General features: G+C 53.0%; 44 protein-coding genes and 2 pseudogenes (1 of these 46 running past the window's edge). 16 read left to right on the top strand and 30 right to left on the bottom strand.

Features of this window, described 5'->3' with window-relative positions; translation table 11 throughout:
• Positions 1 to 564: 564 nt before the first annotated feature.
• The 24 genes and pseudogenes from ACEVJL_RS06370 to ACEVJL_RS06490 form a co-directional block, all read right to left on the bottom strand.
• The gene (locus tag ACEVJL_RS06370) at positions 565 to 1,347 is read right to left on the bottom strand and encodes a type IV secretory system conjugative DNA transfer family protein (RefSeq protein WP_374737237.1); all 783 of its coding nucleotides are present in this window, start codon (positions 1,345 to 1,347) and stop codon (positions 565 to 567) included.
• 3 nt (positions 1,348 to 1,350) lie between these two features.
• Entirely contained in the window at positions 1,351 to 6,258 is a 4,908-nt protein-coding gene (locus ACEVJL_RS06375) for a SpaA isopeptide-forming pilin-related protein (protein ID WP_374737238.1), read from the bottom strand.
• A gap of 85 nt (positions 6,259 to 6,343) precedes the next feature.
• Positions 6,344 to 7,162, bottom strand: coding sequence for a stalk domain-containing protein (locus ACEVJL_RS06380; protein ID WP_374737239.1), 819 nt, complete (start codon positions 7,160 to 7,162; stop codon positions 6,344 to 6,346).
• A gap of 95 nt (positions 7,163 to 7,257) precedes the next feature.
• Positions 7,258 to 8,565 (bottom strand): ATP-binding protein, encoded by a 1,308-nt coding sequence (locus tag ACEVJL_RS06385; protein ID WP_374737240.1) that lies wholly within the window; start codon positions 8,563 to 8,565, stop codon positions 7,258 to 7,260.
• A 109-nt stretch (positions 8,566 to 8,674) separates the two neighbouring features.
• Entirely contained in the window at positions 8,675 to 9,400 is a 726-nt protein-coding gene (locus tag ACEVJL_RS06390) for a class D sortase (RefSeq protein ID WP_374737241.1), read from the bottom strand.
• Positions 9,401 to 9,453: 53 nt separating this feature from the next.
• Positions 9,454 to 10,395 carry a hypothetical protein gene (locus ACEVJL_RS06395; protein ID WP_374737242.1) on the bottom strand — a complete coding sequence of 314 codons (942 nt, stop codon included), beginning with the start codon at positions 10,393 to 10,395 and terminating at the stop codon, positions 9,454 to 9,456.
• A gap of 16 nt (positions 10,396 to 10,411) precedes the next feature.
• Positions 10,412 to 11,293, bottom strand: a complete 882-nt coding sequence (locus ACEVJL_RS06400) for a hypothetical protein (protein ID WP_374737243.1) — start codon at positions 11,291 to 11,293, stop codon at positions 10,412 to 10,414.
• Positions 11,294 to 11,319: 26 nt separating this feature from the next.
• The gene (locus tag ACEVJL_RS06405; protein WP_178540418.1) at positions 11,320 to 11,931 is read right to left on the bottom strand and encodes a PcfB family protein; all 612 of its coding nucleotides are present in this window, start codon (positions 11,929 to 11,931) and stop codon (positions 11,320 to 11,322) included.
• Entirely contained in the window at positions 11,915 to 13,255 is a 1,341-nt protein-coding gene (locus ACEVJL_RS06410) for a relaxase/mobilization nuclease domain-containing protein (protein WP_374737244.1), read from the bottom strand. The genes ACEVJL_RS06405 and ACEVJL_RS06410 overlap by 17 nt, the downstream gene beginning before the upstream one ends.
• Before the next feature lies 1 nt (position 13,256).
• The gene (locus ACEVJL_RS06415; protein WP_374737245.1) at positions 13,257 to 13,562 is read right to left on the bottom strand and encodes a plasmid mobilization protein; all 306 of its coding nucleotides are present in this window, start codon (positions 13,560 to 13,562) and stop codon (positions 13,257 to 13,259) included.
• 137 nt (positions 13,563 to 13,699) lie between these two features.
• A complete protein-coding gene (locus ACEVJL_RS06420; protein ID WP_374737246.1) occupies positions 13,700 to 14,752 on the bottom strand; it encodes a DUF3991 domain-containing protein in 1,053 nt (350 codons plus the stop codon).
• Positions 14,745 to 16,046: an ATP-binding protein gene (locus ACEVJL_RS06425; RefSeq protein WP_374737247.1), complete on the bottom strand. Its 1,302-nt coding sequence runs from the start codon at positions 16,044 to 16,046 to the stop codon at positions 14,745 to 14,747. Before ACEVJL_RS06425 ends, ACEVJL_RS06420 begins: the two co-directional genes overlap by 8 nt.
• A gap of 207 nt (positions 16,047 to 16,253) precedes the next feature.
• The gene (locus ACEVJL_RS06430; RefSeq protein WP_374737248.1) at positions 16,254 to 16,688 is read right to left on the bottom strand and encodes a DUF3849 domain-containing protein; all 435 of its coding nucleotides are present in this window, start codon (positions 16,686 to 16,688) and stop codon (positions 16,254 to 16,256) included.
• Positions 16,636 to 17,016, bottom strand: a complete 381-nt coding sequence (locus ACEVJL_RS06435) for a DUF3848 domain-containing protein (RefSeq protein ID WP_374737249.1) — start codon at positions 17,014 to 17,016, stop codon at positions 16,636 to 16,638. The genes ACEVJL_RS06430 and ACEVJL_RS06435 overlap by 53 nt, the downstream gene beginning before the upstream one ends.
• Before the next feature lie 13 nt (positions 17,017 to 17,029).
• Positions 17,030 to 17,437 carry a hypothetical protein gene (locus ACEVJL_RS06440; protein WP_374737250.1) on the bottom strand — a complete coding sequence of 136 codons (408 nt, stop codon included), beginning with the start codon at positions 17,435 to 17,437 and terminating at the stop codon, positions 17,030 to 17,032.
• Between the two features lie 24 nt (positions 17,438 to 17,461).
• Positions 17,462 to 25,051 (bottom strand): annotated as a pseudogene (locus ACEVJL_RS06445) (LPD11 domain-containing protein); the annotation flags it as partial.
• Between the two features lie 65 nt (positions 25,052 to 25,116).
• Positions 25,117 to 25,665 (bottom strand): TnpV protein, encoded by a 549-nt coding sequence (locus ACEVJL_RS06455; RefSeq protein ID WP_374737251.1) that lies wholly within the window; start codon positions 25,663 to 25,665, stop codon positions 25,117 to 25,119.
• 646 nt (positions 25,666 to 26,311) lie between these two features.
• Entirely contained in the window at positions 26,312 to 27,133 is an 822-nt protein-coding gene (locus tag ACEVJL_RS06460) for an LPD28 domain-containing protein (RefSeq protein WP_374737252.1), read from the bottom strand.
• Positions 27,130 to 27,777: a YodL domain-containing protein gene (locus tag ACEVJL_RS06465; RefSeq protein ID WP_374737253.1), complete on the bottom strand. Its 648-nt coding sequence runs from the start codon at positions 27,775 to 27,777 to the stop codon at positions 27,130 to 27,132. The genes ACEVJL_RS06460 and ACEVJL_RS06465 overlap by 4 nt, the downstream gene beginning before the upstream one ends.
• The gene (locus ACEVJL_RS06470; protein ID WP_374737254.1) at positions 27,774 to 28,220 is read right to left on the bottom strand and encodes a DUF3846 domain-containing protein; all 447 of its coding nucleotides are present in this window, start codon (positions 28,218 to 28,220) and stop codon (positions 27,774 to 27,776) included. Before ACEVJL_RS06470 ends, ACEVJL_RS06465 begins: the two co-directional genes overlap by 4 nt.
• Positions 28,217 to 29,026, bottom strand: a complete 810-nt coding sequence (locus tag ACEVJL_RS06475; RefSeq protein ID WP_374737255.1) for a hypothetical protein — start codon at positions 29,024 to 29,026, stop codon at positions 28,217 to 28,219. The genes ACEVJL_RS06470 and ACEVJL_RS06475 overlap by 4 nt, the downstream gene beginning before the upstream one ends.
• A gap of 12 nt (positions 29,027 to 29,038) precedes the next feature.
• Positions 29,039 to 29,977, bottom strand: coding sequence for a ParB/RepB/Spo0J family partition protein (locus tag ACEVJL_RS06480; RefSeq protein WP_374737256.1), 939 nt, complete (start codon positions 29,975 to 29,977; stop codon positions 29,039 to 29,041).
• Positions 29,934 to 30,743, bottom strand: coding sequence for a ParA family protein (locus ACEVJL_RS06485; protein WP_374737257.1), 810 nt, complete (start codon positions 30,741 to 30,743; stop codon positions 29,934 to 29,936). The genes ACEVJL_RS06480 and ACEVJL_RS06485 overlap by 44 nt, the downstream gene beginning before the upstream one ends.
• A 262-nt stretch (positions 30,744 to 31,005) precedes the next feature.
• Positions 31,006 to 31,377, bottom strand: coding sequence for a replication initiator protein A (locus ACEVJL_RS06490; RefSeq protein ID WP_341461660.1), 372 nt, complete (start codon positions 31,375 to 31,377; stop codon positions 31,006 to 31,008).
• A 219-nt stretch (positions 31,378 to 31,596) separates the two neighbouring features.
• Here ACEVJL_RS06490 and ACEVJL_RS06495 point away from each other — a divergent pair, with 219 nt between their 5' ends.
• Both ACEVJL_RS06495 and ACEVJL_RS06500 read left to right on the top strand, forming a co-directional pair.
• Positions 31,597 to 31,779 carry a sigma factor gene (locus tag ACEVJL_RS06495; protein ID WP_374737258.1) on the top strand — a complete coding sequence of 61 codons (183 nt, stop codon included), beginning with the start codon at positions 31,597 to 31,599 and terminating at the stop codon, positions 31,777 to 31,779.
• 56 nt (positions 31,780 to 31,835) lie between these two features.
• Positions 31,836 to 32,345, top strand: coding sequence for a hypothetical protein (locus tag ACEVJL_RS06500; RefSeq protein ID WP_374737259.1), 510 nt, complete (start codon positions 31,836 to 31,838; stop codon positions 32,343 to 32,345).
• Between the two features lie 363 nt (positions 32,346 to 32,708).
• Here ACEVJL_RS06500 and ACEVJL_RS06505 read toward each other — a convergent pair whose 3' ends face one another.
• Positions 32,709 to 33,632 (bottom strand): hypothetical protein, encoded by a 924-nt coding sequence (locus ACEVJL_RS06505; RefSeq protein WP_374737260.1) that lies wholly within the window; start codon positions 33,630 to 33,632, stop codon positions 32,709 to 32,711.
• Positions 33,633 to 34,619: 987 nt separating this feature from the next.
• On the bottom strand, positions 34,620 to 35,126 hold the full coding sequence (locus ACEVJL_RS06510) for an SLOG family protein (protein WP_325207164.1): 507 nt from the start codon (positions 35,124 to 35,126) through the stop codon (positions 34,620 to 34,622).
• A 141-nt stretch (positions 35,127 to 35,267) separates the two neighbouring features.
• Here ACEVJL_RS06510 and ACEVJL_RS06515 point away from each other — a divergent pair, with 141 nt between their 5' ends.
• From ACEVJL_RS06515 to ACEVJL_RS06540, 6 genes are all read left to right on the top strand, one after another.
• Entirely contained in the window at positions 35,268 to 35,510 is a 243-nt protein-coding gene (locus ACEVJL_RS06515) for a helix-turn-helix domain-containing protein (protein ID WP_325207165.1), read from the top strand.
• 765 nt (positions 35,511 to 36,275) lie between these two features.
• Positions 36,276 to 36,512: a helix-turn-helix domain-containing protein gene (locus tag ACEVJL_RS06520; protein WP_374737261.1), complete on the top strand. Its 237-nt coding sequence runs from the start codon at positions 36,276 to 36,278 to the stop codon at positions 36,510 to 36,512.
• 2 nt (positions 36,513 to 36,514) lie between these two features.
• A complete protein-coding gene (locus ACEVJL_RS06525) occupies positions 36,515 to 37,027 on the top strand; it encodes a hypothetical protein (RefSeq protein WP_374737262.1) in 513 nt (170 codons plus the stop codon).
• A complete protein-coding gene (locus tag ACEVJL_RS06530) occupies positions 37,014 to 38,597 on the top strand; it encodes a site-specific DNA-methyltransferase (RefSeq protein ID WP_374737263.1) in 1,584 nt (527 codons plus the stop codon). The genes ACEVJL_RS06525 and ACEVJL_RS06530 overlap by 14 nt, the downstream gene beginning before the upstream one ends.
• Before the next feature lie 14 nt (positions 38,598 to 38,611).
• The gene (locus ACEVJL_RS06535) at positions 38,612 to 41,236 is read left to right on the top strand and encodes a DEAD/DEAH box helicase (RefSeq protein WP_374737264.1); all 2,625 of its coding nucleotides are present in this window, start codon (positions 38,612 to 38,614) and stop codon (positions 41,234 to 41,236) included.
• A 28-nt stretch (positions 41,237 to 41,264) separates the two neighbouring features.
• The gene (locus tag ACEVJL_RS06540; RefSeq protein WP_325207169.1) at positions 41,265 to 42,767 is read left to right on the top strand and encodes a toll/interleukin-1 receptor domain-containing protein; all 1,503 of its coding nucleotides are present in this window, start codon (positions 41,265 to 41,267) and stop codon (positions 42,765 to 42,767) included.
• A gap of 131 nt (positions 42,768 to 42,898) precedes the next feature.
• Here ACEVJL_RS06540 and ACEVJL_RS06545 read toward each other — a convergent pair whose 3' ends face one another.
• Positions 42,899 to 44,137 carry an IS256 family transposase gene (locus ACEVJL_RS06545; protein ID WP_374737265.1) on the bottom strand — a complete coding sequence of 413 codons (1,239 nt, stop codon included), beginning with the start codon at positions 44,135 to 44,137 and terminating at the stop codon, positions 42,899 to 42,901.
• 3 nt (positions 44,138 to 44,140) lie between these two features.
• Here ACEVJL_RS06545 and ACEVJL_RS06550 point away from each other — a divergent pair.
• Positions 44,141 to 44,479: pseudogene (locus ACEVJL_RS06550) on the top strand (transposase); the annotation flags it as partial.
• A gap of 240 nt (positions 44,480 to 44,719) precedes the next feature.
• On the opposite strand, the gene ACEVJL_RS06555 reads toward ACEVJL_RS06550, so the two are convergent.
• The 3 genes from ACEVJL_RS06555 to ACEVJL_RS06565 all read right to left on the bottom strand — a co-directional run bounded on the left by ACEVJL_RS06555 (position 44,720) and on the right by ACEVJL_RS06565 (position 50,092).
• Positions 44,720 to 45,319 carry a cytidylate kinase-like family protein gene (locus ACEVJL_RS06555; protein WP_368076992.1) on the bottom strand — a complete coding sequence of 200 codons (600 nt, stop codon included), beginning with the start codon at positions 45,317 to 45,319 and terminating at the stop codon, positions 44,720 to 44,722.
• A 79-nt stretch (positions 45,320 to 45,398) separates the two neighbouring features.
• Positions 45,399 to 47,510: an efflux RND transporter permease subunit gene (locus ACEVJL_RS06560; RefSeq protein WP_374737266.1), complete on the bottom strand. Its 2,112-nt coding sequence runs from the start codon at positions 47,508 to 47,510 to the stop codon at positions 45,399 to 45,401.
• 20 nt (positions 47,511 to 47,530) lie between these two features.
• A complete protein-coding gene (locus ACEVJL_RS06565; protein ID WP_374737267.1) occupies positions 47,531 to 50,092 on the bottom strand; it encodes a hypothetical protein in 2,562 nt (853 codons plus the stop codon).
• A 148-nt stretch (positions 50,093 to 50,240) separates the two neighbouring features.
• Between ACEVJL_RS06565 and ACEVJL_RS06570 the strand changes: the two genes are divergently transcribed.
• The 7 genes from ACEVJL_RS06570 to glgB all read left to right on the top strand — a co-directional run.
• Entirely contained in the window at positions 50,241 to 50,828 is a 588-nt protein-coding gene (locus tag ACEVJL_RS06570) for a TetR/AcrR family transcriptional regulator (protein WP_374737268.1), read from the top strand.
• An 81-nt stretch (positions 50,829 to 50,909) separates the two neighbouring features.
• A complete protein-coding gene (locus ACEVJL_RS06575; protein ID WP_302667974.1) occupies positions 50,910 to 51,467 on the top strand; it encodes a TetR/AcrR family transcriptional regulator in 558 nt (185 codons plus the stop codon).
• Positions 51,468 to 51,808: 341 nt separating this feature from the next.
• Positions 51,809 to 52,825 carry a lysylphosphatidylglycerol synthase transmembrane domain-containing protein gene (locus ACEVJL_RS06580; RefSeq protein ID WP_302667973.1) on the top strand — a complete coding sequence of 339 codons (1,017 nt, stop codon included), beginning with the start codon at positions 51,809 to 51,811 and terminating at the stop codon, positions 52,823 to 52,825.
• A gap of 62 nt (positions 52,826 to 52,887) precedes the next feature.
• Positions 52,888 to 54,045: a methionine adenosyltransferase gene (metK, locus tag ACEVJL_RS06585; RefSeq protein ID WP_302667972.1), complete on the top strand. Its 1,158-nt coding sequence runs from the start codon at positions 52,888 to 52,890 to the stop codon at positions 54,043 to 54,045.
• 92 nt (positions 54,046 to 54,137) lie between these two features.
• Positions 54,138 to 55,808 (top strand): nucleoside kinase, encoded by a 1,671-nt coding sequence (locus ACEVJL_RS06590; RefSeq protein ID WP_368076367.1) that lies wholly within the window; start codon positions 54,138 to 54,140, stop codon positions 55,806 to 55,808.
• A gap of 142 nt (positions 55,809 to 55,950) precedes the next feature.
• Positions 55,951 to 56,793 (top strand): DegV family protein, encoded by an 843-nt coding sequence (locus tag ACEVJL_RS06595; protein WP_302667971.1) that lies wholly within the window; start codon positions 55,951 to 55,953, stop codon positions 56,791 to 56,793.
• Between the two features lie 47 nt (positions 56,794 to 56,840).
• On the top strand, positions 56,841 to 57,671 hold the start of the coding sequence (gene glgB, locus ACEVJL_RS06600) for a 1,4-alpha-glucan branching protein GlgB (protein ID WP_374737269.1). 969 nt of this gene lie beyond the right edge of the window; 831 of the gene's 1,800 nt are visible here — the first part of the coding sequence; its start codon is at positions 56,841 to 56,843; its stop codon lies beyond the right edge, outside the window.

Below are 57,671 nucleotides of genomic sequence, written 5' to 3' on the forward strand. Positions count from 1 at the left end.
GATTGAATAATGCCTGTTTCCACAATTCGACTTGTGACCATTCCTCCATCCCCATTACAGGGACTTCTTCGGTTCGATCACTACTTTTCAGCAGCGGTTCACCCGCTTATTGTTCTTCGACGGGTTCTTCCTGGCGAAAGCCGCTGCCTTTCCTCGTTCCGGTAATTCTATCTGTGCATCTATACCTTTAGGTCTCCGCTATGAGCCTGCCGGCTGGGATGTGCCTGTAACACAACATGGTCGTTCGTAGGGCAAATTTCTACTAAACCACACCGGCTGCGCTTGAACGCACCCATACATTTCTATATGGTCTTCTTATAGACCCGTACATTCGCGGATTCGTCAGTCTGCCTGCCAGGGCAGACATTCTAACCATGGGTATTTTGTAGACCCTTGGCCTATAGGCAACACAGTCTGCCTCCAGACCGCTTTCGGCCGCCGTTGGCGGCGGCTACGGTTGCTCTCAGCCGTTGTCGTGGGGCTTCGTACACTGGCTTTGCAGCCGATGCACGCCCACCGAGGGCAGGCGTTTCAGGGCGTTACCCCGTCATTCCGCCTGTCAAATTACCAGTTATCCAAACAACGGTATTTGTTGTTTGTCCGCTGACTTCTTACCGCCAGCGAACGAGTCGCACTCTCCCAGAAGGGGTCGTTGCTGGAAGCGTTGCGGGGCGTGGTATTTTTGATGAGGTTATCAATGAGGGTCAGCACATCTTTTTCGCTGTGAATGTATGAAAAGGGGTTGTATCCATCGGACTGGCTGGGGTCGATCAGGTTGAACACCCGGACTTCATAGCCCTGCGCTGCCAACAAAGCGCCTGCCGCGCGCAGCAGCTCCCCCTTGGGATCTGTGATAAGATAGGAGCAATTCACGCTGTAAATATTGGGTTTGCAGAAAAAGCGGGTCTTGCCGGAGCCAGAGCCGCCCACCACCAGAACATTCATGTTGCGCTGGGTGATATAGCCGTCCATACCCAACCGGACGCGCTGGGTCAAAATAATGTTGGCGTCCTTGTGCTGGTGATCCATATACTTCCGGTTCAGTTCCTTGGGACTGCCCCATTTGGCGCTGCCGTACTCCTCGCCTGGTCGCCGGTTCTCCCGGCTGGAGCAGTAAAGTGCGATGCCGCAGCCGTAGAGCAGCAAGCCCACCAACATATATTTCAGCGTGTAGGGCGTCCAGCCGATGGCAAAGGGGCGCTCCAGCACTTGGCTGAAACGCCCCATCCATTGAAAGAGGTTCATACCGTCCTCGTAGGCATAGGCAGCGATTGCCGCCAGCCAGAGAACCAATGGGGAAAGCGCCGCCCACACAGGGGCGGCGCTGCGAAAGTCATTCTGCCGCAAGGCTTAGTACCCCGTCTTGGGCAGCTTCACCGTTGTCTTTGCATAGACGGTAGTGAGCCAGCGGGACACTGCCTGAATCCACTGTCCGTTGTAAAGGCCGCCCACATCCGCCACATTCACAATGCCGGAGTTGTTGGCAAGGCCACTGCGAGCAGTGGCGTAGATGTACGGCGTTTCCACCTGCGCAAAGCCCGCCTTTACATTTCCAAACACAAACATGACTTCGGTAACGCGCTCATTGGCCGCGAGGCCGAGGACAGCAGGGCGGGCGTCCAGTACATAAACCTTGCTGGTGCTGAGATTATCCGCCAAGGTGCGGTAATCCTCGGAGAGGTTGGTCTTATAGACCACCTTGTAGGAAAGCGGCTGATTGTAGCTGCCGGTGACGATTTTGCTCAGCGTCACCTGCGCGGGAAGCTGATCGCGCCAATAGAAGGAGTCGAGGGCAACGTTGGAGCTGTTCTTGATCTGTGAGAACACGTAGCGAATCGGCTGACCGGGGACAGCCTGCACCGGGCCGGTTTTCTTAATGGATACGCCGGTGGAAACGCTGGTATTCTGCACTTCAAAGGTGACGATCTGTCTGTTGAATTCCAGATAGGCGGTCATCACTGTGGGGTTAATGGAGTAATTTGCGGGCGCTTTGATCTCACGGACCGTATAGCGGGACAACGGCAGCGTTTTGGAAACGGCGCGTCCGTTGCGGTCCGATTTGATGGTGTCCACCACATTGCCAGCTTTGTCATAGATTTCAAATACCGCACCCTCCAGCAGCGTCCCGGCAGGCAGGCCATTGGTGGCGTTATCGTCTGCGGATTTCTTGATGATCTGGATTTGGCCGCACTCCGCGGTATTGCTCCACTCGATTTCTGTGGTAGAGCCGTAACGGACATAGATCGTTTTCAGTTCAGGATCAAGCACATAACCGGGGGCCGCTTTGATCTCACGCAGATAATAGCGGCCATCGGCCAGTCCCTCGTCGGCGTAGATGTAGCCGTCCTGATCGGTCACATACTCCCCGATGGGATTGTGATTGCTGTCGTAAAGCAGGAACACTGCGCCGTAAATCCCCTTGCCGGTAGCCTTGTCCACCTTGTGGAGCAGGATTCGGGAGGTAGGGGCGTTATAGAACCAAAGCTGCTGCGTATCGTTGGCGCGGACCTCGATGGTCTGACTGCGGGAGGCATCGTCAATGCGATACCCCTTGATGGTTTCCACCTCGGTCACAACCACCGTTCCGGTGATGCCGCTGAGAATGATCTGGCCGTTTTTGTCCGTTCGGTACAAGCCCTTGCTGGAAAGTGCGCCGTTATCCACGAAGCTACCATCGGAATAGGTGATTTGGAACAGCACACCCTCCAGCGGCGTTTTCTTATCCGCGCTGGACAGCTTATTGATAATAAGGGAGCCCTGCGGCTGATTGCGGAACTCCAGCGTCACGGTCTGGCCTGCCTTGATGGTTGCGGTCTGCGGGGCGTCGTCCAGCAGATAGCCGTCCCTTGCGCGGGTTTCCTTTACTACCAGCGTCGTGCCGGGAGTGATGTCCGTAATCGTGAAAGTACCCGCGCTGTCCGTCACATATTTGCCGTTGGCGTCGCCCACCACTGTTCCGTCTGCGGTGGTCACCATAAATTCCACATTGGAAAGGGGCTTATGGGTCGCGCTGTCGATCTTCTTCACCAGCAGGCTGCCCTTGGGACTGTTGCCGAAATAGAGCTGCACCACATCCTGCTGCTTGCCGCTGATATAGACCGTGTGCGGTGCGGAGTCGATGACATGATTGCTGTCACTGGCAAGCTCCTCGACGATGTAAGAGCCTTCCTTCAGCCCCGTCACGGTGAAGCTGCCGTTGGCCGAGGTCTTGTAGGTGCCGATAACCGTACCGCCTGTGCCGGAGGTGCCGGTCAGATACTTCACCTGAAACACAGCGCCCTGCACCGCTGCACCCGTCACGCTGTCGTACTTCCACACGACGAGGGCAGAAAGCGGAATGTTTTCAAAGGTCAGCACTTTACCGGTGCCGGACTTGATGTAGACCTCCTGCGTGGCCTCCTTGATGGCGTACCCCGTGGGCGGCTCCTGCTCCGTTACCTTGTACCAGCCGTCCCGCAGGCCGGTCAACTGAAACTGACCGTTCTCACCGGTGTAGTAGGTGCCAAGGTCATTGATCTCGCCGCTGCCGGTATTGTTGCTGGCGTAGGTAACATGGAATTTCGCGCCCGGCAAGGGATCGCCGGTCACGCTGTCTACCTTTTTGACGGTCATCGCGGGCTTCTGATGGTTTTCAAAATAAACCGTGTGGTCGCGGTTGGGATACAGTGTGACAAGCTGACTGGGTGCGTCCAGCAAATACGGAGACGGCACGGATTTCTCAATTATTTCGTACACACCGGGCAGCAGATTCTTCAGCTCCGCCTTGCCCTCGCCGTCCGTTTTGATCTGATCGACGCTATGCCCGTCTGCGGCGCGGACTTCAAACACGGTATCTGCGATGGGCTCGCCGGTGTCGGCGTCGTGCTTGTAGACGGTCAGGTTGGGACGCTTCTGGTTTTCGATGGTCAGAGTGCTGGTTCGGCCTGCGAACAGTTCCATGTGATACTCCCGCAGGTCGAGAATGTGAGAGGAATCCGTGGCAGTTTCCCGCACGGAGTACACGCCGGGCTCCAAATCGGCAATCAGAATCTCTCCCTGTTCATTGGTGGTGCGGTCAAGATAATGCGTTCCGTCCTCGATCTTGGCGATACGGAAATGTACATTTTTCAGGCGGCTACCGTCTGCGCTGGTCTTAATGATCTGCAACGATGGCTTGATGGTATTGGTGAATACGAACTGTGCGTCCTCATTGGCGTCAAGCTGGATGATACGCTGGGCCTGGTCGATGATATAGCCCTCACAGGCTTTTTCCGTCACCACATACGCGCCAGTGGGCAGCTTGGAAAGGTCGATCTCGCCGTTCTGGTCGGTGGTAAATTCCTTGGGGCCGTAGTCACCAGCCACGGACTTAATTTCAAAAACTGCGTTGGGGATCACCTTGCTGGGATCGGTGCTGTCTACCTTGATGAGCCGCATACCGGGCTTCACATCATTGAAGAACAGCAGCTCCTTGATGCCGTCGCCGGCAGACAGCTCCACCTCCTGCGGCGTAGTGTCGAGGATATGCCCATCGCTGCCGGTATCCACCTCCACGGCACGGTAGGTGCCGGGGGCAGCATTGGTCAGCAGAATTTCACCGAACTCGTCCGTGCGGAATTTGCCGAGAGAAACGCTGTCTTGGAAAATTTCAAAGGTGACATTGGCCATTGCCACCATGTTCTTGCGGTCATACTTGATGATCCGCAGACCGGGCAGTTCCTTGTTCACGAGAGAAAAGGTCGTCGTTTCGCCGGTGGCCACGGAAGCCGTATAGGTGGCGTCGTCCTTCAGCCAGCCGGTGGGCGCGGTGATCTCCTTGATCTCGTAAGCACCGGGCTTGATGTTGTCAAAGATGGCATAGCCCGCAAAATTGGTTTCAGCGGTGTAGGTCACGCCGCTCTCGATGTGCTTGATCTGCACCATGGCACCGGGCAGGTGCGCCCCGGTGTCGGACAGCTTCTCGATGCGAAGCGTTCCGTAAGACTCGTTCCAGCAGGTCAGCTCCGCCACCTTGCCATACTCAACCTTGATATTCTGTGCGGGCGTATCACTGAGTAGGTGATCCAAAGGCGCTACACGCTCATACACGGTGTAGTTGCCCGCCAGCGTCAGAGGGATGGTCACGGTGCCGTCCGAGCCGGTGGCGAAGGTGCCGACGGTGGCTCCGTCGGGATCGACCACCTCAAAAATAGCGCCGCTGAGAGGGGTATCCGTACCCTTTTCCAGCTTGATGAGCTTCAGACCGGTGTCGGGCTCTTCGGGCTTTTCCCCGTCGCTGAAATTGCTGTATGCGGACAGGCGCATGGTGATGGTAGGATCGGTATCGCACATATAGTTCTGGAGCTGGTCGTATTTGTTCTGCTCCGCGCACACAGCATAAAACACAGCATACTTATAAACATCAGTGGTAAAAGAAAGCTGGACGCTGCCGGTCTTGCCCGCCACCTCAGCGGCAGGGTACAGCACCTTGAATTTACCGCCGTAGCCATCCCCGGTGCCGGAGGTGGTGATGGTGGTAATATCCTTGTTGTCCATATCCACAATGCGCGCTCCTGCGGGGACGGAGGCGGGATCGGAGAAGGCTACGCGGATGGCGTAATTGCACACCCATGTGTCAGAGTGAATTGTAAACACCTGTTGCTTGTACTGCTGTCCGTCCACCGTGACGGCATAGGCGGTGTCCCGGTCAGGGGTAGCGGTAACGCGGGGCGAGTAGACCTTGTTCCATGCCGTGCCGCGCACATAGATGTCCTTGGCTGCGGCAAGGATGGCCTGTGCCCGCTGAAGCTCTTTTCCTGTGAGATTGGGATTGACCTTCAGGTTGTTGATGTTCCAGTTGGGGAGCAGGTAGCACCACAGCGCCATCTTGGTCGCATAGTAGGCGTGGTACTTGTTCTCCAGCTTCAGTTCCGATAAGCCGCGGGTAGGATAGCCGTTGGCGATGATACCCATGACCTTTGGATCGCTGCCCTTTTCCTTGGCGATGTATTTGATACTCTCGCCGGGGCCAACAGTCTGCGGGACGCCCTTGGTGTTGGGGTTGACGCAGTACGCGGGGATCTCCTTTGTCCTGCCGTTGCTGTCCACATAATTAAAATAGGTATAGATCAGCTCACGGATGCGGCCATTGATGGAGAGATAGGAGAGCTTCTGTTCTCCGTTGTAGATATTGACTTCGCCCAGGGCTTCCTCCTCACTGCTGGCGGCAAGGGCCGTGGCCGGGAGCATCCCCAGCACCATTACCAGTGCAAGGAGCATGGAAACCAATCGTTTTTTCATGTGCATTTTCTCCTTTTATTGATTTTGGGAAACAGAAAAGGCGGTATGCTTTTGCATACCGCCCGCGCGTTGAGATATGAAGTTGTCAGCTCACATAGATGCTGTACTCAGTGTATTGAAACACGCCGTTTTTGTAGACATTCCATGCCTCCATAGAGTAAGTCCCCGGCGGGCAGGAATTGAATAGCCCTGTGATCTGCTCCGAGCGCCACGGCCAAAAGCTCTGCGGCGTGACATCTGCGGGAATGGTCAGGTTGATCTTCACCTTGTCATTCCCGCTGGGGAATTTCACCGGCTGGCCGTTCTGCCATGTTTCCGGGTTGCCCCCGATGGCATTATACAAGGTATAGAGCATCCGGCGTGTTTCGTAGAGATTGCGCTGGAATAGGTAGTCCTGCCCGCCGCTGGTGAAGTGACGCGCCTCCGCTCTCGGCATTTCCGGTTGGGGCAGCTTGCTCCAGTCACAGGTGGCGGCAGGCAGTTCTCCCAGCGGTGCGCTGGAAAAGGCGTTGTTGTTCCAGCGGGACACATCTTTAATAGTGTAGTCCGTGCCATCGTCGCAGCGGATCACATCACCCACCTTGGGAACATACCGGGAACCGTCTGTGGGTGCTGCGGCAGTCTGCTGGGGTGCGGTTCCGGTGTAGGGCTTTCCGCTTTCCACCTGCACACAGCCGTTAACGCTGTCCCAATAAACATTGAAACCGACCTGTTCGCCAATGTCCCGCAGCTTCACATAGTTGTTGCCGTTGATGACATAGGCTTCCATCTGTACTTCCCGTCCATCGACAAATACGCGATGGGTACTGCGCTCGGCCATGATCCCGGCAGCATACGCCGTGGTAGTGACGCCAGCCAACAGCAGGCAGGTAAGAAAACCGGCTGCAAAACTTCCTCGCTTCATGGTGTGTACCTCCATATCCTTTGATGGCTTCATGGTATCGCGGATACCGCCGTGTGTCAAAAAATCCGCCCTGATTTTTCAGAGCGGATTTTTAGTTACACTTCGCTGAGCAGGAAGTCCAGCGCCTTTACGATTTTGATACCGTCCACGTCGCTGATAAGGTCGCAGTCCATGGCAATCACGATCTTCTCGTAATTGTCCTGCACAGCTTGCAGCGGCGCAAGCTCCCGTGCGCGGGTTTCGGGGGCGTTCATGTTGTCAGTGACTTGGATATACTTTTTCTCATTCATCTTTGTTGCGATGAAGTCGATCTCCTTTTCACCAACCTTGCCGATGGCCACCTCATAACCACGCCGCAGCAGTTCAAAATAAACGATGTTTTCCAGAATGTGTCCCACATCGCCGCCCCGGTTTCCTAACAGGTAGGTGCGGAGGCCGGGATCGACGATATAGTATTTGCCCAACGTCCGCAGGTAGTCCTTTCCCTTGATGTCAAACCGCTTGACCTCATAAAAGATATAGGACTCCAACAGTGCGTCGATATAGGCGGAGATAGTCTGCACCGCAGGCTTGGTCTTTCTGCCATCGTCCAACAGGCCCTCGCTGACAAGGGTGCGCCCGATGGACGCAGCCGAGGTGTTGTTGCCGATGTTGTCAGCCAGAAACAGAATGATCTTGCGAAGCAGCAGCGCGTCGGTGACGGCCCGCTGTTCTTTCCGTTTGCCGCGCTCCAGAATGTCCCGCACGACCACAGCGGAATAAATGCCATCCAGCAGCATATTGGCGCGTTCCTGATCCAGCTCCGCCTCGGCCAGCGCGGGCATACCGCCAAACTGTGCGTAGGCTTCAAACAGGTCGCGCAGCTCATACGCTTCGCCGTCTTTTCCCTTGGCACGCTTTTTCGTCATTCCGTTGGGGGCTTTGTACTCCTCCAGCAGATAGCCGTGGAAGTCCAAAAACTCACGGAAGGACAGCGGCAGCATCTTGATCTCCACATAGCGCCCGGACAGATATGTGGACAGTTCGGAGGAAAGCAGGTAGGCGTTGGAACCGGTCACATAAATGTCACAATCCAGATCCACACGGAAGGAATTCACGGCATCCTGCCAGTCCCGAACCTTCTGCACCTCGTCTAAAAACAGGTAAAGCCGCTTACCCTTGGGGACTCGTTCCATCACATACTGATAAAGCCGCTTGCTGTCCATGTCTGCAAACTGCATGGACTCAAAGTTCATCGAGAGGATCTGTTCCTCCATGACGCCCTGTTCCCGCAGATGCGCCATCATCAATTTCAGCAGGCTGGATTTGCCGCAGCGCCGGATTCCGGTCACGACCTTGATGATCTCCATATCCTGAACGGAAATGAGCTTATCAAGGTACTGCGATCTGTTTTTTAACTCCATGATTCTGTCACCACCTTTGTCAGCCATTATATCACCCCCTTTGCGTCAAGTAAAGTTTTTAACATCAATGTGAATAACTTTTTTCTTGTCGGAATTATTCACATCAATACTACTTCTGTCGAGCCTGCACACACCAGCGGTAATCCGGCTGATTCATCACGCAGGTGACAAGGGTGATGATGTTCTCCGTGCTGTCATTCAGAACGCTGGTATCGTCCACGCCGATTTTACTGACGGAGTACACCTCATAGCTGCGTGTGCCGAGCTGGGTGGTCAGCTTGATGGTGTCCCCAATGTCAAGGGTGTGAATTTTGCCAAAGTGATTGTTGACGCCCCGATTATGGCCCGCAATCGCCACATTGCCTTCCCAAATGGAGGTGCTGGCGAAATGTCCCGCGCCCTTGCGGAGCGCATCCGCGTCCGTCCCCTGATACACCTTGACGGACAGGCCGAGGGTGGGGATTTTCAGCGTACCGAGGTAGCCGAAGCTGTAATAGAGGTCTTTCGTGACCGCGGTGTACTTTACCGGCGTGTAGGAGCCGGCATTTCCGCTGCTACTGCCCGAAGTCGTAGGCGGCAGGACGGTCACACCGCCTGTGCCGCTGATCGTTCCCGCGACTGAACCGCTCACAAGGTTTGGTGTCAGCAGCTCCCCGGCATTCAGCGTATAAGAGGTAGGCGAGCCAAAAGCAGGCGGGATGTAGGCGGCGTCCTTGCTGCGGTTCGTATTGACGGATTCAGCCGCAGTGACATAAATGGTATCGTCACAGGTGGGGCGTCCGAACAGTCCTGCGTCCGGGCCGTCAAAGTGATATTCCAATGCCGATGCAGGCATGGAAAAAGCCGCCAGCATGCAGCAGGCGGCCAGCAGCGTGGTCAGATATTTTTTCATGCGGCGTACCCTCTTTTCTTATTGATGTAGTGCTTGTAGCCTTTGTAACCGGCATAGCCGCAGCCGCCCAGCGCCGCCGCTCCCACGGGGATCAGCAGCCACAGCCAGTTAAAATTACTGCGTCCGGTTTTCACTGCCGTATTCCCAACACTGGAAAAGACAGCGGTATAGACCACCGTATCACAGCTTGTGCGGGTGACGTCACCCTTATAATCCGCCGTGACGGTGTAGCCAGTGGCGTATTTGCTGGTGGCAGTTCCGGTGTAGCTTGCCACGGCAGTATAACGAATCGGAATATCATAGCCGTCCGTGGGATCGACTGCCGCCTCCTGCCAGCTTACATCGGCAAGAGTCAGGGTGCGGCCATTTTCGTTCACAGACTTAGGAACAAGGGACACATCCGCGTCTGAGAGGTTGGGATAGGTGCGCTCCGCCGTCACCGTGCGGCTGCTGGTCCCATAGCCCGCGGCCTCCACCTGAATGGTGGTATGGTCAAGGGACAGGATACCCTCATAGCCGTCCTCGGTCTTGACCTCCAACTTCGGTTCCAGCATTTTCAGAATTTCCGCCATATCTTTGGTCTTGCTCTCCAGCGTGACCACCTCGATATGTTCCCGCGTGTCCGTTTCTGTCTGGTCATTTTTCAGCAAATCAAGGAGCGTATAGGTGCGGCCCTCGCGCTCAAAGTCAGCGGTGGGAATCGTGGCGGGATCGTCCTTTGCGGTCAGGTAGTAGACCTTTTCTAATCGGTACACACCGTTTTCCTCGCTGGCTCTGACCTCGGCAGGATAGGCGGAAACGCTGGGGAGCGTATCTGCGGCAGAGATCATTGTGGATACCGTATCGGCTTCTGTCATGGGTTCTGCGGCCAGCGCCGCGACGCTCATGCTGCACAGCATCAGCGCCGTGCAGAGAGCAAATGCAAGTTTCTTTTTCACATTACGCCTCTCTTTCTCAGCGAACGGGCCGGTTCTGTTCCGGCTGCTTGCGATCCTGCGGAGAGATCTCACGCTGAATATCATTTTGCAGCTTACGGAAATACTTTTGCAGGCTGTCTACCACGCCGCGGCGATCCTGCACCTCCATACCGTCAAACACCTGCCCCACACGGCTCACATCGGGCTGCGGGGTCTCCACGCCGAAATTGCGGCAGAGCATATAGCTGACGCTCTCGGCGTCCATGGCGCAGTCCTCGCGGGTATAGTAGGGATAGCGTCCGTGGTCATGGATACCGGCGTGGACGATCTCACGGGAGAGCGCCGCAAAGATCTTGCTGTCGATCAGGCGGCTGGATACCGTAATGCTCTGCGTTTTAGGATCATAAACGGCATCCTGGTACATGGTGCTGCTGGTGACCACGGGAACGGGGGAGCTGTCCAGCAATCGGCGCAGGGCGGCGTCCATTTCCGGTGTATTGTCTTTCAGGCTCAGCGCCGGAACACCGGCCTTGCCGTGGGTCTGGGAAATATCGAACACACGCCCGATCTTATAGCCGTGATACTCCCTTCCGTCCTTCACGTAGGTATCCGACACACGAATCTTCATGCCGTTCTCGTCACGGTTGACGCTGCGCCCCAGCCGGTTCCACACCTCCAGGCTGTTGATGTAAGTGATCTCCGGGTTCTGCGCCATCGCCAGCATCACATTGGACGCGCTGTATCGCGGGTTGATGGCCTGCGTGTCCAGATAGTGCAGATAGGCGTCGGGTTCACTGGTGACGCGCATGACCGCATCGTCGGATAGCTGTCCCAATTCCTCGCGCTCCGCTGTTTTCTTTGCCTTCCAGTCCTCGTCCCTCTGCTGCTTCTGCTGGATCAAATCGTCTAACTTTGCCATGTTCGTTTCTCCTTCTCAAAATCAATTTATTCCCGCGTGGGCATAGCCTTTTGAATGGCTTCCCGCACGGTGTCCTTGGTAGGGGCCGTGCCATCCCGTTCTGCCGCAGCTTGCAGTGCCATCAGGCGGCTGCGGACAGAGGGGCGGGCATCAGCTTTCTCCGCAGCCGGTTCCGTAGACGCTCTCGCACCAGTCCCGCGCTCCTTGGAGCTGTTCTCGGACGGAGCGCGGGCGTTCTCTTTTTTTGCGGCAGTATCCTCCTTCACCGGGGCGGGATAGCCCATGCGTTCAAAAATGCGGTTGATTTGCTTGGCATCCCTTGCCTTCGCCATGATCTCCACCGTGCCGGTCTTTTCCACCTTATTGACGATGGGGTAAAACAAGACGCCGTAGCGTTTGGCCTCCATCTGAAAGCCCTTCAAGTCCTCCTGCTTGACGGAAAAGATCGTCAGCTCCTCGCCGTCGTGGATCAGGCGCTTGAGGTTGGTTTTACCGGCGAGCTTCTGATTGTCGTTGGCAAGGGCAATCAGAAGAGCGGCAAGATTTTTCGCCCCCAGCCCTGCCAGCTTGAGGGCACTTTCGGTGATCTGGATGCCCTCACGCACCATCAGGTCAGCGGTTTCACCGTTGGTACTCATGCTCGTGTTCCTCCTTCTTCTTTAGATTTTCCTGCCGTTTAGCCTGCGCCTGCTGGCATTGTTGGGATACCCTCGGAATGTCCGATTGTATCCTGCGGCACAGACGCAGCTCCCCGCGCTTTTCACGCAGGGTGGCAGTCTGCTGTTGGATCTCCGCGCTGTACTTGGCTTGTGCTTCTTCATCGTTGGTATTCCTCCTTTCCTGATAAAGTGGTTTTCTCTGTTCCTCCAGCAAGCGGATGTCCCACTCCAGCACACGGATGCGCTGCTCCAGCTCCGTTTCGGTAGTGATTCCGCTTGATAAAAGGTATTTGAATTGCTGCTCATACCGCTCCAAATGAATGACCTCCCGCTTGACGGAAAAGGGCAGCTTGGGCGGCAGTTTCTTCCGCCTGCCCCCACGCAGCAGGTAGAGGTAGCGGAGATAGAGTGCGTGAAAGCCGGTAATTTTCTTTTTTCGGACGGTGGACAGCTTACCCTTCATGCGGTAACGCTTGACGGTATGGGCGATGATCGGCGGGGTCATGCCGCTGTGCCGCTGGCGGGAGAGCCGCAGCAGAATATCCGCTTCGGTGTAGCCCTCGCCCAAACTGTCCAAGCGGATCGCCCGCTTTGCGCCGGGGGGCTTGACCGTGGTGTATTTCCGGTTGGGGCTGCGCCGCACCTCGTAGCCGTTTCGTCGCAGCAGCATGAGAAAGGTATCGTAGGTGTAGGCTTGGTGGATGATGGCGTCGATGTCGGCGCGGATGATGCCGCGCACCGTGGGCTTGCCGCCCTGCTCCGCCTTCCACTCGGCGTAATGCTTGCCCTTGCCTTGCGGGGTGATGACGGATAAATCATTCTCCCGGCACAGTGCGTCCGAAGTGCCGCGCACATTGTTGTAGTAGCTCTCCGGGCTGGAATGGTACTTGTGTCCGTCCGTGCGGGAGACAGAATTGACCACGATGTGATTATGGGGATGGGCTTTGTCTAAATGGGTCCCGATGACGGCTTCAAAATCCTCACCGAATAATCGCCGCGCAAACTCGCACCCGATCTCATGGGCCTGCTCCGGCGTCACCTCACCGGGCGCAAAGGATTGGATGAAGTGGTAGCCGAGAACGCCGCCCGTCTTTTTGTATTTCTTTTTCGTTTTCTGCATGGCAGCAAAGGCGGTTTCGGCAGACCGGCAGTTCAGCGTGGTCACAAAGCGCACAGTATCGGTTTTCTCCGGGTCAGCGGTGTAGACGATCCGCTCGTCCAGCTCGGTCTTTTCCCCATTGACGGCGTACTTCACGCGGTCGTCCAGCCTTGCGCGGATGGCGAATACCTTGGTGTATGCCATGTCACAGCCGCTCCGCGATGTTCCAGATCGTTTCCTGCGCCGCCGTGATTGCGGCGATGTCCTCACCGCTGGCAAAGCCACGGGCGTTGACTGTGCGGGCGATCTGATTGATGTTATTGCCGATGGCGGCGAGCTGGCGGCGTATCTCGGCATACTCATCAGGCGGACGTGGATACAGGGTAAGGCCCATGATGAGGCTACGGATAAATGATTCTGTACTCAAGCCTGTATAAGACACCTGCTTTTTCAAATGGCGGTGTTCTTCTTCGGTTAAGTGGATTTCCACTCGTTTATATCGTTTTCGCAACAGTTCACCTTCTTTGGGTATGGGGATATTAAGGGGCTGCGCCCCTTAACAAGCGCATTTGACCGGTCAAATGCTATGCTTGCGACTGCAAAGCAGCCGCAGGCCGCTTGCAGTCCTAAACCAGCCGAAAAAGGAAATCAGCGTGCGTCACCGCCACGGGTCCTTACCCTGCCGCCGATTCCTTTCACAAGCCGGAGCCGGTCGTTGTAGTCCTTTCCACTGCGAGGCGGGTTGTCGATGACCTCATATTGGGGAAGGCTCCTTTGAATGGCCGTCGATGCCGCCCGTCCCGGCCCGTCATTATCCAGACACAGCACGATCCGCGCCACGCCGGGGTTGTCCTTCAGGTATTGCTCCAGCGCCGCGGGGAATCGGATTGAGCCATCCTTCCGCGGCTGATAGACGCCGGAGAGGGACAGCGTATTGGCGGCGCGCCAATCCTGCCCGCGCAGCTTCAGCAGCGTCAGGTAAGAAAGGGCGTCTATGGCGGATTCAAACACGCAGAGGGTTTTGCCGCCGGCGCAAAGGGGAACGGCAAAGGAAAACCGCTTATCGCTGCCGGGGACTTCACCGACGAAGGTGGTTTCTGAGAGCGTCCCACGTAGTGCGCCGTAGGCAGGGGTTCCATGTTCATAACCCACAAATACGCAGTTATGACGCTCGGCGTCCTCGTAAAGCTGCCCATGCTTGATGCAGTGGTTGATGATCTCCGCGTCAACGCCCCGGCTCCGCAGATATGCAAAAACACGCCGGGTGTCGGCGTGTTTGGGTGGGAGGGTAAATTCAGTTTTCGGGAGCGGTGCGGTCGGCTCTGATTTGGGCGGCACATGGAGCGGTTCTCCGAGAATACGCTGCACGGCATCCAGAAAGGAAAGCCCCTCCACCATTGTCAGATAGTCCAGTGCATTTGTGCCGCCGATACCACGCGACCACCAGCACCATTTTCCATTGGAGATTTTTAGGCTGTCGTGGGTGCGGGTGGCATAGGTGTCTCCGCCGATATGGACCAGCTCTTCCGGTTCAAACCGCCGCAGGTAGGTCAGCAGGTCCATCTCGCGGGCGGCGGCGATTTGATCTTTCGATAAGTAGGGCGTGATGCTCACCTCCTTGGTACATGAGAAAAGCGCAAGCATTTCTGCCTGCGCTTTATTTTTATAGAGTTTTACTTTGTTTTGCTGTGATTTAGACAAGCGTGTCATCCAGCAGAAAGTCGATGACGCCGATATTGAGAATTCCATTGTCGTCATACCAACGCTTGCGAATGTCATGGCGCACGATGATCTTCGGGAAAGAATCGCCGGTCAGCGCGAAGGGCTTATTCTCGACGATTGCCTTTTCCTCCGTTCCCAGTGCGTAGGCAGACTGAATGTAGGTCTTCTTGCCGCCGGAGGTCGCAATGAAGTCAATTTCTCGTGCGATCGGCGTGACCTTGCCCTTGGCATTTTTTTCGTTGCCGTAGACGATGCCGATGTCAACAGAGCATTCACGGAGCTGTAACTCATTGAAAATGATGTTCTCCATGATGTGTGTCATTTCCTGCTGGCGGAAACCGATACGGGCATTTCTCAGTCCAATGTCCTCACAGTAGTATTTGTTGGGATAGTCAAAGTAGCTCTTGCCCTTGACATCCCAGCGCTTGCATTCGGTGAAGAGGAAGGAATCCGATAAGTGATCCATATAGGCTTTCACGGTGTTCAAGGCAACGATATTTTCACCGCTGCGCTTCTGCACGGTGTTGATGGCGGCTGCAACCTTCGTTGGATTGGTCAGAGAGCCAATAGACGAACACAGCAGATCAAGAATTGCGGACAGCACATCCTCACGCTTGATCTTCTTCCGCTCAACAATGTCCTTCAGATAAACCTCCGAAAACAGCGATTTCAGATAAGCCATCTTCGCAGCATCCGTGGGACGGGAAAGGATCAGCGGCATACCGCCATAGAAAGCAAAATCGTCAAAAGCATCCTGCTTATCGCCGCCGACAGCCGAGTAGTATTCGGCAAAGGAAAGCGGATGCACACGGATCTCATCACTGCGCCCTCGAAACTCAGTCAGAATATCGGAGGACAGCATTCTGGAATTGCTGCCGGTCACATAAATGTCCAAATTGGACAAGGATTTCAAATCGTTGAGTGCGTCGTAGAAAGTGATCTTCTTCCCGTCTGGATTGTAGGGATTCGGAACCTCGTCGGACATCTGGATCTCGTCCACAAAGAGATAGTATTGGTCTGCGCTGTGTTCCACGATCTCCCGGACATGGGACGCAAGCTCCAACGGATTGCGATAGCGAATATCACGGGTCAAGTCCAACTCAAAGGACAGAATATGATCTTCGGCAACCCCCTCGCTGAGAAGGTAGCTTTTAAACAGATTGTGCAGCAGATAGGACTTGCCGCATCTGCGGATGCCGGTAATCACCTTCACCTGACCATTCCACATAAAGGAGATGATTTTCTTCAAATAGCGATCTCGTTTGATTTCCATAACCCAACCTCCGTTGAAAACTTACCGGTATTATCATACTACTTTTCAACGGCTATTATACTCTGGATCAAGAGAAAAATCTACAGATTCATTGAAATGTTTCTACGAAAATCACACAACATTTCAATGACATAAAAGCAACGAGGTATGCGCCCATCCGTCTTATTTCAAAAACGCTCGTTCCATGGCAGCGGTGAGGGGCTGTGGTCATCGCTCCGGCTGCTGCTTTTTCTTCTGCACAGCAGACTTCTCTTTGCTTCGCTCCGGCCTTGCCAGACATTCCATCGCGGCATTGACGATGCAGGAGTGCGTATTTACAGCGTAGTCGTCTATGCGGTTAGAGACACGGTCCATCTGCGCCTTGAATTTTGCGGCAGCTTCCCGTTCCGGAAGGTAGAATCGTTCGTCACCGGTGCGCTGCCGCATGGTGCAGGCCAGCACAAACATACAGCGTTCCTTGCCAAAGTCCGATTCCCATTTTTTCAGGAACAACGGAAAGGTCTGCTCATGGTAAGCGGGACCACCCTCAGTTTGAAATGCCCGTGAACATTCCACGCTGCGGCGATGATCTGCGCTCCATTCCGGCAGTTCATCGAGGGCATAGGCTTCTTGGCGCGATTTTCCATACATGGGCTGGGTCATGGTATTTTTTCTCCGCATGCTCACTCAAAATATCATTTGAAAGAGATATGATGCTTTCCCGCAGCTGCTCCATTTCGTCTGTGTCCCTGTTGAGCCAATCGTCGTAGAGTGCCGACAGCGGATGGCCAAATTCCATCAGTACCTCAAGCTGCCGCTGGTTCAGGGGCGTCTCATCTTCAAAGAGCATCAGAAAATTGTCCCGGCAGGCGATCTCGTAGGCATGAGAAATGATCTCATCCGCAGACTTTGTTTTCAGATCTGCCAGAAATGCCTCATTCTCTGCGGACATACGCTCATAGAGCTTATTCTCCAACTGGTCTTTTGTCACGAAGGATGCCTCCTTACCTCGCCAATCCCGCCCGCATCCGGTGGGCGTAATTGGCAACACTGTATCGTTTCATATAGGCGTTTTCGCTGGGGGCCGGACTGTCAAAGTCCAGCCCCTCCATACGGGGATCGTCGGTGCCGTCCAGCACCTCCTCCACCGGGATCACGCGAAGCCTGCCGGAGCATTTCAGCTCGCCGCCAAATACGCCAGCGGCACAGTGAAAGCCACGGTCACCGCACACCCAAAGCAGCTTCTTTCCTGCGGGAATATCGCCAAAGGGCTGCTTCAAAACAATAACGGAATGTGGTTCCGCACCGGCCACCTCATAGTAGCCGGACTGCTCCGCCTTTTCGTATGCCTGGATCAATTTCTTGAATTTGTGCTGCGGCTCGATATAGAGCCAGCTTTCCTGATAACCCATAATTTCCTCCGTTTTCTATTGGTTTTACCGCTCCAACTGCGGTCTGCGGCGCTCCGGCGGCCTTTGATCCTCGTCCGGCTCGGCGTCTACGATCTCCGGCTCCTTGTGGTCTAAATTCAGCAGGGTATTCAATTCCTCCAGCCGTGCCGTTTTGGTGTTCAGCTCTGCCTCGCGGGGAAACGGCTTTTGTACCTCTGCCTTTGCGGTTTCCAACTGCGTTTGCAGATTGGAAAGCTGCTCCCGGCAGGTTTGCTCCTTGATGGGCAGTCCCTCCAGTGCATTGTCCATGCGCTGCAAATTGCCGAACACATCGGTTCCCAGCGTGACCGTGTGGCGGAGCTGCCTGATCATGGTCAGGCGGTACTCCCGTGCGAAGGTATCAAAGGCCAGCTCCAGCGCCAGGCCGCGATAGCTGCCGATCTGTGTCGCCTCCGGGGAGAGCATCGTTTGGCACATGGTCAGCAGCGCCGCGCCCGCCTCTTTCTTGTCAGCGTAGGTGACGCCTGCCAGCGTAAGCGGAGAGAAACCGTCCGCGTTTGGGTGGGTATTTTCCTTGACCGTGGCAATATCCGCGCCATACCCGGCGATCCGCGCCTGCGTTTCCGCGATTTGTTTCGGAAAGCCCTTGCTGATGGCGTCCTCCAGCGCGTATTTCTGAGAAAGATGGTTGGCTTTCAGCAGCTTCAGCTTGGACACCTCAATGTCGAGATCCATCTTTTCCTTGATCATGGGGTTGCCGCTGGCCAGCGCCTTGATCTCGGCATAAGAAAGCGCCTGTTCGTCTACATCTTCGGCGGAGCGGACAGGCGATTTGCTGGTCATAATTTGGCTGATAAATTTCTGCTTGGATTCTACCAGCTGGTACAAATAGGCATCGAAGGTACCCTCGGTGACATAGCTGTAAATGTCCACCTCTGGGTTTTCGTTGCCCTGCCGGATAATGCGCCCCTCACGCTGCTGAAGGTCGGACGGACGCCACGGGCAGTCGAGATGGTGCAAGGCGATGAGCTTTTGCTGGCAGTTGGTGCCTGCTCCCATACGCTGGGTGCTGCCCAACAGGATACGCACCTGACCGCTCCGCACCTTGCCGAACAGGTCTTTCTTCTGTACCTCGCTCTTGGCGTTGTGGATGAAGGCGATCTCGTTTTCGGGAACGCCCAATTCCAGCAATTTCGCGCGAATATCATCATAAACGCTGAATGTGCCGTCATCCTTCGGTGTGCTGAGGTCGCAAAAGATCATTTGGGTGGAGCGTTGGTCTGCGGTGCGCCGCCAGATCTCAAACACATTCTCCGCGCACTTGGCGGCTTTGCTGTTGGGATCGCTGGGCAGCATGGGGTTGACGAGCCGCTGATCCAGCGCCAGCTTGCGGCCATCATTGGTGATAAGCAGCATATTGTCCACGCTGCTGTCCACCTGCCGGTTGCGGACCTTCTCGGCGCGCTCCGCCAGCGACGCCACGATCTCTTTCTGATACTCGGAGGGTTTCAGGGCGATGTTGTGGTAATGCGCCTCCGGCACGGGCAGCTTGAGCATATCCGCCGTCTGAATGTCCGCCACATTTTTGAATACGCTCATCAACTCCGGCAGGTTATAAAACTTGGCGAAGCGCGTCTTGGCCCGGTAGCCGGTTCCCTCCGGGGACAACTCGATTGCGGTGACGGTTTCCCCGTAGTTTGCCGCCCATGCGTCGAAGTGCTGTAAGCCCTGCTCCTCCAACGCCGACATCTGCAAGTAACGCTGGATGGTGTAAAGCTCCACCATGCTGTTGGAAATGGGGGTGCCGGTAGCAAAGATAATGCCGCGCCCTCCGGTGATCTCGTCGAGGTAGCGGCACTTCATAAAGAGGTCTGAGCTTTTCTGCGCCTCGGTCTGGGCGATGCCTCCCACATTCCGCATTTTCGTGTATAAAAAGAGGTTCTTAAAATAGTGCGACTCGTCAATGAAGATGCGGTCAACGCCCAATTCTTCAAAGGTGACCACATCGTCCTTGCGGCTCTGGTCGTTTAGCTTGTCGATCTTGGCTTGCAGTCCTTTCTTGGTTTTTTCCATCTGTTTAATGGTAAACCGTTCAGCGTTTGCCTCCTTTGCCTCACGGATTCCCAACATGATCTCATCAATTTGCTGCTCCAAAATGGCCCGCTGGCGCTCCACACTCATGGGGATCTTCTCAAACTGCGAATGCCCGATAATAATGGCATCGTAGTCGCCGGTAGCGATCCTGCCGCAGAATTTCTTGCGGTTCTTGGTTTCAAAATCCTTGCGGGTCGCAACAAGGATGTTCGCTGCCGGATAGAGCTGCAAAAACTCGGTGGCCCACTGCTCCGTCAGGTGGTTGGGCACCACAAAGAGAGATTTCTGACACAGGCCCAACCGCTTGCTCTCCATCGCCGCCGCGACCATTTCAAACGTCTTGCCCGCACCGACAACGTGTGCCAGCAGCGTATTCCCGCCGTAGAGGATGTGAGCGATGGCATTGACCTGGTGCTTGCGGAGCGTGATCTCCGGGTTCATGCCTGAAAAGCTGATGTGACTGCCATCATACTCACGGGGACGGTTGCTGTTGAACAGAATATTATAGGTCTTACAGATGGCCTCGCGCCGGTCCGGGTCTTTCCAGATCCACTCAGCAAAGGCATCCTTGATCAGCTCCTGCTTGCTCTGGGCGATGGCGGTTTCCTTCTTGTTGAGGACAGCGGTTTTCCTGCCATCGGCATCGTACACATAATCAAAAATGCGGACATCTTTCAGATTCAGGGTGTCCTCAATGATCTCATAGGCGTTGATGCGCTTGGTGCCGTAGGTGCTGATGGCCTTGACATTGCCGCGATCCTTGCTCTTACCCTCGATGCGCCACTCGCCGGTGATGCCGGAATAGTGAACTTTCATGCTCCATTGCACACTGCGGGGCGTCCCCAGCGTTTCAAAGATAAACTGGCGCACATAGTCGGTGTCCAGCCATGTAGCGCCCAGCCGGACAGAGATCTCGCTGGCGGTGAGGTCGGTGGGCTGCACCCGCGCCAACGCCTCGGCGTTGATCTGATACTGCGGGACCTGCTCCGCCTTGCCTTGGGCAACTGCCAATTTCTGACGCACATTGCCGGAAAGGTATTCGTCTGCGGGCAGGTACTTTTCATTTACGCCCTCGGCGTAGTCAGGATTGAGAAACACCACGCCTTTCAGCTCGGCAAACAGCGCTTCTTCGTCCTTGCCGGTGAGCCTGCCCATATAGTCCATATCCACATGGGCCTTTTCGCCAATGGACAGTGCCAGCGCCTCCACCGCTGTGTCTACCTTTTCGGCGGGCTTGTGGCTGCGGATGGTGCGTTTGGTGAACAGGTCTGCCTTGCGTTTCAGGTTCCGATCCTCGTCCAGAATTTCCAGTGAACACAGCAGAAAGTAAGAGCTGTCCTGATCAAACGCGATGGCGTTACCGCGGGAATTAATGAGTCCATATTTCCGGGTGAAGGCATCGTAGAGGGTATTCAGCTTGGCTTGCTGCGCTTGTATTTCTTCATCGGGATAGTCCTCGGTCTGGTATTCCAGCAGCGTTCGCACGCAGTCCCGCAGCTCGATCATGCCGCGGATTCTGCTCTCTGCCGTCTTGGATACCTCCACCGGGTTCATACGGCTGTTTTCCCGGTAGTAGATCTGGTCGTCCACCAGCGTATAGGAAAAATTGCGGACAGCGGGGTCGGCCTCGATGGAATGATCCTCACCCTCCAATTCCTCATCCCGGTCGTAGGCGGCGATTTCGCCGTGGAGATTCTGAACGGCCTCCGCCAGCAGTGCTTCCAACGGCTGCTCCGGGTACGGCTCACAGGTGGGCGTGGGGCCGAACGGCCCGTACACCATCTTCATCTCGCCCAAGATCATATCCGGGTGGTCGATGAAGTAGCTGTTCATCTGGATGCCGTCCTCGTTGGTGGCAAGGTGCACCCATTCGGGTTCTATATCCACCATTCGTTCCCGTTTTTGCAGGAACAGAATGTCCGACACGACCTCCGTACCGGCGGCGCTCTTAAAGGTGTTGTTGGGCAGACGGACGGCCCCCAGCAGCTCCGAGCGCTGCGCGATGTATTTTCGTGCGCTGGCGGTGCGCTTGTCCATAGTGTAGCTGGAGGTCACAACGGCGATGACGCCGCCCGGTCTGACCTGATCCAGTGCCTTGGCGATGAAATACTCGTGGATGGGGAAATTCAGCCGGTCATAGCGTTTGTCCGGCACATGAAACTGGCCGAACGGCACGTTGCCGATGGCTACATCGAAAAAGTTATCCGGGAAGACGGTCTTCTCATAGCCCTGCACCGCAATACTGCTTTTCTGATAAAGCTGTCTGGCGATGCGTCCGGAGAGATCGTCCAGCTCCACGCCGTAGAGCTTGCTGCCGCTCATATCTTCCGGCAGCATACCGAGGAAATTGCCGATGCCGCAGGACGGCTCCAAGATGTTCCCCTGTGTGAAGCCCATCTGCCCCAAGGCGGCATAGATGCCGCGGATGACCACAGGCGGCGTAAAGAACGCCGTCAACGTAGATTCGCGGGCGGCGGCGTATTCGGCGTCCGTCAGCAGGTCTTTCAGTTCACCGTACCGGGCGTTTTTTTCATCAAAAAAGTCGGCAAGACCGCCCCAGCCCACATACTGTGCCAGCACCGCCTGTTCTTCTGCGGTGGCGCTGCGGTTCTCTGCCTCCACGGTTTTCAGGGTACGGATCGCGTCCAGATTGCGCCGAAAACGCTCCAGCGGTGCGCCCTCTCCGATGTGGTCATCGGTGATGCGGTAGTTCCGGCCGTTCGCGTCCAGCGGATAGGCAAGCGCGTTTTGCTTTTTCTTTTTCGGCGGGGTGAGTACCGCAGGCGGCTCGTCCGTCTGCGGTGCCGCGGTTTCCCGCACCATGTCCGGCTGCTCCATGTGAGCGCGGACATAGTCGATGGATTCCTTTCGGAAGATGGGAAAGCCCGTCCCGCCTTCAAAGGTCACATCCCGCAGCGATACATTTTGCGTATGATCGTCTACGCTGTCCACTTCAAACTGCCGTCCATCTATGGTCAGGCGTGTGCCAACGATAACGGGATCGGCAGTTGAAACAGGTTCGGACTGCGGCTGCTCCGGCTTCGCTGCGGTGTTCCTGGACTGCTCCACATAGAGCCATTCCGCCGCTTCCTTTTCGTTGACTGCCTTTCTGATCTGCTCCAGATAATCCTCAGCCTGCCACTCGCTGGGGAAGGTCTCACGGACGCCCTCGCTGTCAACATAAATTTCGTCCCGAATATCGTCCCAGACGGCGTAGCCGTCGTCCGTTTCGATCACGCTGAATCGCTCATAGGCGGGCGGCTGCTCTGCGGCAAGCCGTGCTGCATCCTCTGCGACCTGCTCCACAAAGCTGCGTTCCTGCTGAGGAGCATCATGCCGGTGGTTGAACAGGCTGAAAGTGCCGTCCACATATTCGGAAAGCCGCTCTCTTGCGTGGCGGACGGAATCATAGAAACGGTCACTCTCGTCCATCCCATCCAGCCGAGAGGTCAACGCCGCCAGCATTTCCGCAGTCTTGCCCTTATCTTGCAGCTGCTCCTCGATCATGGGAAGCGCATCGTAATAATCCGCACCCTTGGGATAGGGACGCGGAACATCGTCAGGCGCATTGTAAAAACCGTTATAGACGGTTCGAGCCAACTGCCCACGCTCATACTCTGGGATCTTTGCGATGGCATCCTCGCCGGGGAATCGTTTCTGTGCGATCAGGCGCTCATACTCCTTGACCACATTGGGGATGGTCAGATGGACGGTATCATATTTCTTGAAATTATAGTCCCGTTCGTAGTCCAGCCCTTTGTAAGTCTTGGTGTGTCCATACCCGGCGCGGGCTCCGCCGCTGTACTCACCAAAGCTGCCCTTGATGAATTTCTGGCGTTCCTCCGGCGAGAGGGAATAGCAGAAATGGGAATAGATCGTCAGCCGGCTTTCGACGCCCTCCCGCAAAAAGTAATGGTCGATCTCGTCCTGGGTGATGAACATTTTGCACTGACGCAGGAAATTAGGCTGGGCAGTAAAGTAGCGCTCCGGGTAGGGCAGGCCGTCCAGCGCAACACCGATGCGGTGGGTGTTATAGCCACTGACACGGAAACGCATGATCTCCGGGGCCGCGGCGTAGGCGTCAAGGAAATTGTGATATTCCTGCGCCAGCGTTTGCAGACCGCCCTCTGTCTTTGCGAACGCAACCATATCCTCGTCCAGCTCCGGGTAGCCCTTGTGCTGGTCATGGATGGCCAACGTCTGCGGAAAAAGGCCCCGTTCGCGTCCGGCGTCGCTCAAGTCACGGGCTGTCATCAGGAGGGCATCCATCGCTTCGTGCAGCACCTTGTCCGGAGCCTGCTCCAACTCTGCCGCTGACAGGTAAGTACCTGCCTCCAGCAGTTTCAGGATTCGCACCGACGCCTGCTCCCATGTAACCACGGTCTTGCTGTACCCGGTGCGGACACTGCCCCCTTGGGCGAGGTGGATACCATCTTCCATAAACCACACGGCGTATTTGCGGCCCTCGTACTCGATGCCGCGCCCATTTTCTGTGCCAAACTCCCGACGCAGAAACGCTATATTTTCCTGTTCAGAATGCTCCCGCATATAGAACACCGCAATGCGTTCGGCGCTGCCGGGTTCGTTTCCGGCTGTGTAAAGCGCCTGGTCAATGACCTCCTGCGGCACCGTGCGCGCCGGGGCCAGAATGCCGGTGGCTGTGTCTGCCGGAGTCTCGTACACCGGGGCGTCGCCGCCCATGTCGAACAGGGCAAGCTGCTCCGCAACGATTGGGGCGTTTTGCAGGCCCAGCTTGATCTTGTACTCGCCGCGCTCGATCAGGCCCCCGGTCATTTCGGTGATGACCGACCATGAAAAAACAGACTCCGAAGTGCGGGAGAGGTAGCTGCCCTCCCACATCAAAAGTCCGTCTTTCTCGGCATGGTAGCCTGTCCGAACACCGTCGGTCAGCACCTCCACCCATATATCGTTGTAGCTGTTTTTTAAGAACTCCGTGCGTTCCGCAAGGCCCTTGTGCGCCTGAAAGTATTCAAAGATCTCCTGTCGCTTGTGCTTGCGCCCGCCGTCATCCAGCAGATTCGATTCAATGAGGTGCATATCCAGGAAAGCAGGAAGCTCCGTACCGTTGGGGGTTACGGCGTCGTGCTCCAGCGCAAAGGCTGCTGCCTGCTCCTGCGCTTTTTCGTCCGGATAATCACCGTAGACGCAGAGGCACTGGCGTGTTTCGGCGTCATAGACGGCAGCGCCGTCGTATGCAAAACCATCTTCCTCCATCGTACCGGCAACATAGCCCTGCGCTGCTGCTTCTGCTTCCTCCAGCGTTTGATAGTCCAGCTTATCGTCAAAGCCGTTTTCAATATGGTGATAGGCTGCAACCTGATAGGGTGCGGCCATCTGCGCGGCGTAGCGGTCAATGGCTTCTGCGGTCAGCCATTCCGGTTTTTCCGGGAGGGCGTCATACAGCTCTCGCATTTTCCTGATCTGCGCGTAAACGCTGCCCGTCCACAGGTGCTTCTCGCTGCGTCCACCTGCGCCGAGGAAGTAGTCGCAGTCAGCGCGCAGGCGGTCCAGCAGCACATAATCTCCGCTGTGATCGACAAAGGCAGGAAGCTCATCACTTCCTGCCTCTGTGGGTTCTTGGGTTGTCAGGCGTAGATCAGGTCGCTGAGCACCAGCTCCTCCGCGCTGTGCCGGAGATTGTTCATCAGTCCCGTCCAGCGCAGGGGATCGGTCGCTTTCAGTGCCTCCGTCACGCCCTCGGCTCTCGCCATCTGCGCCACGGTCTGCTCCACCATCTTCCGCGCGGTCTGCTCGATCTCTGCCAGATGCTCCGTCAGCTTGCCGCTGGTCTTGAGGTTGGTGTAAAGCACCCTGCGGTGCTTCTTCAGGTACTCTCTCCGCAGCTCCGCGTACTTGCCCAGATGCACCTCCGGCGTCTGCGGCATCAGCAGGTTCGGCACCTGATAGCCGTTCTGCATCCTGTAAGTGACCTCCATGCTGCTCGCTCCTTTCATGGGGTGTTTCGTGTTGTTCTGTGCGGTCATCATAACCGATTCTCGCGCGGTTTGCAAAAAACTGATCCCGCTGGGCCTGCATGACTGTGCGGCTGATCTCCCGCAGCCCCATCTCCGCGATGTCGCTGGTGGCGATGCCCAGGGCGTTGATGGTGGGCGGCGTGTTGAATTCGTAAACATGGGCAAATTCGTCAGCGGTGAAATAATCGTCTGCCCGTAAGCCCAGCCGGGTCATCAGCATATATGCCACACTGACCTCCAGCGCGTCCCGGTAGAACACCTCTAAATTGAGGTCGTCCAGTTCCTCCAGCAGGCTGTCCTCGCGGCAGTCGCGGAGATCTTGCAGGTAGTCTGTGATGTTATCTGCCACGGCATTGTGGCAGGCAGAGCGCACGGCGTCCGCAAGATTTTCTTTTTCGGCCAGGTTGCCGAAGGTGGCTTCTAAGGTTTCGATGACCTCCGGCTCAAAGGCCGGGTGCATCATCCAGATGGGCAGCGGACGGGCAAAACGGGACGCATGGGTGTCCGAAACATCAAAATAGAGCTTCAGACAGTTTTGGCCGTCATCGCTGAAAACCGCGATGCTCTTTGCACCGCGATTCACCCAGCGTCCAAACCGCCGATTCCATCGCTCCATCTCAAGGACTGCGGTGGCGTCTGGGCGCTGGGCGTAGATCAGAATTTGATCATCAAAGGGGCATTTGTAGTTATAGCAGGCCGCGCGGAGAAAGCCTGTCCAGCTTTGATAGCTGCCGGTGACGCTCTGCACAGTCTGGTTATATAGCTCTGTGATAAGCTGAAATTTAGTAGGCAAGTTGGCACCTCCTTATCGCTCCGGCTCCGATTTCTTTTTGTTATGTGACCGGTCATTTTTCCTCTGTTCGGCACATACCTTTTCGAAATTTTCGCGCCGGTAGCAGTAAATATAAAACTGATAATCACCTTTGATCGGCGTACAGCGGAGCATATACACATACCGCTTTGTTTTTACCATGAAGCCGCAGGAGAGAAGCAGCGCACCCTTGATGGCGCAGATCTGCTCATACCGGTTGCAGTAGCGGTTCATGCTGTCGAAGTCCCGCAGCGGGGAGTCCGGCTGCTCCCGCAGCCAGTTTACGGTACGGTCAATATCGGCCTTAAACTCCGGCGTATTCAGTGCATCTTGCTGGTGGGGCCACCATGTTGTGTAAAACTGCTTGCCGCTGCCAAAATCACCCCGGAGATGTCCCACGTAGCCCACGGTCTTGTCCTGTTCCTCACTGCGGGAGAAGTAGAGATTGTGCAGCGCAGGCTCATTGACGCTGTAAAAGTCAATGACATCCTTATCACTGGCGGGATATTTCTCCTGAAATTCCGCAAGGGTACGGCATCCGCCATCCTGAAAGGAAAGGCTACCGCTCTCCAGCGGAATCCAGCCATCAATGGTAAGCTGGAACGGCTCGCGGGTGAGGACGGTGCCATAGAAGTTGACCATGAGGTTTCGGGCCAACTCCCTCGGTTCTCCCCAATCCTCATCCCCGTGGCGCAGCTCGTAGCGATATACGTCCTCCGGCAGGGTGGCTCGGTCAATGCGGCATTCCGTAAACAATGCCGGTCGGTCAAAAATCGTGACCTCCTGATAGGTCACCTTCTGCGCGTCATAGCTCATCTGGCTTCACCTCGTTCTTTGTGTTTCTTTTGTGTCCTCTGCTGCATCAAAAACTCCGGCACTTCCTTGAAACCAACGCTATCCGTGTAGTAGGCGGTTTTCTTTCCACCTTGCGTCAGCACCACGATGTCGCTTACAGACAGGGAACGCATCCGACGGGCAAAGGGGCGATGGTCTCTATTGTGCTTTGCCCACAGATCCTCCAGTGAATTTTCCTTTGCGTACATACCGGCGTAAGAACGCTGATAATCAGCACTCCGAAGTTTCCCCTTCGCCGCTTCATAAGACCGGAAACAGTAGTCCACATCAGCGGTTGCGGAAATTTGATAGATTTCATAGGTGCCAATCTCGGCGCTGATTTTTGGCGTTCCGGGAACATAAGTGTTGCCGTTACGTTCCTGCATTTCCGCGAATTCGCAGATATGATAGGCAGAATTACCGATGCAAACATGATAATCGTCAATGTACTTGCAAGGGAAAACCATCTTTTCACCGTCAAAGCGAGTGATGACGATGCTTTCTCCGTCTTGGATGCTAAACAGCGTGTGGTATTCGCTGTCGATGAAGCGGATCATGCGCTCATCCTTGTTAGGGTTTGGAAAAGCGATAACGCCCATGATGTCTACGGGTTCACGGTCTGTCATCTGGCTTCACCTCGGTCTTTTGTAGATTTGCGGGCCTGCGGCTCCGGCATGGGAATGACGGTCAAACGTTCACCCATCTTAATAAAGGCTTCCGGGCAATGAAATAACTTTTTATATTTCTCCATCAGTGCAGGTGTTAAGGACGTAAAATTAGATTCCCCAAGGCCGACAACCAGAAAAGGCCCCGCCACAATATCATAAATATCGTTATCCTCATCCCGGAGCGCACGGTTCAACGGCAAACCGTTCAGCTTTCCTTCTTCATTTACAATCAGCGCCACAGGATCTTCATACGGGTATACGGCTTCGATATAGCCTCCAACCGCTCGCTGCAACGCATCAAGGCCGCTTTCAATTTCAATACATTTGGGTTTCTCCCCTGGCTTAACGCATAAAACGGTCAACCTTTCTCTCATGATGTTTGCCGACTCACGGTCACTCATCGTGCTTCACCTCTTTCTTTTTTCGGCGTGGTGCGATTTTGTTGCTTTTTGTATTCATTTCCGACCCGTTCACAGAAATCCTCGATGCAGGAAGAACGGTCAGAGCGGTAATGCCCCCAAAAGAAATTGGGTGGGCCGTCCCCGTCGTTTTTGCAGTTGCGCTGCCATGTGACAAAGGGGGCAGGGGCTTTTTCACATTCGCCTATGACAAACTCGGAACTGCCGACGCGGACGCGGGCGGTGATGTGGTATTCCTGATTGACCATTTCCCCCACTACATAGCTACCGTGTTCTAACTGGACGGTGCAGCTCCTGTTTTGTGCAAAGGTCGCTGTCACCGGCATGACCGGCACTCCACGCACCAGATCTGGCAGCATGATGAACTGCGACCTTTGGCTCATCAGCTCTTGCGGCAGTTTGTCCATGGGCAGATAAAAGTGCTGTTTGCCCATGATCTCATAGCGCAGCAGGAAACTGCTGACGGGATAGTACACGCTCATGATTGGGTCTTTGATATGGCCTTGGACGATGTTGGAATTCACATATCTTGCATTGTCCAAATACCATTGCGGGTTCGCGCCCGGTGTATTCCAGCCGAACATGGAGCCTGCCAGCATTGCCGCTTCCTGAATATCCGTAATGCCGCGCCGCACATTATGGCTGCTGGCAATCTCGCGGTTTTCCTCGCAGTTTCCGGTATCCCATTCGGAGGGATAATAGCCACTCTCGCCTTTTTTGATGATAATAAGCTGCCCGGTAGAAGGCAGAACGGAAAAACAGGTATCAGGTAATTCATTTCGATACATGATTTCACCTCCTCATCGCGCCTGTTCCTGCTGACGCTTGCGGTGCCAGCCCTCCAGCAGCTTGATGATGACATCCTCCATCTGCTTCGGGGTGTAGCTGGCGGGAAAGTATTTTTGCAGGCGGTCGTTGCGAATCGTGACCTTGCGCTCCAACGGCTTTTCCTCCCGCATGATGAGGTCGATGATGTTATTCTCCAGCTTACCCTCACCGCTGAGCTGCTTGAGCCGTTGGGCCTGTCCCAGCGACGGGGATACTTCATCGCGCTCCATGACCAACAGGAGGTAAGTCTGTTCTTTTTCGGACAGGTGGGAAAGGAAATCCGCCGCGGGAACGAACTTGAGCGTTCCTGTATCCACTGCGTCCAGCAGCGGCGGAATCAGCTTATTCAGGCGCACATATCGCTGGATTGAAGTTACATTATCAGTTGCTTGCTCAGCGAGAATTTTTACCGATGTTTTCTTGTTTAACTTCTCTCCAACTTGGAGAGAAGTTAGATCTGTCCGCTGGCCCTGCCGCTTCATGGCATCCAGCTTCAGCTTGTAGGCTTTGGCTTTTTCGCTGGGCAGTAAGTCCTCACGGTTGATGTTGTAGTCCACGACCAAAATGTCCGCTTCCTCGTCGCTGTAATTGCGGACGAGGACGGGGCGGGTATCCAGCCCCACAGCCTTCGCACAGTAATCGCGCCGGTGGCCGGAAATGATCTCATATCCGCCAGCATCACGGGGGCGGACGATCAGAGGCTCAGCGATACCGATATGCTCAATGCTGTCCATGAGCCGCACCAAATCGGGTGTGGGACGGTCGATGGTGTACGGTTGGCGGGAATACGGGAAAACCTCTGCTGCGGGAACGATCTGAATCCGCTCCTGCCGGTCGGCTTCACGCTCCGCGTCTGTTTTGAACAGGTCATCGTACCGGGTCAGTTCGATGCCGCTTAATTTGCTTGCCAAGGCTCAACACCTCCCTCGTCAGATTTTCATACGCCAGCGCCGCCTTGCCGCTGCGGTCATGGTCGTAAATGCTTTTGTTTTCCACGCTGATCTCCGCCGCCTTGATGGAACGGGGAATTTCGCTTGCGAACACATGACCGCCATAGGTCTTGCGGACAAGTGCGTTGATCTCCCGCGCCAATGTGGTGCGGCTGTCCACCATCGTCAGCACAATGCCGTCCACCTCCAGCTTCGGGTTGAGCTGCCGCTTGACGCGGGTGATGGTTCGCAAAAGCTGCTCCAGCCCTTTGGCCGGAAGATATTGCGCCTGCACGGGGATGATCACGCTGTCCGCCGCAGTCAGGGCGTTGATGGTCAGCATACCGAGGGACGGCATACAGTCGATGAGCGCGTAATCGTAGCAGTCTGCCACGGTGGACAGATATTGCCGCAGCACCGTTTCACGGCTCATGGTGTTGACCAGCGTAACCTCCAGTGCCGACAGCTCGATATTGGCGGGGACAAGGTGGACACCGGACGGGTGGTGCAGAATGCCCTCACCGGGGGCGATGGGCTGCTCCGCGATGATCTTCTCCATCAGGGTGGAGAGCGTGGGGGATAATTCGTCAGGCTGCGGCCAGCCCAACATCTGAGTGAGATTGCCTTGTGCATCGGCGTCGATCAGCAGAACTTTTTTACCTTGCCGAGAAAGACCAATGCCGAGGCTGGCGGCTGTGGTGGTCTTACCCACGCCGCCCTTCTGATTTGCCAGTGCGATTGTTTTCAATGGGACACCTCCTCCAACAAAAAAGGAGCCTTGCGGCCCCTGTTCTAACAAAGCTGTTGCTTCTTACGGTTATTCTTTTTTCGGGTAGTATTCTTTCTATTCTCAGTCTTGCTATATCTCAGTCTTATTAGATTTCGATTTTCGAAAGTCAAGAAATTCGAAAACCGAAAATCAAGACTTTCGAAAATCGAAAGTCACAGAAGCGCAGACTCCGGCCACATCTATGATTTTCGAAAATCGAAAGTCTGGACTTTCGATTTGTTCAGGATATATCGCCAGCAAAGTTTTTCACATAAATGATAGCCGGTTTTCCAAGTCCTTGCCGCTTGCGTTCAATCAAACCAATACCTTTGTTGCTGTCCAATTCTGCGAATAGGCGCACCGCCTTTTCAGAGCGACAGCGCAGGGTTTCCATGACTTCTTCTACCGTAAAAATGATAAAGACGCGATTTTGGTCGTCTACCCACCCGTTCCGATAGGACAGCTCCATACGGTCAAGCAGCAATCCATACAGTAGCTTTGCATCAGAGGAAACGCCATCAAACCGACTATCGGTGATTAGCAGTTTTGGAATGCGAAAGAAAGCGTATTGTTCACCGGCGTGACCGTAGTAATAGGGAAAACTCAATGGCATAAGATTCACCACCTCCTCCTACATAAGCAAATGGAGCATACATCATGTATGCTCCATTTGCTTATGTAGGCAACAGAATATGTGTGTTATAGAATATATCCAAGTGACGATTATAGCTGTCGAACCGCATATTACCAAACAGCGTTTCTTCACTATCTTTTGGATTAATATTTAGGGAAGATATGGGGCAGAGAAAAGCTCCTTGTGCCTTTGAACCACATGTTAAAAAAATATTACGCTCAGACCGGGGACCAGGACGACCTGATCTCCATCGGCACCATTGGCCTCATCAAAGGGATATCTACCTTTAAAGCAGATAAGAACGTGCGCCTGGCCACCTATGCCTCCCGGTGTATTGAAAATGCTATTCTAACACAACGGACTTTTTCTACGCTGAAGTAGCAGAGCAAGCGCCATCTGACGGAACATGGCGTATGCTCTGTCATGTCACGGAGAATATGTATGTATTGATACGGAACCTATCAGGAGATATTGCGATTGCCCCGATGTTCTGTTACAGCCTCCCCCTGCTTGCTCCACACCATCTGCTGGAGGCTGAAAAATTCAATATCCGCTACACCGACCCTGACCAGATCACCTGCATGGCAGACAAGCTGCGGTGGTACCGCTACAAAAAAGCGCTCTTACAGCGGGAGGTAGCTGCATTGGCCGGCATTGAAAGGAGCACGTACCTGCACTATGAGGATCCGACCCGGGAGAACTATTCTCTGAATGTCATGGAGAGGATCGCCTTGATCCTTGGGGTGCCGGTCACAGAATTGTTGGACGAGTACCACCTCTTCCTGTACAACGATCAGGGCCGACAAGTGAAGGCAAAGCGAAAAAGCCTCTGTATGACGCGAGCACAGTATGCAGAGTATCTGGGCGTTCCGAGCGGGACGTTGGAAAACTGGGAACAAAACTCGGTACGGATGATGAAAAGCTCCTGGGAGAAATATTTCAAATAGGCAAATGCGAGGCGGGGGACAATCAGTCCCCCGCCTTATGCTTACAACCATCGGAAATGGTCTTAGCGATGGCATCGATCAGCTTTAATTTTTGCTCGGTGGGACAGTCCAGTTTTTCTATGTAGCCAAGCACATATTGTGCGTGGACCTTTGCGACCAGATGGTCAAGCTCCGCTTGCTTTTCTGGCGTTTTGGGATAGTGTACGATGAGTTCGATGGGCCATCCCTCCTTTGCTTTAGTCTATGCCAGGGCGTTTGCTCTGTATCACTGGGAAAGGCTGTTTGAGCAATTGCAAGTTTATCGGTTATTTCCGTTTTATAGAGATACTTATCTTGGGATACTGACGAAGCTGCTTGAAGTGGTTAGACCGCCAATAGATAGTTGGCCACGGTGACATCGCACCGCCAGTGACTCAAATGGAAGATACTCACGGCCATCACCGCCAGTCGGTCATACTTGACAGGCAACCCGTGGGCGAGGGCCAGCCGGCGGCTGTTGCCACGGATACAGTAATTGCCCTCTACACAATTGGGATCCCACCTCTTGCTGCACAGGCGTACCCAGCGGCGGCGCACCTCCTCGGTGAGCTGTGCCCGGTAATCAGGGTCGCTCTTCAGACGCGCCAGGTAGTCGTGATAGACCCGCTGAGCCCTAAGGGCGCGGAGGTGGTGCAGGTCGATCTTGTTCTTCATCTCTTCGTCCGAGAAGATCCTACCTTCGGAACCATCAAAGAAGCTGCGGACGAAGCCCACATCCTTCGGTGCGATCCGCTGCTCCTGGTACTTGCCCCCCTTGCCCCGCCTGACCCGGACACAGGGATAGCCGGATTCGTCGACTACCAGGTCATCGCTCCGGAGGTGCTTGTACTCGTTCCGACGGATCCCCACCGCCAACGCAAAGTCGTACAACTCAGGAGATGCCTCCCTCTGGGCATCGCTGCGGCTATCCACAGCCTTGACGCCACGGCTTCGGGTGGTGTGGGCCACCACCCGCCTGGGCTTGCTGATCGAATCCAGAGGTACACCAAACACTCTGCTTGCCCCGGCCAGATACTTGTGTACCGTGTTGGGGCTATAGCCCTGGGCTACCAGCCAGTCTGAGTAGTCCTGCAGATGGGCGGGGCACTCCTCAATATGCCGACAGCCATACCGTTTGCGGCACCAAATGGCAAACTTGACTACCCGATCTTTATACTGACGATAGGTCTGATTCGATATCTTGCGGTCTTCCATCTCTTTGCGGAGACGATCAGCCAGTTGCTTGGCCTCATATACAATACTTGCCATGGTTAAACCACTTTCTCGCAGACACCCATTGCAAGACTCAATACCTGATTAGGTTCATCTGCAAGCGGCTGTGGATTTTTCCACACATTGTGTCGAGGCATAATTTTAGCGTTGTCTATCATATAAGCCTTTCCTTTCTGCCAGCAAGTCTCGGTAACATAAACATAGCCGTATTGGGTGACGGCACACCCCAGCCCATGCGGGCAGTTAAAAGCGGTACATATCTTTGGTATAGGGGGATATAGTGACCCCTATCAGGGCTGGCACCCACCACGGTGTCAGCCCCCATCACTGGTTATTTTCCGGGAAACCCGCAAAATAACCAGTTCACCCCCCGCGCGTAACGGGCGGGTTTGCGTGTGAAAGAGCAGGCTCATATAGCAACTCACCACGCAGGAGATGCCCCCGGATCCAGGGGCGGGTACGGCATTTGCAGTGGACATCCCTGGTCGCCGTACCAGGGATGGGAGCCAGTCTCCGGGGGCTCCAAGCGGGTCGCGTTAAGCGGCTAGTTGCAGGGGTTCGGCACGGATTTCTGCCCCTCAGTGCCATGGGGCCTTGGTAATTGCTTTTGTTGACGTCAACATACTGAAAAAAGGAAGATATATATGAAAAAGGACACCGGTGTATAGATCAAATACACTGGTGTCCTGGATTTTAGATAAACAAAAAAGAGTATTCACCTCGTGGCAAATACTCTTGAAATCGATTATAGTACTCTTGTTTATAAGATCCTCTGGCAATAAAACATTATTAGGTGGTGCCGAGGTGAATTTTGTAAGAGAGGGACGAGTCCTGACAGGCAGGACAAGAGAGACGAGATGTGCCGGATGATCCGGCGCAACAAAGAGAGAGTTTTACGAGACAAACTATATCACATCCCCTGTGCTGTGTCAATTGATTTTCAACGAAAAGTTTAATTATTTTAGTTTTGTCAGAAAAACACGGCGAAATACACGTATAATTGTTCCACTATCGGTACAATCGTCACCAGCAGGTGTGTGCAGGAATCACACAGATCCGCTTTCCCATAGACCTCGCATAGGCAATTGTATTTCCAGTCCCGCTGGGAGAACCATTCCAAACCGCAATGATAAGATCGCTGTGGTCAACCATATAGCGATTGCGTCTGTCAAAGCAGTCTGGGGTATAGCGTGTCTGAAGCAGCGTTATCTTGTCGCACTGGGTTATGATAGATTGATGCCGCTTTTGGCTCTCCAGCGGCCACTTAGCATCCTGTCCTTCGCAAGGAAGGACAGCTTCCAGAGTAACGGGAAACTGTTTGCGCAGCGACAGTACGATCTCTGCCGCCCATGTATCTACTCCTAAGGCCATACCGGTGAGAAAGTGCCTGACGCCATCCTGTTTGATCGCATGGATGATCTCACGTTTTAGCCGGAATTTCAGCATCATGCACCGCAGATCCTTTTCATTGTAGCGCCAGGGAAAGGCCCGGGGACGATGCCCGGTAAAACAGCAAGTTTGTATGGACATGACGCTCACCTCTTTAGTACAGCCGACTACACACAAAAGAATTACGCTTGTGCGTATATTATAATTTATTTCCTGAAATTACGCAACTGCGTATACGCGTTTGCGCATAAATAAATACTATCATATCGAGGTGAGTGCGATATGGTAGTAAAGCAGGCGGTGGTGAATCGATTTCTGGATATTTGCCGTCAACGTAACATCAAGCCGAACGAATTGGCCACGCTATCAGCAGTAACACCGTCTACGGTGTACAGTATGCTGGATGAATCCCGGAAAGATATCTCCATTGTCACGATCAAAAAGCTGTGCGATGGTCTGGAGATCACATTGGGAGAATTTTTCTCTACCCCTGAATTTGATGAGCTGGAACCGGAGATCAAATGAAAGATGACATACTCTGGACAGAAAAACGGAGCGCCTGCTTTGTCGCAGACGCTCTGTTCGACGTTGGACCAATTGATGGTTTTCTATAGTCGGCATCAGTGACCAGAAAGATCGCTTAGAACATAGTTCCATCATACCGCCGGTAGTATCCGGCGCGGACCTGTCATAGTACAAAAGGCAAATCACCTCGTGATAACACAGATCTCCCAGCAAGACAACGCGAAATTGACTGACCTGCAATCGGCCGCTGTTACCAATTTGTATGGAGCCTCGCTCAATAAGCCAGTCTATCGCATCCTTTTGATAAAGTTCCTGCAGATTTGCATTGGAAAGTCCACTGAAATATTGGCCCAGAATTTGCTGGAAATTTTTGCACCGGCCCTGATACTCTGAAAATTACTCATCAGTCCAACCCAAGCGCCGCATACCTGAATCTATAAATTTCTTGATATTATAAAGTTCCCAAATGTTGCTCAGACTTGCTTCCCTGACTTTTTCGTCCCAATGTGGCTATCCATCCGGTTCCCACACGATGGATGATAACCATCCAGAACAGGTAAAGCAGGCACAGAGATTTGTCCGGATGGCGGGCAGATTTCTGTGCCTGTTTTTGTTCAGCGGCGGCTGGACAAAGCATACGTGGAAGCCTTGCAGAATCCTCGGTTCTAGTTGGAGATTTTCGTATTGGAGTGCGAAAACCAATTGTCCCAAGTCCCTATATCTGGTATAATAATACAGTCGAATTTTCTGACCGGAGGTACCCATATGGCCATCTCTTACAATAAGCTCTGGAAACTGCTCATTGATCGCAAAATGAGCAAGGCAGACTTACGCCGAGCGGCTGGAATCGCTCCCAATACGATGACAAAACTAAACCGCGATGAAGAAGTGACCTTGGAAACACTGGGGAAAATTTGCGCAATATTGAATGTAAATATTGGAGACATCGTGGACTTTCTGCCGACCAATCAAACAACCGAAGTGAACTTGGAGACAAAATAAGTATGACGGAAAATGTATTGTGTGCGCTGATTGGCGTAGGGGGAACACTGTTAGGGACCATTGTTGGTCTTGTTTTTCCGTACCTGTGCAGTGGCTTTGGATGCAAACTGCTTGTTATTTCCGATATTGATGTGCGGTTCGGTACGGGCAAACCAGACGGTGAAGGCGGATATGATGGTTCGTGGATAAATTTTAGGGCTTCGATTCTCAACAAGAAAAATAAATCGTTGATTATTGAGAAAATTGCTTGCGAATTATACAGCGGTTCAAACAGAATTGCCGTGTGCTCCTGTGCCGATAAAGACACCGGCAGGAAAAGCGCAGGAGCCTATAAATATGATGAACTTCGATATATTGATGTTGCTTCAAAATCAAGCACTACAAAAAACATCCATGCATTTGTGCGTGGAGATTTGACCTCATGTGATAAGGTGGTTTTTGTATATTCATGGGGGATAGTAAAAAGAAAGCAAATTGTTTGGGTCAAGGAGGATACACCCCATGCCAACACTTGAATGGATTGGAAAAGATAAAGTGGTAAACCACCACCAGGAGGTGCCTTACCGGGTGCTGGAGCGCCAATACAGCTATGACGAAGCCGGACAGCACGCCGAGGACAATGGCAGCGAAAACATGATTATCCACGGTGACAATCTGGAGGCACTGAAAGCCCTGCTGCCCCGGTACGAGGGCAAGGTAAAGTGCATCTACATTGACCCGCCTTATAATACCGGTAATGAGAAATGGGTATACAACGACAATGTCAATGACCCCAAGATCAAAAAGTGGTTGGGAGAAGTGGTTGGCAAAGAGGGCGAGGACCTCTCCCGGCATGACAAATGGCTGTGTATGATGTACCCCCGTTTGAAGCTGTTGCAGCGGCTGTTGGCCGAAGATGGATTTATTTTTGTAAGCATTGATGTTTTTGAATATGCAAATCTCAAATGTATAATGGATGAAATATTTGGGGTTGCAAATTTTAGAAATTGTATTTCTGTACGTCGAGGTATAAAAAATGTTCAGGCGCAGTTTGAAACTGTGCAGGCATTGTCATTAGGGCATGAGTATATTTACTTATATTCCAAGAATCCTCAAGCTAAACTTCCCAAACTTTCCAAAGACTTTGAGATTGAAAAAGCGGGGAAGTGGGACACGTTTTGGCGTGGAACAGATAGACCTACTATGCGATATGAAATTTTCGGATACTGCCCGGAAAAAGGTCAATGGAGATGGGAAAAAACAAGAGCTAGCAAAGCAACTAGAAATTATGAAAAATTTCTTTCTGAATATGCAGATAAGATGTCCATTGATGACTACTATATTGAGCATCTGATGGCAACCAATGAAAAACTAGACTTTGTCCGAATGAATGAAACGGGTACGATCCAGTATTATGTTCCACCACAATCAGGAAAACTGTTGAGCGACAACTGGATGGACATTCTTTTGTCTGGCTCATATGCTGGATTTGATACAGAAAAAAGCGTTTTGTTACTTGATAGAATCGTAAAATGGATAGCTTCAGATAATGATATAGTTCTCGACTCCTTTGCTGGTTCAGGCACTACTGCCCATGCTGTGCTGAATATGAACAAGGCCGACGGCGGTAACCGCAAATTTATCTTAGTTGAAATGGAGGATTATGCCGACAGCATCACCGCCGAGCGCGTCAAAAGGGTGATTGACGGCTATGGAGAGGGCAAAAAAGCAGTGGAAGGCACCGGCGGCAATTTCAGCTACTATGAGCTGGGGCCTGTGCTTCTGCTGTCGGACGGCGACCTCAACGAAGAAGTAGGCCCGCAAAAAATCCGGGAATATGTCTACTTCATGGAGACCAAAGAGCCCCTGCCCGCAGAACAGCCCACGGACGAACCCTACTTCATGGGCCTGTGCCGCAACACCGCCTATTACTTCTACTATGAGCGGGAAAGTGTCACTACGCTGGATCACGCCTTTTTGGCTACCGTTCAGACAAAAGCCGAGGGCTACACCATCTATGCTGACCTGTGCGCCATCCCCCAGGAGACGCTGCGTAAGCATAACATCACCTTTAAGAAAATCCCCCGAGATATTGCCCGGCTGTAAAGGAGCGTGAAGAAATGGAACTGAAATCTTATCAGAAAGAAGTCATTGCCGATCTTGCACGCTACCTGGAGCTGGTGGTGGAACTGCAAAGCCCGGCAAAGGCGTATCAGGCCCACTGGAATGAAAAGAATGTTCTGGTAGGCTTCGGCGGTATGCCGAATTATGTGAATGTGCTCCCCGGTGTGCCCCATGTGTGTGCCAAGGTGCCCACCGGCGGAGGCAAGACCTATATTGCCGCCAGTTCTCTGCGGACAATTTTTGACGCCATGCCCCAGCTCCGGGCCAAGGCCGTTGTATGGTTGGTGCCCTCCGAGGCCATTCTGACCCAGACCCGTAAGGCGCTGGAAAATCCAGACCATCCCTACCGCCAGCGGCTGGATGTGGATTTTGGCGGGCGGGTGCAGGTGTACTCCAAGGAACAGGCCCTCATGGGGCAGAACTTTACCCCTTCTGCGGTGACGGAACAGCTTTCTTTGTTTGTTCTCAGCTATGATTCCTTCCGAACCAGCAAAAAGGAAGGGCGCAAAGCCTATCAGGAGAACGGCTATCTGGCCGAGTTTGCAAAATGGATGGATGATCCGTCCGTTCTGCTGGCCGATACCGATGAGACGGCGCTGATCCAGGTAATCCGCTATCTGAATCCAGTGGTCATCGTGGACGAGAGCCACCATGCCACTTCGGATTTGAGCGTGGAAATGCTGCAAAACTTCAACCCCAGCTTTGTGTTTGACCTGACCGCTACCCCCAAGAAGAAAAGCAACATCATCTCTTTTGTGGACGCCGCACGGCTGAAAAAGGCCAACATGGTCAAGCTGCCGGTCATCGTGTATAACCGGAAATCCCAGGCCGATGTGTATGGAGATGCTATCGCCATTCGCGCCAAGCTGGAGGCACAGGCTAAGCGGGAACAGGAAACCAGCGGGCGCTACATTCGTCCCATCGTTTTGTTCCAGGCACAGCCCCGCAACAGTGCGGACAGCACCACATACGAAAAAATCAAGAAAACGCTGGTGGACGGCGGTATTCCCGAAAAGGAAATTGCTATCAAAACCGGTGATAAAGACGAGTTGAAAAATGTAGACTTGCTGTCCCCAGACTGCCCCATCCGGTACATTATCACCGTGAATGCCCTGAAAGAGGGCTGGGACTGCCCCTTTGCCTATGTGCTGGCCACGGTGGCAAACCGCACTTCTACCGTGGATGTGGAGCAGATTTTGGGCCGTGTGCTTCGGCTGCCCTACACGCAGAAGAACAGCAGTGAAGTGCTGAATCTCTCCTATGTCATCACATCTTCTGCCGACTTCCACCAGACGCTGGAAAAGGTTGTGGCCGGATTGAACAGCGCCGGTTTCAGCAGCCGCGACTACCGGGCACAGGATGTGGACGTGCCCATTACGGCTGCACCCACCCAGGAGCCGGAGCAACTTCCTATTGTCCCGCCTCCCGTTGACGAACCAGATCTGCCGGAGGTAGACGGCTCGGATTTGAAGGCGCGTTTTGAAGCGGCAACGCATGAGGCGGAGCAATCCGTGCAGGATGGAACTATGCAGTCCGACCCCATGCTGTCACAGGCCCTGCAACAGAACAAAACCTATGAGGACGAGATCAACCAGGCCGACAATACCGCTTTGAGCCAGGCTCCATCGGAGGTGCGCGACAAAATGAATCAGTTCCGAATGAATGAGGAATTTGCAGACGAAGCAGCTGCCCTGCGCTTCCCCCAATTTATGCTGGAGACTGGCCCCAGCCTGTTTTCGGAAGCCCACGAAACCCTGGAACTGGAGCATTTGGAGGGTGGCTTTTCTCTGCGGGACAAAGACGCTCATGTGGATTTCACCACCGTCAATGCCGAGATGGCGCGTGTGGATGTAGATGACAGCAAAGACAGCACCGCAAAGGCGTGGCGGCTGTCTGGCGGCGACAGCAGTTTCTTCCGGGAATGGTTCAACACCCAGCCCTCAGAAAAGCGGCTTTCTCTATGTAAGGGCATTACCAAACAAAAGCTGTCCAAGATGAACTGCGTCAACGACCGGGAGCTGGATGAGTACATCGACCGGGTGATCGGCACCATGAGCGAAGATCAGCTCTCCGAGCTGGAGCAGTCGCCGTATCCTTATGTCGTAAAAATTCAGGGGAAAGTGAAGGAGCTGATTGCCCAGCATCGCTCTAGCGTCTTTGATACCTGGCTGGAGCAGGACAAGATTTCCTGCCTGCCCAACTATGCGCTGCAAACGGTGATCTCCCCGACGGCATTTACCTCGATGGTGCCGAAATCACTCTATACCGCCGAAGAAGATATGAACGAGTATGAGTTCAAGGTGGTGTGGGCACTGTCAGAATTGGGCAACGTCAAGTGGTGGCACAGGAATATCTCCAGGCTGGGCTTCCAGATTAACGGCCCCGTTCATGCTTACCCCGACATCATCGTGATGCTCAACAGCGGAAAGATACTGATGGTGGAGACCAAGGGCGACCATCTTGATAATGATGAGTCCAAGGAGAAAGCCAAAATCGGTGACCAGTGGGCGAAGCTGGCCGGAAAACAGTACAAGTATTACATGGTGTTCGAGAACAAGCAGCCGGACTACCCGGGAGCATATTCTATGGAGCGGTTTATGGAGATTGTGAAGGGGTTGTAACACATTCAGACTGCGGTGAGGACAAACTATGGATTTTATAAAACTTCCAGCAAATTCGGAAAAACTTCTGCTAGAACTTCTTCAAGCCGACAATCCAGTCCAAATGCTAGGTGTTCGTTTTGAACAGGCATCTCAGCGAGACGATGATGAATTGCGCGGTATGCTTAGAGAACTGCGCGAAAGAGGATATATCAATGTGCAGTGGGCAGATAATGTACCCTACTACCTTACACTAAATAATTCTGCCAGGACTTATAAGGAACAACTTGCTGAATACGAAGCTCAGAAAACAGTGCATTTTTCGCAAGAAAAGAAGGTGAGCCCGATTATTTTCATAAGTCATCGTTCAACGGATAAAGCAATTGCTGATATGCTGCTTGATTTTTTCTCAGGTACAGGAATACCTCGCCAAACTGTGTTTTGTTCCTCATTACCCGGCAATGACATCAATGAAAAGATTTCTGGAGAAGTGAAAACTGCCTTGAAAAAAAGTGTAGTCAACATTGCGATTCTTTCAACTGACTACTACCAAAGTGCCTACTGCTTGAATGAAGCAGGTATTCTGTGGTATCAGGATGATGTGCCGGTAATTCCGATTGCATTGCCAGAAATCAATTCGAGCAATATGTATGGCTTCCTAAGTAATGAATATAAATTGCGCAGATTGGATTCCGATACGGACATTCCTTACATTTACGATGTTGTAAGCGAAGCGGTTTCTGCGCCACGTACAAAAGTCGGAATTATTACACATGAAAGCACTAAACTCAAAAGAAGATATGCCGATTTTCTAAAGACAAGGGACTCGCAGAAATTTGAACCTCCCGTTATGTCATCTTCTGATTGTTTGGAAATTACAACTGATGATGAACGGATTGTGCTGTATTACATAATCCGAAATAGCGTTCGCAAGGTTTCTAAAGATATGGTTAGGACTTGGCTATATACTGACGAGATTTTCGAAGTTAATATCGACAATGCCTTTGATTTGCTATCCTCCGTTGGTGGCGGTTCCGTGGTCGATGATACGCTGGAATTGGGGATTGATTTATTTCGAAAATATTCCGCAAATGCACAGTCTCTACTCACTGGATTAAAGGAGTATGTAGATCAGCATAGAAGATTGGCCTCTGATATGTTTATGAAACTATGGAACGCCAATACATTGGATTCAATAACACTTTTATTCATTTGCTACATAGTTGATGAAAGAATCGAGTCTTTTGGCGATCGTTGGATGGCGGAAGGACAGATAAAAAATATTCAGCAATGGGAGATCAAGCATTCACTTGACTCTACTCTTTCAAGCAACTATGGGACTTCTCTACAGTTTTTAATTCAAAATAATCTCGTTCATGAAAGCAGTTGGACAAGTTATGGGAATCCACGGGAATATTCTCTGTATCCATCAATACGAAACTTGCTTTTTAACTGTCCAAAAGGAATACAAGAGGCGCTCCAAACAATCAAAGATAAACATTATCAGGGTCAATCCCAAATTCTGTGTAAACTCCATTTGGGGTGCAAATAGAGCAAAATTTATTCAGGGCGGTAGCCGGGGAATCCGGCTGCCGCCTTGTCAACAACATAACGCCGGTGGGGTCGGATGTCAAGGACGGCGGAGTTGTTCAGCTTGCCCTTGACATGCCAGCCGCGGCGGTGTTACTCGGGCATACGCTCGGCAAAGTAGATGGCCATCTGGGCATGGATCAGGCTCCAGTCCTGCCGCCGTCCAGTCCGCTTTTTGGTAATATCCATCATGGCCAAATATAGCATTTTCAGCAGGCTGTCATCGGAGGGAAACACCGATTTGGCCTTGGTCACCTTGCGGAGTTGGCGGTTAAAGCCCTCAATGGCGTTGGTGGTGTAGATCAGTCTGCGTACCTCCTGGGGATACTTGAAGTAGGTGCTGAGATTAGCCCAGCCTGCCCGCCAGGACTGGGAGATTTTCGGGTATTTCTTGCCCCAGCGCTCCCCAAAAGCGTCCAGGGCATCCAAGGCGGCCTGCTCATCTACGGCTGCATAGACCGCCTTTAGATCTGCCATAAGGGCTTTCAGGTCCTTGTAGGACACATACTTACTGGAATTACGCAGCTGGTGGATGATGCAGTTCTGGATTTCGGTTTGAGGAAAGGTGGCGTGGATGGCCGCATGAAATCCTGTCAAATTGTCTGTGCAGGCGATGAAAATATCCTCTACGCCCCGGTTTTTCAGGCCATTGAGTACGGTCGCCCAGAACTTGGCGCTCTCATTTTCCCCAACCCACATCCCCAGGACGTCTTTCCGGCCATCCAGGTCGATTCCAATGGCAATGTACACGGCTTTCTTCACGATCTGTCCTTCGCTGCGGACATGGTAGTGGATAGCATCCAGAAAAACCACAGCGTAGATGGACTCCAGAGGCCGCTGCTGCCACTCTTTGGCGATGGGCAAGATCTTGTCTGTGATCCGGCTGACTGTGCTGTCTGAAACGGAAATGCCGTAAATGTCCTGGATGTGGGCCTCGATGTCACCGGTACTCATCCCTTTGGCGTACATGGACAGGATTTTCTCCTCAATGTCCTGGCTGATGCTGGTCTGGTTCTTTTTCAGTACCTGGGGCTCAAATTCACCTTTCCGATCTCGAGGGACCGACACATCCACATCGCCAAAGCTGGTGCGCAGCGTTTTGCTGCTGTAGCCGTTGCGACTGTTGTCTGTTTCTTTGTTCTTGTAATCGTACCTGCTGTAGCCCAGCTCTTCATCCAGCTCTGCCTCCAAACCATTCTCCATGAACTCAGCAATGGTCTCTTTGAACAAATTCTGGATGTCATCCATGCTGCCGATGTTTGTCATCTGCAGCAACTCACGGATCTTTTCCCGACGCGCATTTTCTTCCGGGGTGCGATTCTTTCTGGCCATACCGCTTTGGACGCACTGGACACCTTCGCTGAGCGATGGGACAAGAAATACCCCAAAATTTCTCAGTCCTGGCGGGATAATTGGCCCAATCTGAGTACCTATTTCAAGTATCCCCAAGAGGTTCGTCGCTTGATATATACGACCAATGCAATTGAGGGATTCAACCGTCAGCTTCGGAAAGTAACCAAGGCAAAATCCGTGTTCCCCACCGATGACAGCCTACTGAAAATGCTGTATCTGGCCATGATTGATATCACAAAGAAATGGACTGGCCGGAGACAGGATTGGAGCATGATTCATGCTCAGCTGGCAGTATTCTTTGCTGATCGCATGCCGGAATAACCTGCTGCATACCGGCATGTCAAGGATCAAGATGAACGGGAGCTGGCGCCCCCGCCCTTGACATGCCCACTATCCACTGCTATTTTGAAAACAAGGCGGCAGCAGCTTGCGCCACTTCCGCCTTGAATAAATTTTGCTCTATTTGCACCGCATTTCGGCGTTTACACAGAATTTGGGACAGACCCTGATATACAAGTTTTCAGCTTACAGTAATTTTCTTCACCTGCATTGTGTCCCATCTCAAAACCGTGAAACAATCAGCTCCACCGCCTGGGAGATGGGTATCACACTGGTGTCAATATTCAAATCGTAATTGTGGGGATCACCCCACACCTGCCCAGTATAGCCCTCGTAGTATTTGCGTCTCTGCTTATCCATTTTTGTCACCAGACGTTTAGCTTTGGACAGGCTTAGGCATTCTAGCTCCATCTTTCTGCGTATCCGCTGTCCTTCCGGGGCGGAAACAAAAACCCGCAGTAGCTGAGCATCCGAATCCCGAAGGACGAAGTCGGCACACCGGCCCACAAAAACGCAGTCTTCCTCTTCAGCAATGCGCTTAATCTCATGGCTTTGCAGGGCAAACAGGACCTCGGAAGTGGGCAGTCCCCGAATCACATGGTAATTTCCCTCATAGACGCCCTGATACAGGTACGGATTAGTGGCCCTTTCGTCGGAGCTTTCCATGAGCTTAGCGGAAAGCTCCCCATATTTGCAGGCCAAGTGGAGAAGTTCCCGTTCATAGACTCTGATCCCCAGTCGTTCTGCCGTTCGGACTGCAATTTCGTGTCCGCCGCTGCCAAATTGCCTGCCGATACAAATGACTCTGTGTCCCATAAACATCACCGTTTTAAATAAATTTCTCCGCGAGATTTCTCGTTGATACAGCGCAAGTAACCGCCGATCCGGAAAGGATAAACCGTTATTTCCCAGACACCACAGATTCTTTCTCCTGTTTGGACGAAAGAGCGGCTTGCCGCCAGTGGAGGCTGGTCTTGTTGAAGATGGGCTCGCAGACGCACAGCACCGGGGGCATGATGAACATGCTGATGACAGCTGAGATCAGGGCGCCGCGGGCCAGCATCATGCAGATGGAGCTGATGATCTCAATCTCGGAAATCGTCCCCACACCCAGGGTGGCGCAGAACAGCACCAAAGAACTGGTGATGATGGAGGCGTCCGAGGAAGTGGCCGCGATGCGGATAGAATCCTCCCGGCTCTTTCCAGCCCGTAGTTCCTCTCGGAAGCGGGTGGCCATCAGAATCGCGTAATCCACCGTGGCGCCCAGCTGGACGCAGCCGATGATGGTAGGAGACACAAAGGGAATGACCGTGCCGGTAAAGTAAGGAATGCCCTGGTTAATAAAAATGGCCAGTTCAATGGCCGCTACCAGCACGAGGGGCATGGAGAGGGACCGGAACACCACCATGATGATCAAGAAGATGGCGGCAAGAGAGATGTAGTTAGTCACCTTGAAATCTACAGCGGAGGTGTCGATCAGATCGTCGGTCAGTACCGCCTCACCGGTGATGAGCGCTTCGGGGTCATAGCTCTTTATGATGCGTTCCAGTTCCTCCAGCTGGACGGATACCTGGTCAGAGGCAGCCGGATATTCGGAGTTGACCATCATCATCTGCCAGCCACCCTGCTTCAACATATCACGCAGGGCCTCAGGGATGAAAAAATCAGGAATGCCGCTGCCCAGCATGGCGTGATAAGAGAGGACAGAGGTAATGCCTTCCACATCCTTTACGGAGGTCTCCAGTTGATTCATCTCCGTGGAGGAGAGATCGTCCCGCAGCAGCACAAAGTGGGAAGCCGCCATGTCGTAGTCATTTTTCAGCTTGTTGTTGGCGATGATGGAGTCCATGTCCTGGGGTAGCGCCTCATCCAGCTTGTAGTAGACGGCGGTGTGGCTCTGGGCGTATACCGCCGGCAGGAACAGCAGCAGAAAGACGGCCACAAACACCTGCCGGTGGCGGATGATAAAGGAATTCATCTTTTCAAAATTGGGGATCAGCGTCCGGTGCTTGTGCTTTTCGATTTTTTCGTCAAAAATCAGCAGCAGTGCGGGCAGCACCAGTACCACTGTGGCCACGCCCAGTACCACGCCCTTGGCCATGACCAGGCCGATGTCCCGGCCTAAGGTCAACTGCATGAAGCACAGCGCCAGGAAACCGGCGATGGTAGTCAGGCTGGAGCCGGACAGGGAGGTGAAAGCCGCCACAATGGCCTCGGCCATGGCGTCCCGGGGATCCTCATGAAGCAGCCGTTCCTCCCGGTAGCGGTGGTAAAGGAAGATGGAGTAGTCCATGGTGACGCCCAACTGTAAAACCGCCGCGATGGCCTGCGTGATGTAGGAGATCTCCCCCAGGAAGATGTTGGTACCGAAGTTGTAGACGATGGCCATACCGATGCTGAGCAGAAACACAAAGGGCAGTACCATGGATTCCATGGTCAGAGACATGGCGACGAGGGACAGCAGTACCGCCAGGCCCACGTAAATAGGCAGTTCCTGATCCACCAGATCCTTGGTGTCTTTGATGACCACGGAGAAACCGGCCAGGAAGCATTTTTCATTGCACAGCGACCGCACGTCATTAATGGCCTGCATGGTTTCCTCCGCCGCACCGGACTTCTCATACTGGATGATCATCATCGTGGAATCACCGGCGAAGAACATATCCCGCAGGGCAGCGGGGATGAAATCCGTGGGAATTTGGATGCCAACGGCGTTGCTGAGCCAGATGGCGCTGGAGACGCCGGGAACCTCCTTGATCTCGTTGATGAGGTCATTGGTATAGGCGGCGGGCATGCCCTCCACGATGAGCATACTGGTGGCCGCCATGTGGAAGGGGTCTTCCAGGAGCCGTTCGCCCCGGACGGAATCCAGGTCCTCCGGCAGATAGGACAGAATATCATAATTGACCCGGGTACCGATATAGCCAAGAGCAGATGGGATCAGCAGCAGGACCGCAATCAGCGCCACCAGCTTTGGCTTTCTCGTCAGGCCATGGGCAATTTTTTTAATCATGGAAAACACCTCTCAACTGCTTACCGGAAGAGGCCAGTGATGGTGTCCCAGAAATCCCGGAACATCTGGGCCACCCGGCCCAAGAAGGTGGTGGGCTCCGCCGCCTGTGCCTGTGCAGTGATTTCAGCGGAGGAATCGCTTTTCTTGATCTCCTGGGTACGGATGAGGACCTGGATACTGGAGGGGGCGGGATTCTCCTCTGAGGTCAGGGACACTGCCTGGGCGGTGGCGTCCATCAGCAGCAAATTGTTGATATCGCCGGTATACTCGTTCCAGGTATCCTCAATGATTCCGTTGATGGCGTCCTTAGCTGTCTTCACATCACCCACGGCGTCGGTGCTGCGTGCGGTTTTCCGCAGGGTTGCCGCCAGGTTTTCAAGACTCTTTTTCGTCCCCTCATCCAACTGGGTGCCGGAGGTCTTAGCCAGGGAACGGAAAGAGGTCAGGAAGCCGTGGGTGTCGTCGATGGTGGTCACCATGTCGGTGACGAGGGTTTTCGTATCCTGCAGAGTGCTGCGGAGACCGGGGACCTGGTCGTTAATGGTGTCGTCCAGATTTTTAATGTCGCCGAGAAGAGTATCCACACGATCCAGGATATCCCGGCCTACATCGGCGGCGTCATCCAGATGGCCCAGGGTGGTGTCGGTTTTTCCCACCAGGCTGCTGAGATCGCCGGTGAGGCCGCCGCTTCCCATGTCGGTCAGCAGATCGCTGAGATTTTCCAGCAGGCCGGTGACTTTGGAGAGGTCATGGTCTCCATTGAGTTCGGAGAGCATTTTGCCGGTTTTGGCATAGGCAGCTTCGTTGGCCAGAATTTTGCCAATGTTTTCCGGGGTTTTCTGATCGGCAGGTAGGGCGTTGATATCGCTGAGCATCAGTATGGCCGTAAAGAAATCCGCCTTGGTCATGAGCTGGTCAGTGCCGCCGCAGACGGTGATGTAGACCTGCTCCATCACAATTAGCTGCGGCTTGGCGGCGGCATACTGGGCCGCCTGATCCTGCGTCAGCCGCCCTTGCGCTACCAGAGCGCTCAATGCCCCCTCGTCACTCAACGCGGGATAAACGGCCTTGACAGACGCAATACCCGCATCAACGGCTTGTATCTGCTGGAGCAGGGTAGTGGCATCTGCGGCTGACGATGCCTTTCCACTGGCAATCAGTGCGGCAACCTGATACTGCTGGTATCCGATGGTTTCCGTAGCGTTGCCTTCGCTATCCGTCGCCACGCCGGCCCAAACGGTTTCCAGTCCCTGTACTTGCGTCAGCATGGCATCCAACTGCTGCCCCTGAACTTTGATCTTTTCCTGTACATTGCTGGGCAGTTCGGAAATCAGTCCACCGTTGATGCGGATGTCCAGAAGCTGAAGTGTTTCTTTCAGCTCCTGCAAACTGGTTTGCAGCTTCTTCAAATCGGTGCCCAGCTGGTTCAGGTGGCTCTGCATATCACCGCTGCCGGAGCGGATGTTTTTGATGTCCCGCTGCAGATCCTTCAGGCAGTCATCCACATCGTCCAGGTTTTCCCGGAGGATGACGGCGGTGTCCGTAACTTTGGACAGGGAGTCCGTAACCTCGGTGACGGAGTCATCGGTATCATCCAGATGGCCTGGAAGGGTGTTCAGGGAGCCGCTCAGGTTCTCCAAATCTTCCAGCACCTTGTCACCGTCGGCATAAATCCGATCTTTTCCACTGGAAATGGTATCCCGGGCCTGATTCAGATCATCCAGACCATCGGCGGTAGCCCGCAGGCTGCTGCCCAGGTCGGAAAAGGAGTCCAGCAGGGTGTCCAGGCTGCCGGAGAGCTTGTTGTAATCCTCCTCCAGGTCATCCTTCCGCTGGCTCAGCTTGGCGATTTCCTCCAGCTGGCCCAGGGTGGCGGGAACCATCAGAAAGGTCATGCCGTCAAAGGAAAAGTCCTCGCAGCCCACCCGGATGACGAAGTGCTGCTCTTCTCCCGGCAGGGCAATAAACAGCACAGCCCGCAGATTGCCAATCAGCTGCACCTGGGCGCCGGGGGCCTCCAGGGACAGGATGTTGTCCTGGTTGAACACGGCCATGGCCTCCAAAGTGTAGTTGTTCCGGGCATACTCACTGGCGTTTTCATTGGGAATGGCGTTTACCGTGATCTCCACCACGCCGGTCTTGCCGGCCAGGTCCTCGGCCCGGACGGCAACGCCGTTGAGGGTGTAGGAAACCGACAGCGTCCAGGGCAAGGCCTCAAAGGGTGCCGCCGTCTTACCTTCGAAATAGAAATGGGACGGAGCATCGCTCCTGCTGAACGAAAAGGTGGTGGCATTGCCGGCCACCGCAGGAGCCGTGCCATCGGTTAGATTCACTACTTCGTCGTAAATACCATAGTCCGTCAGAGACGTGGCGCCATTGAGGGTATAGCTTTTCACCACGCTGCCGTCCAGCAGATTTCCATAGTAATCCAGCGTGGCATAGTAGGCTTCGTCATAAGTTGGCGTCACGCCGTCGCCAATCGGCTCCGCGGCGGCAGCCGGAAAGGAGCAGGCTGCTGCCAGCAGAATGGCCAGTGCCAACGACAGCAGGCGCTTTCCCATTAGATGTGTGTGTTGACTCATATGAATTCCTCCATTTAATCAACCAATGTTGTTTAATATATTTTTGTTGATTTATCAGATTGAGTTAATTATAATGAGGGCAAGAGGCTTGGGACAATAGGCAAACCTGGGCAAATGCCCAAATTTTCCCGAAGGGAAGGACTCTGTCATGCTGAAGAATCCTGAGGATCGCCGTGCCAGACGCACCAGCAGGCTGTTGAAGGAAAGCCTGCTGGAGATGATGAAGCAAAAACGCTTTTCAGAGATTTCCGTCCGGGATGTGACGGATAGTGCTGATATGAACCGTACCACGTTTTACCTCCATTACACGGATACCACCCAACTGCTGCAAAGTATGGAGGAAGACCTGCTGACAGAGGCCCAGATGCTGGTAAACGCCCATATCCAGGAAACGGTGGCGGACGGCAGCCTGCGCCCCGTGTTCGAGCCAATCCTGGACTTTGTGGTGGAGCATCGGGAGGTCTGCACCATCCTATTTGAAAACAACGAGGTCAGCCAGTTTGCTGAGCATTTGCAGCAGCTGATCCACCGTAACGGCACAGAGGTCATTCGGGCCTGGTTCCAGCCCATGGATGACCAGCAGTTGTCCTATTTACTGAGATTCATCACCTATGGTCTCATCGGCCTGATTCGGGAGTGGTTCCAGAAGAACATGGACCTTCCCAAGGAAGAACTGCTTGTCACCGCGGAGTTTCTGGTGGATGGCGCGGCTTCCCGGCTTTTGAAGGACGCGTGAATCCGAGTGCTGCCCTTGCTTTCACCGCATTTCCAAGTCATATGTTGATATAGCGGAAATCAAATGAGGGAGGCGTGAGCCGTGGCCGGTTTTGCAAAAAAAGCGATTCGGGACTCGTTTATTAAGCTGTTGAATGAGAGGCCTCTTAGCCAAATCACTGTCCGGGATATCGTGGATGACTGTGGTGTCAACCGTAACACCTTTTATTATTATTTTCAGGATATTTCCCAATTGGTAGAAACGATTATTAACGAGGATGCGGATCGTGTGATTCAGGAGCATCCCTCTATTGAGTCCATTGAGGACTGTCTCAATGCCGCCATAAGATTTGCATTGGAAAACCGGAAAGCGGTGTTGCACATATACCACTCCATCAACCGGGATATCTATGAGCAGTACCAATGGCGGGTATGTGAGCACGCAGTTACGACTTATGTAGATGGAATTCTGGCCGGGCGGACCGTGTCGGATCCGGACCGAAGGCTGATAATTGATTACTTGAAATGTATGTGTTTTGGTTTTGTCATCGGCTGGCTGGAAACAGGGATGCAGGACGGTATTCAATCGCGGTTCCATCGGATTTGCGAATTGAAGCGCGGCGATTTGGACGCGATGATTATCCGATGTGAAAAGAAATAAAACTTTGGTTTTTCTTAAGAACATAGAATCAGACAAAAGCAGCCCCTGTGCCTAAAAAACAGGCACAGGGGCTGCTTTTGTCCATATGATATGCGGGTGTTTCTAAGTACAATGAAAGCAAGCTTGGTCGGGCATTGCTGCGCAAATGCATCCGTAATGCTGCTGGTCTTATAGTGACCTCTTATCGGCTACACATAGAACAGTGAAAGCCCATAGTCGAGTTCATTCAGATATTACTGCATTTCCCCAGCATTAAGAAGAAACGAACAAATTCATCAGGGTGTTTCTGATTCTTCCATTTCCTCTGTTTAGCGAAACATTTTATCTTTTAGAGGTCTCCTATGGATAAGAAACAATGGAAAACAGTAGCAATCAGTGCCACTACACTCTTGCTTTTATTCCTGCTGGTAATTTGGGTGTTTCGGGATCATTATCAGGAGATTTTGCGGAATATCCAGGCCGTCAGCATCAGAGGACTGTTGCTCCTGCTGGGCATGGGTCTTGCTTATCAAATGCTTGAATCAGCAGTCTGCTTTGCGATGATTCGCCGTCGACTCCCAACATTTTCATTTCGGCAAGCGGTAGAGGTGACTTTCCTTGGCGTTTTCGGAAACGTATCTATGCTTTCCGTCGGCTCTGTTCCCATGCAAAGCTATTACCTGCATCACTGCGGTATCATGGCAGGCTGTGGCATTGGTACCATGATGCTGGAGTACATATTTCATAAGAGTTCTGTTTTAATCTACATCACCGTTATGCTGTTATTTCAGGGCCGCTGGCTCAGCGAAACTGACCGCGGCCTTTCCCGCTACATACCGTTGGGATATGGAATTTGCGCGCTGATTATAGCGGCACTGGTTCTGCTGTGCGCCTGGGAAAAGGTGCAGTGGCTTGCATCCTGGGTGATTGACCATTTGCCGAGTACGGAAAAATGGGAAGGCCGCAAGCGCCTGTGGAAAACAAATCTATCTGCGCTTTATACGGAATCCCAAAAACTGCTTCGTGACCACTGGTGCTTTCTCAAAGTGCTGTTATTCAATGGTCTCAAGCTATTTTGTCTTTACAGCATACCGTTTGTCTGTATGGAGATATTGGGAATATCTGGCCCCTCCTTCTGGCACGTACATCTGCTGACCGCACTGATGCATCTGATCTCCAACGCCCTGCCCAATGTGGCGGGCGTGGGGCCAGTGGAGTTTGCCTTCGTGCTGATATTTTCCCACTACATGGAATATGCTCAGGCATCCTCCGCTCTGATTCTATTCCGCGTCGCAACATTCTTTTTCCCGTTTATCCTCAGCATCCTCGTATTCTTGAGCGTACAAAGGCGTGTGCTGAACGATTCTCAGAAAACCTGATCCATCGCAATAGAAAGTGAGACCTCTCTGTCAGAGAAAAAATACAACAGGAGATGTGAGCTATGAGAAAATTCTTGACTTCCGAATCGGTCACTGAAGGCCATCCTGACAAAATCTGTGATTTTGTTGCGGACAGTATTCTCGACGCGTTGCTGAAGGAAGATCCCAAATCCCGGAGTGCAGTAGAGGTCACAGCGGAACCAGGAGCTATGCACATCATGGGCGAGATCACCAGCAAGGCATCCCCTAATTTTGAAAAGATTGCTCGCCGCTGTATTGCAAAAATCGGCTATACAAGGCCCGAATATGGGTTTGACGCAAAAAGTGTCAATATTACTTGCTCCATCCATGAGCAGTCTCCTGACATCGCAATGGGTGTGGATGCGGCCGCCGATAGCTCCAAGGATGTGGGTGCCGGCGATCAGGGTATGATGTTCGGTTATGCCTGCGATGAGACCCCTGAACGGATGCCGCTGTCTATCACCTTGGCCCACGCCCTGACCTGCCGCTTGACGGAAGTCCGAAAGTCTGGCCTATTGCCCTACCTACGTCCGGATGGAAAGGCACAGGTCACAGTGGAGTATGTGGATGGCGCACCAATACGGGTAGACACTGTGGTAATCTCTGCCCAACACGATCCGGATATTGATATGAAGGTGCTGCGCAAGGATATTTTGGAGCGGGTTGTGTTCCCAGTCATTGATGGCAAGCTGCTGGACAAAAACACGAAATACTATATCAATCCCACGGGGCGCTTTGTGCTGGGCGGACCCGCCGCGGACACCGGTCTGACCGGAAGAAAGATCATCTGCGATACTTATGGCGGCATCGGCCATCACGGTGGCGGAGCGTTCTCCGGCAAAGATGCCACGAAGGTTGACCGGAGCGCCGCATATATGGCCCGCCATGTCGCGAAAACCGCGGTGGCGGCAGGTGCTGCCAAGCAGTTGGAACTGCAGCTGGGTTATGCCATCGGCGTCTCCAAGCCAGTGTCCGTTTCTGTGGAAACCTTTGGGACAGGCCGGCTGCCAGATGATGTACTGTACGACTGGGTCCGCAATTGCTTTGACCTGCGCCCCGGAGCCATCATCCAATATTTAAAACTGGACAGTCCCATTTTCGCTGAGACCACAAATTATGGCCATTTCGGGAGAAACGGATTCCCCTGGGAGCAGGTGAATGAAACCGCGATGGATGCACTGAAAATGCGGCTTGTTTAAAAGCCGCATTTTTCATACTGGGTGGAGACGTGACGTTGTGAAAGAATTTGCTGTATCTCGAACCTGCGCGGAGAATTAGAGGAGGCTGTTCTATGGAAAATACGAGAATGATGAAAGTGAACGTGGATGGCGTTGAATATATTTATCCAAAAGGAACTCTGTATCAGGCGATAGCTGCTGATTTTCAGGAAGGATATGCGCATGATATTTTGCTTGTCAATCGAAACGGGAAACTCTGTGAACTGCACAAGGCTTTGGATAGGGATTGCACGCTGAAAATGATTACGGCAGAAGAAAAGCCGGGGATGCAGACTTATGAGCGCAGTGTGGTTTTTCTGATGCTGAAAGCCTTCTATGATGTGGTTGGCAGAGAGAATGTTGAACGCATTTCCGTGGAGTATTCCATTAGCCACGCCTTGTTTATCCGGGCAAAGGGAAACTTCACGCTGAGTCAGGAGCTGCTAAACCAGGTTGAAGAACGTATGAGGATGATTTCAGAACAGGCAGTGCCCATTCAGAAAAAGTCAATCAGCACCGATGATGCTGTAGAACTGTTTCGCAAAACGCAAATGTACGACAAGGCGCAGCTGCTCAGCTTCCGGATCAATTCCCATGTCAATATTTATTTTCTGGATGAGTTTTCAGATTATTTTTACGGCTACATGGTTCCTGATACGGGGTATTTGAAATGCTTTGGCCTGCAGCTGTTTGAGAGCGGATTTGTCCTGCGTCTGCCGGATCAAAAGAATCCCAGTCAGTTGGGAGCGTTCCATCCCTCCATGAAGGTATTCCGGGAACTTTACGACGCCACCCTCAGATCTGAGACGCTGCATATCTCTAATGTTGCGGAGATGAACGGAGTCATTGCACAGGGAAATGCTACACACATGATCCTTGCGCACGAGGCAATGATGGAAAAGAAAATCGGAGATATTGCAGGTGAAATTGCAGCCCGGAAGGATGTTCGCTTCGTTATGATTGCCGGCCCTTCGTCCTCAGGAAAGACGACATTTTCCCATCGCCTGTCCACCCAGCTTTTGGCGTGCGGCCTGCACCCACACGCCATCGCAACGGACAATTATTTTAAAAACCGCTCCGAGACACCCTTGGATCAAAATGGTCAGTATGATTTTGAGAGTTTGGGCGCCATGGATGTTGAGCAGTTTAATGCCGATATGACACGGCTCCTAAGGGGTGAGACGGTGGAAATCCCACAGTTCAACTTCAAAAAGGGCGTCCGGGAATACAACGGCAACTATCTGACCCTGGGAGCGCAGGATGTTCTTGTCATCGAGGGCATCCACTGCCTGAACGATCAGCTTTCCTATTCTCTGCCGAAAGAGAGCAAATACAAAATCTACATCAGCTGCCTGACTACGCTGAATGTCGATGACCACAACTACATCCCCACAACAGACGCACGGCTTTTGCGAAGGATCGAACGGGATGCACGGACCAGGGGTTACAGCGCCAGGGCTACCATTCAGATGTGGCCGTCTGTAAGAAGAGGAGAAGAAAACAATATTTTCCCGTTCCAAGATAGTGCGGACATGATTTTTAACTCGGCACTGATTTATGAAATCGCCCTTGTGAAACCCTATGTGGAGCCGCTGCTCTTTGGCGTTCCAAAAGATTGTGAGGAATACATTGAGGCAAAGCGCTTGCTGAAATTCTTAAACTACTTTTTACCCATTCCAGCAGACGACGTACCCAAAACCTCCCTGATGCGAGAATTCGTTGGCGGAGGCTGTTACAAAGTATAAATCAGTATTGGTGGAAACGGTCATTCAGGACCCTACCACTCTGGCGCTTCATCGCTCCTTGTTTGTTCAAATAGTCTTGTCCTTTGGGACAGGCAATTATTGGGGGCTCTGATTCGTAAAAAGGAAGTCTTAGGAGGACAATATGAGTATTAAAATTGTGACGGACTCAACCTGTGATTTGCCCCGGGAACTCATTCATGCGCATCATATTTCGGTGATCCCCCTGCACATAAACAAGGGAAAAGACTCCTTTTTGGATGGCCTCGAGATCACGCCGGAGGATATCTTTTCTTATGTGGAAAAAGGAGGAGATATCTGCACAACAGCCGCGCCAAATCCTATAGAGCTGTCAGAATATTTCGAGGAACTGAGCCCGCAATATGAAGCGGTTATCATGATTACAATTGGCTCCAGTTTTTCAAGCTGCTATCAAAATGCAGTGATTGCTGCCAGTGAATTTTCCAATGTGTACATAGTGGATTCAAAGAATCTATCCAGTGGTCAGGGGATTATTGTGATGGAAGCGGCCAAAATGGCAAAGCAGGGCGTATCACCCGAAAAGATATGTATGCGTCTGGAGAACACCGTGAGCCGGGTCAATGCCAGTTTTATTCTTGACCGGTTGGACTATATGCGAAAGGGCGGCCGTTGTTCTTCCGTTGTGGCACTGGGGGCAAATTTGATGCTCCTGAAGCCGTGCATCGAAGTCAGCGGCGGAATCATGCGCGTAGGAAAAAAGTATCGGGGTTCTCTGGAAAAAGTCATGTATCAATATACCAAAGACCGCATTTCGGTATCCGGAAATATTTCTGATGGACGTGCCTATATTGTATATCCATCTGCTAAGCGGGAAGCTGTGGACGCTGCGAGGCAGGCCCTGACTGAAGATGAAAGATTTACTGATATTCAAGAGACCTTCGCGGGCTGCACGGTAGCATGCCATTGCGGACCTAACACGATTGGTGTGATGTTTCTTGAGGATTAGAAAACAAATAAAGAAAAAGCAAGCAGCTGTTGTGATAGGAGCAGAACATGGATTTTCATGGGTTTTATACAGGTAAAGTTTTTGATGCCTATCAATATCTCGGCGCTCATATAACGGACTCTGGCGTTGTATTCCGCACATTTGCTCCGGGGGCACAAAAGGTTTCGCTGATCGGAGAATGCAGCCAATGGCGGGAATACGAAATGAATCGGGTCTATGATGGAAACTTCTGGGAGTGTTATGTGGACGGTGCCAGCGCAGGAAGCATGTACAAATATCGAATCTATGAAAAAAACGGCGGCTGCATGGACCACTGTGACCCTTACGGTTTTGGAATGGAGTTGAGACCCAATTCCGCATCCATCGTTCGGGATATGAACTCCTACCAGTTCCATGACTCAGCCTGGATGCTTTCCCGCTCTGACTGTAAAAACAGGCCACTTAATATCTATGAGCTCCATTTCGGCTCATTCCGAAAGCCATCGGAGAGAGTGGATGATTGGTATACTTATGAGGAAATGGCGGATATTTTGATTCCGTATCTCACGCAAAACGGATATAACTATCTGGAAATTATTCCGCTGAACGAGCATCCCTGTGATGAATCCTGGGGCTATCAAAGCACAGGCTTTTTCAGCCCGACTTCCCGTTATGGAACAGCAGATCAGCTAAAGGCCTTTGTAGACGCCTGCCATCAGAATGACATAGGTGTCATCATGGATTTTGTTCCGGTACATTTTGCGGTAGACGGCTATGCTTTAGCTCAATTTGACGGCACAGCTTTGTATGAGTACCCCCATGCGGCAGTGGGTGTCAGTGAATGGGGAAGCCTAAACTTCATGCACTCTCGTGGTGAGGTTCGCAGCTTTTTGCAATCT

The sequence above is a fragment of the Flintibacter porci genome (genome assembly GCF_041925195.1).
In the GTDB taxonomy this organism is placed as follows: Bacteria; Bacillota; Clostridia; order Oscillospirales; family Oscillospiraceae; genus Lawsonibacter; species Lawsonibacter porci.

Excerpts from the sequence above, each read along its gene's own strand:
- ACEVJL_RS06375 (WP_374737238.1), bottom strand. The coding sequence starts at position 6,258 with ATGAAAAAACGATTGGTTTCCATGCTCCTTGCACTGGTAATGGTGCTG.
- ACEVJL_RS06380 (WP_374737239.1), bottom strand. The coding sequence starts at position 7,162 with ATGAAGCGAGGAAGTTTTGCAGCCGGTTTTCTTACCTGCCTGCTGTTG.
- ACEVJL_RS06385 (WP_374737240.1), bottom strand. The coding sequence starts at position 8,565 with ATGGAGTTAAAAAACAGATCGCAGTACCTTGATAAGCTCATTTCCGTT.
- ACEVJL_RS06390 (WP_374737241.1), bottom strand. The coding sequence starts at position 9,400 with ATGCCTGCATCGGCATTGGAATATCACTTTGACGGCCCGGACGCAGGA.
- ACEVJL_RS06400 (WP_374737243.1), bottom strand. The coding sequence starts at position 11,293 with ATGGCAAAGTTAGACGATTTGATCCAGCAGAAGCAGCAGAGGGACGAG.
- ACEVJL_RS06405 (WP_178540418.1), bottom strand. The coding sequence starts at position 11,931 with ATGAGTACCAACGGTGAAACCGCTGACCTGATGGTGCGTGAGGGCATC.
- ACEVJL_RS06410 (WP_374737244.1), bottom strand. The coding sequence starts at position 13,255 with ATGGCATACACCAAGGTATTCGCCATCCGCGCAAGGCTGGACGACCGC.
- ACEVJL_RS06425 (WP_374737247.1), bottom strand. The coding sequence starts at position 16,046 with ATGGAAATCAAACGAGATCGCTATTTGAAGAAAATCATCTCCTTTATG.
- ACEVJL_RS06430 (WP_374737248.1), bottom strand. The coding sequence starts at position 16,688 with ATGACCCAGCCCATGTATGGAAAATCGCGCCAAGAAGCCTATGCCCTC.
- ACEVJL_RS06440 (WP_374737250.1), bottom strand. The coding sequence starts at position 17,437 with ATGGGTTATCAGGAAAGCTGGCTCTATATCGAGCCGCAGCACAAATTC.
- ACEVJL_RS06455 (WP_374737251.1), bottom strand. The coding sequence starts at position 25,665 with ATGTTTACGAATTCAACACGCCGCCCACCATCAACGCCCTGGGCATCG.
- ACEVJL_RS06460 (WP_374737252.1), bottom strand. The coding sequence starts at position 27,133 with ATGAGCTATGACGCGCAGAAGGTGACCTATCAGGAGGTCACGATTTTT.
- ACEVJL_RS06465 (WP_374737253.1), bottom strand. The coding sequence starts at position 27,777 with ATGACAGACCGTGAACCCGTAGACATCATGGGCGTTATCGCTTTTCCA.
- ACEVJL_RS06470 (WP_374737254.1), bottom strand. The coding sequence starts at position 28,220 with ATGAGTGACCGTGAGTCGGCAAACATCATGAGAGAAAGGTTGACCGTT.
- ACEVJL_RS06475 (WP_374737255.1), bottom strand. The coding sequence starts at position 29,026 with ATGTATCGAAATGAATTACCTGATACCTGTTTTTCCGTTCTGCCTTCT.
- ACEVJL_RS06490 (WP_341461660.1), bottom strand. The coding sequence starts at position 31,377 with ATGCCATTGAGTTTTCCCTATTACTACGGTCACGCCGGTGAACAATAC.
- ACEVJL_RS06495 (WP_374737258.1), top strand. The coding sequence starts at position 31,597 with ATGTTAAAAAAATATTACGCTCAGACCGGGGACCAGGACGACCTGATC.
- ACEVJL_RS06500 (WP_374737259.1), top strand. The coding sequence starts at position 31,836 with ATGTATGTATTGATACGGAACCTATCAGGAGATATTGCGATTGCCCCG.
- ACEVJL_RS06505 (WP_374737260.1), bottom strand. The coding sequence starts at position 33,632 with ATGGCAAGTATTGTATATGAGGCCAAGCAACTGGCTGATCGTCTCCGC.
- ACEVJL_RS06510 (WP_325207164.1), bottom strand. The coding sequence starts at position 35,126 with ATGTCCATACAAACTTGCTGTTTTACCGGGCATCGTCCCCGGGCCTTT.
- ACEVJL_RS06515 (WP_325207165.1), top strand. The coding sequence starts at position 35,268 with ATGGTAGTAAAGCAGGCGGTGGTGAATCGATTTCTGGATATTTGCCGT.
- ACEVJL_RS06520 (WP_374737261.1), top strand. The coding sequence starts at position 36,276 with ATGGCCATCTCTTACAATAAGCTCTGGAAACTGCTCATTGATCGCAAA.
- ACEVJL_RS06525 (WP_374737262.1), top strand. The coding sequence starts at position 36,515 with ATGACGGAAAATGTATTGTGTGCGCTGATTGGCGTAGGGGGAACACTG.
- ACEVJL_RS06530 (WP_374737263.1), top strand. The coding sequence starts at position 37,014 with ATGCCAACACTTGAATGGATTGGAAAAGATAAAGTGGTAAACCACCAC.
- ACEVJL_RS06535 (WP_374737264.1), top strand. The coding sequence starts at position 38,612 with ATGGAACTGAAATCTTATCAGAAAGAAGTCATTGCCGATCTTGCACGC.
- ACEVJL_RS06540 (WP_325207169.1), top strand. The coding sequence starts at position 41,265 with ATGGATTTTATAAAACTTCCAGCAAATTCGGAAAAACTTCTGCTAGAA.
- ACEVJL_RS06545 (WP_374737265.1), bottom strand. The coding sequence starts at position 44,137 with ATGGCCAGAAAGAATCGCACCCCGGAAGAAAATGCGCGTCGGGAAAAG.
- ACEVJL_RS06555 (WP_368076992.1), bottom strand. The coding sequence starts at position 45,319 with ATGTTTATGGGACACAGAGTCATTTGTATCGGCAGGCAATTTGGCAGC.
- ACEVJL_RS06560 (WP_374737266.1), bottom strand. The coding sequence starts at position 47,510 with ATGATTAAAAAAATTGCCCATGGCCTGACGAGAAAGCCAAAGCTGGTG.
- ACEVJL_RS06565 (WP_374737267.1), bottom strand. The coding sequence starts at position 50,092 with ATGAGTCAACACACACATCTAATGGGAAAGCGCCTGCTGTCGTTGGCA.
- ACEVJL_RS06570 (WP_374737268.1), top strand. The coding sequence starts at position 50,241 with ATGCTGAAGAATCCTGAGGATCGCCGTGCCAGACGCACCAGCAGGCTG.
- ACEVJL_RS06580 (WP_302667973.1), top strand. The coding sequence starts at position 51,809 with ATGGATAAGAAACAATGGAAAACAGTAGCAATCAGTGCCACTACACTC.
- metK (WP_302667972.1), top strand. The coding sequence starts at position 52,888 with ATGAGAAAATTCTTGACTTCCGAATCGGTCACTGAAGGCCATCCTGAC.
- ACEVJL_RS06590 (WP_368076367.1), top strand. The coding sequence starts at position 54,138 with ATGGAAAATACGAGAATGATGAAAGTGAACGTGGATGGCGTTGAATAT.
- ACEVJL_RS06595 (WP_302667971.1), top strand. The coding sequence starts at position 55,951 with ATGAGTATTAAAATTGTGACGGACTCAACCTGTGATTTGCCCCGGGAA.